At 65.4% G+C, this 55,981-nt stretch carries 55 protein-coding genes and 3 tRNA genes (1 of these 58 cut by a window edge); 33 read left to right on the top strand and 25 right to left on the bottom strand.

The window, feature by feature from the left end; genetic code table 11:
• Positions 1 to 1,136 carry the 3' portion of a Tm-1-like ATP-binding domain-containing protein gene (locus tag CRO01_RS11160; protein WP_097009236.1) on the top strand. Its footprint begins 85 nt before the window's first position, so the window shows 1,136 of its 1,221 coding nt (coding positions 86-1,221); its start codon lies off the left edge, out of view; its stop codon occupies positions 1,134 to 1,136.
• Positions 1,137 to 1,316: 180 nt separating this feature from the next.
• Positions 1,317 to 2,021, top strand: coding sequence for a TMEM165/GDT1 family protein (locus CRO01_RS11155; protein WP_097009235.1), 705 nt, complete (start codon positions 1,317 to 1,319; stop codon positions 2,019 to 2,021).
• 209 nt (positions 2,022 to 2,230) lie between these two features.
• On the opposite strand, the gene CRO01_RS11150 is transcribed toward CRO01_RS11155, so the two are convergent.
• Together CRO01_RS11150 and CRO01_RS11145 are read right to left on the bottom strand one after the other, a co-directional pair.
• Positions 2,231 to 2,303, bottom strand: a tRNA-Gln gene (locus CRO01_RS11150).
• 118 nt (positions 2,304 to 2,421) lie between these two features.
• The gene (locus tag CRO01_RS11145; protein ID WP_218839186.1) at positions 2,422 to 3,111 is read right to left on the bottom strand and encodes a homing endonuclease associated repeat-containing protein; all 690 of its coding nucleotides are present in this window, start codon (positions 3,109 to 3,111) and stop codon (positions 2,422 to 2,424) included.
• A gap of 39 nt (positions 3,112 to 3,150) precedes the next feature.
• Here CRO01_RS11145 and CRO01_RS11140 point away from each other — a divergent pair, with 39 nt between their 5' ends.
• Together CRO01_RS11140 and CRO01_RS11135 are read left to right on the top strand one after the other, a co-directional pair.
• Entirely contained in the window at positions 3,151 to 3,774 is a 624-nt protein-coding gene (locus tag CRO01_RS11140; RefSeq protein ID WP_097009234.1) for an IMP cyclohydrolase, read from the top strand.
• A gap of 63 nt (positions 3,775 to 3,837) precedes the next feature.
• Positions 3,838 to 4,542 (top strand): metallophosphoesterase family protein, encoded by a 705-nt coding sequence (locus tag CRO01_RS11135; RefSeq protein WP_097009651.1) that lies wholly within the window; start codon positions 3,838 to 3,840, stop codon positions 4,540 to 4,542.
• Positions 4,543 to 4,574: 32 nt separating this feature from the next.
• Here CRO01_RS11135 and CRO01_RS11130 read toward each other — a convergent pair whose 3' ends face one another.
• A complete protein-coding gene (locus CRO01_RS11130) occupies positions 4,575 to 5,753 on the bottom strand; it encodes an aspartate kinase (RefSeq protein ID WP_097009650.1) in 1,179 nt (392 codons plus the stop codon).
• A 230-nt stretch (positions 5,754 to 5,983) separates the two neighbouring features.
• Here CRO01_RS11130 and CRO01_RS11125 point away from each other — a divergent pair, with 230 nt between their 5' ends.
• Positions 5,984 to 6,409, top strand: a complete 426-nt coding sequence (locus CRO01_RS11125; RefSeq protein ID WP_097009233.1) for a hypothetical protein — start codon at positions 5,984 to 5,986, stop codon at positions 6,407 to 6,409.
• Between the two features lie 75 nt (positions 6,410 to 6,484).
• Here the strand turns inward: CRO01_RS11125 and CRO01_RS11120 are convergent, their stop codons facing one another.
• Positions 6,485 to 8,077: a DNA-directed DNA polymerase II small subunit gene (locus tag CRO01_RS11120; RefSeq protein ID WP_097009232.1), complete on the bottom strand. Its 1,593-nt coding sequence runs from the start codon at positions 8,075 to 8,077 to the stop codon at positions 6,485 to 6,487.
• Between the two features lie 165 nt (positions 8,078 to 8,242).
• On the opposite strand from CRO01_RS11120, the gene CRO01_RS16360 reads away from it, so the two are divergent.
• Positions 8,243 to 9,400, top strand: coding sequence for a S26 family signal peptidase (locus CRO01_RS16360; RefSeq protein WP_143824949.1), 1,158 nt, complete (start codon positions 8,243 to 8,245; stop codon positions 9,398 to 9,400).
• A gap of 171 nt (positions 9,401 to 9,571) precedes the next feature.
• Here the strand turns inward: CRO01_RS16360 and CRO01_RS11110 are convergent, their stop codons facing one another.
• Positions 9,572 to 11,062 carry a Cdc6/Cdc18 family protein gene (locus CRO01_RS11110; RefSeq protein ID WP_097009231.1) on the bottom strand — a complete coding sequence of 497 codons (1,491 nt, stop codon included), beginning with the start codon at positions 11,060 to 11,062 and terminating at the stop codon, positions 9,572 to 9,574.
• A gap of 1,219 nt (positions 11,063 to 12,281) precedes the next feature.
• Here CRO01_RS11110 and CRO01_RS11105 point away from each other — a divergent pair.
• The 3 genes from CRO01_RS11105 to CRO01_RS11095 are packed head-to-tail and all read left to right on the top strand — an operon-like array spanning position 12,282 to position 14,243.
• Positions 12,282 to 12,923 (top strand): Era-like GTP-binding protein, encoded by a 642-nt coding sequence (locus CRO01_RS11105; protein ID WP_097009230.1) that lies wholly within the window; start codon positions 12,282 to 12,284, stop codon positions 12,921 to 12,923.
• Between the two features lies 1 nt (position 12,924).
• Complete coding sequence (locus CRO01_RS11100) at positions 12,925 to 13,317, top strand: DUF2073 domain-containing protein (protein WP_097009229.1); 393 nt, start codon at positions 12,925 to 12,927, stop codon at positions 13,315 to 13,317.
• Positions 13,317 to 14,243: an OapC/ArvC family zinc-ribbon domain-containing protein gene (locus tag CRO01_RS11095; protein ID WP_097009228.1), complete on the top strand. Its 927-nt coding sequence runs from the start codon at positions 13,317 to 13,319 to the stop codon at positions 14,241 to 14,243. Before CRO01_RS11100 ends, CRO01_RS11095 begins: the two co-directional genes overlap by 1 nt.
• 303 nt (positions 14,244 to 14,546) lie before the next feature.
• Here the strand turns inward: CRO01_RS11095 and CRO01_RS11090 are convergent, their stop codons facing one another.
• From CRO01_RS11090 to CRO01_RS11075, 4 genes are all read right to left on the bottom strand, one after another.
• Positions 14,547 to 16,697 carry a (Fe-S)-binding protein gene (locus tag CRO01_RS11090; RefSeq protein ID WP_097009227.1) on the bottom strand — a complete coding sequence of 717 codons (2,151 nt, stop codon included), beginning with the start codon at positions 16,695 to 16,697 and terminating at the stop codon, positions 14,547 to 14,549.
• 241 nt (positions 16,698 to 16,938) lie between these two features.
• Positions 16,939 to 17,643, bottom strand: coding sequence for an energy-coupling factor transporter transmembrane component T family protein (locus CRO01_RS11085; RefSeq protein ID WP_097009226.1), 705 nt, complete (start codon positions 17,641 to 17,643; stop codon positions 16,939 to 16,941).
• Between the two features lie 2 nt (positions 17,644 to 17,645).
• Positions 17,646 to 18,377, bottom strand: a complete 732-nt coding sequence (locus tag CRO01_RS11080) for an energy-coupling factor ABC transporter ATP-binding protein (RefSeq protein ID WP_097009225.1) — start codon at positions 18,375 to 18,377, stop codon at positions 17,646 to 17,648.
• Entirely contained in the window at positions 18,374 to 18,982 is a 609-nt protein-coding gene (locus CRO01_RS11075; RefSeq protein WP_097009224.1) for a biotin transporter BioY, read from the bottom strand. Before CRO01_RS11075 ends, CRO01_RS11080 begins: the two co-directional genes overlap by 4 nt.
• Positions 18,983 to 19,106: 124 nt before the next feature.
• Between CRO01_RS11075 and CRO01_RS11070 the strand changes: the two genes are divergently transcribed.
• Together CRO01_RS11070 and CRO01_RS11065 are read left to right on the top strand one after the other, a co-directional pair.
• Positions 19,107 to 19,709, top strand: a complete 603-nt coding sequence (locus tag CRO01_RS11070) for a conditioned medium-induced protein 4 (protein ID WP_097009223.1) — start codon at positions 19,107 to 19,109, stop codon at positions 19,707 to 19,709.
• 42 nt (positions 19,710 to 19,751) lie between these two features.
• Positions 19,752 to 20,417 carry a CRISPR-associated protein Cas4 gene (locus tag CRO01_RS11065; protein ID WP_097009222.1) on the top strand — a complete coding sequence of 222 codons (666 nt, stop codon included), beginning with the start codon at positions 19,752 to 19,754 and terminating at the stop codon, positions 20,415 to 20,417.
• A gap of 33 nt (positions 20,418 to 20,450) precedes the next feature.
• On the opposite strand, the gene CRO01_RS11060 is transcribed toward CRO01_RS11065, so the two are convergent.
• The 7 genes from CRO01_RS11060 to CRO01_RS11030 all read right to left on the bottom strand — a co-directional run bounded on the left by CRO01_RS11060 (position 20,451) and on the right by CRO01_RS11030 (position 25,939).
• Positions 20,451 to 21,038 carry an L-threonylcarbamoyladenylate synthase gene (locus tag CRO01_RS11060; RefSeq protein ID WP_097009221.1) on the bottom strand — a complete coding sequence of 196 codons (588 nt, stop codon included), beginning with the start codon at positions 21,036 to 21,038 and terminating at the stop codon, positions 20,451 to 20,453.
• A 63-nt stretch (positions 21,039 to 21,101) separates the two neighbouring features.
• A complete protein-coding gene (locus tag CRO01_RS11055; protein ID WP_097009220.1) occupies positions 21,102 to 22,433 on the bottom strand; it encodes a glutamate-5-semialdehyde dehydrogenase in 1,332 nt (443 codons plus the stop codon).
• Positions 22,426 to 23,271 carry a glutamate 5-kinase gene (gene proB, locus CRO01_RS11050; protein ID WP_097009649.1) on the bottom strand — a complete coding sequence of 282 codons (846 nt, stop codon included), beginning with the start codon at positions 23,269 to 23,271 and terminating at the stop codon, positions 22,426 to 22,428. Before proB ends, CRO01_RS11055 begins: the two co-directional genes overlap by 8 nt.
• Positions 23,264 to 24,040: a pyrroline-5-carboxylate reductase gene (gene proC / locus CRO01_RS11045; RefSeq protein WP_097009219.1), complete on the bottom strand. Its 777-nt coding sequence runs from the start codon at positions 24,038 to 24,040 to the stop codon at positions 23,264 to 23,266. Before proC ends, proB begins: the two co-directional genes overlap by 8 nt.
• A gap of 185 nt (positions 24,041 to 24,225) precedes the next feature.
• Positions 24,226 to 25,116, bottom strand: a complete 891-nt coding sequence (locus CRO01_RS11040) for a hypothetical protein (protein ID WP_245838540.1) — start codon at positions 25,114 to 25,116, stop codon at positions 24,226 to 24,228.
• Positions 25,117 to 25,537: 421 nt separating this feature from the next.
• Positions 25,538 to 25,608 (bottom strand) — tRNA-Gly (locus CRO01_RS11035).
• Between the two features lie 127 nt (positions 25,609 to 25,735).
• Positions 25,736 to 25,939 (bottom strand): hypothetical protein, encoded by a 204-nt coding sequence (locus tag CRO01_RS11030; RefSeq protein WP_097009217.1) that lies wholly within the window; start codon positions 25,937 to 25,939, stop codon positions 25,736 to 25,738.
• A 148-nt stretch (positions 25,940 to 26,087) separates the two neighbouring features.
• Here CRO01_RS11030 and CRO01_RS11025 point away from each other — a divergent pair, with 148 nt between their 5' ends.
• A complete protein-coding gene (locus CRO01_RS11025; protein ID WP_097009216.1) occupies positions 26,088 to 26,882 on the top strand; it encodes an NAD+ synthase in 795 nt (264 codons plus the stop codon).
• Between the two features lies 1 nt (position 26,883).
• Here the strand turns inward: CRO01_RS11025 and CRO01_RS11020 are convergent, their stop codons facing one another.
• A complete protein-coding gene (locus tag CRO01_RS11020) occupies positions 26,884 to 27,570 on the bottom strand; it encodes a hypothetical protein (RefSeq protein ID WP_097009215.1) in 687 nt (228 codons plus the stop codon).
• Positions 27,571 to 27,732: 162 nt separating this feature from the next.
• Here CRO01_RS11020 and CRO01_RS11015 point away from each other — a divergent pair, with 162 nt between their 5' ends.
• The 9 genes from CRO01_RS11015 to CRO01_RS10975 all read left to right on the top strand — a co-directional run bounded on the left by CRO01_RS11015 (position 27,733) and on the right by CRO01_RS10975 (position 36,032).
• Positions 27,733 to 28,434 (top strand): DUF7114 family protein, encoded by a 702-nt coding sequence (locus tag CRO01_RS11015; protein ID WP_218839185.1) that lies wholly within the window; start codon positions 27,733 to 27,735, stop codon positions 28,432 to 28,434.
• 76 nt (positions 28,435 to 28,510) lie between these two features.
• Positions 28,511 to 28,582: transfer RNA gene (locus CRO01_RS11010), tRNA-Thr, on the top strand.
• Between the two features lie 301 nt (positions 28,583 to 28,883).
• Positions 28,884 to 29,201: a DUF7552 domain-containing protein gene (locus CRO01_RS11005; protein WP_097009214.1), complete on the top strand. Its 318-nt coding sequence runs from the start codon at positions 28,884 to 28,886 to the stop codon at positions 29,199 to 29,201.
• A gap of 123 nt (positions 29,202 to 29,324) precedes the next feature.
• Entirely contained in the window at positions 29,325 to 33,335 is a 4,011-nt protein-coding gene (locus CRO01_RS11000; protein WP_097009213.1) for an LAGLIDADG family homing endonuclease, read from the top strand.
• A 1-nt stretch (position 33,336) separates the two neighbouring features.
• Positions 33,337 to 33,618, top strand: a complete 282-nt coding sequence (locus CRO01_RS10995) for a DUF7854 family protein (protein WP_097009212.1) — start codon at positions 33,337 to 33,339, stop codon at positions 33,616 to 33,618.
• Between the two features lie 45 nt (positions 33,619 to 33,663).
• Complete coding sequence (locus tag CRO01_RS10990; protein WP_097009211.1) at positions 33,664 to 34,008, top strand: DUF7855 family protein; 345 nt, start codon at positions 33,664 to 33,666, stop codon at positions 34,006 to 34,008.
• 2 nt (positions 34,009 to 34,010) lie between these two features.
• Entirely contained in the window at positions 34,011 to 34,922 is a 912-nt protein-coding gene (locus CRO01_RS10985; RefSeq protein WP_097009210.1) for a DUF7856 family protein, read from the top strand.
• Between the two features lie 25 nt (positions 34,923 to 34,947).
• Positions 34,948 to 35,373: a DUF7857 domain-containing protein gene (locus CRO01_RS10980; protein WP_179747465.1), complete on the top strand. Its 426-nt coding sequence runs from the start codon at positions 34,948 to 34,950 to the stop codon at positions 35,371 to 35,373.
• Complete coding sequence (locus CRO01_RS10975; RefSeq protein WP_097009209.1) at positions 35,370 to 36,032, top strand: MinD/ParA family ATP-binding protein; 663 nt, start codon at positions 35,370 to 35,372, stop codon at positions 36,030 to 36,032. The genes CRO01_RS10980 and CRO01_RS10975 overlap by 4 nt, the downstream gene beginning before the upstream one ends.
• Before the next feature lie 9 nt (positions 36,033 to 36,041).
• Here CRO01_RS10975 and CRO01_RS10970 read toward each other — a convergent pair whose 3' ends face one another.
• The gene (locus tag CRO01_RS10970; RefSeq protein ID WP_097009208.1) at positions 36,042 to 36,911 is read right to left on the bottom strand and encodes a transcription initiation factor IIB; all 870 of its coding nucleotides are present in this window, start codon (positions 36,909 to 36,911) and stop codon (positions 36,042 to 36,044) included.
• Between the two features lie 165 nt (positions 36,912 to 37,076).
• Here CRO01_RS10970 and CRO01_RS10965 point away from each other — a divergent pair, with 165 nt between their 5' ends.
• Positions 37,077 to 37,589 carry a DUF7858 family protein gene (locus CRO01_RS10965; RefSeq protein WP_097009207.1) on the top strand — a complete coding sequence of 171 codons (513 nt, stop codon included), beginning with the start codon at positions 37,077 to 37,079 and terminating at the stop codon, positions 37,587 to 37,589.
• On the opposite strand, the gene CRO01_RS10960 is transcribed toward CRO01_RS10965, so the two are convergent.
• The 3 genes from CRO01_RS10960 to CRO01_RS10950 all read right to left on the bottom strand — a co-directional run bounded on the left by CRO01_RS10960 (position 37,586) and on the right by CRO01_RS10950 (position 39,179).
• Positions 37,586 to 38,329 carry a MinD/ParA family ATP-binding protein gene (locus tag CRO01_RS10960; RefSeq protein WP_097009206.1) on the bottom strand — a complete coding sequence of 248 codons (744 nt, stop codon included), beginning with the start codon at positions 38,327 to 38,329 and terminating at the stop codon, positions 37,586 to 37,588. The genes CRO01_RS10965 and CRO01_RS10960 overlap by 4 nt on opposite strands.
• A 63-nt stretch (positions 38,330 to 38,392) precedes the next feature.
• Complete coding sequence (locus CRO01_RS10955; protein ID WP_097009205.1) at positions 38,393 to 38,818, bottom strand: HIT family protein; 426 nt, start codon at positions 38,816 to 38,818, stop codon at positions 38,393 to 38,395.
• Positions 38,819 to 38,936: 118 nt separating this feature from the next.
• Positions 38,937 to 39,179, bottom strand: a complete 243-nt coding sequence (locus CRO01_RS10950; RefSeq protein ID WP_097009204.1) for a DUF7860 family protein — start codon at positions 39,177 to 39,179, stop codon at positions 38,937 to 38,939.
• 125 nt (positions 39,180 to 39,304) lie between these two features.
• Here CRO01_RS10950 and CRO01_RS10945 point away from each other — a divergent pair, with 125 nt between their 5' ends.
• The 4 genes from CRO01_RS10945 (at position 39,305) to CRO01_RS10930 (ending at position 43,873) form a co-directional block, all read left to right on the top strand.
• Positions 39,305 to 39,616: a CGCGG family putative rSAM-modified RiPP protein gene (locus tag CRO01_RS10945; RefSeq protein WP_097009203.1), complete on the top strand. Its 312-nt coding sequence runs from the start codon at positions 39,305 to 39,307 to the stop codon at positions 39,614 to 39,616.
• A gap of 78 nt (positions 39,617 to 39,694) precedes the next feature.
• On the top strand, positions 39,695 to 39,919 hold the full coding sequence (locus CRO01_RS10940; protein WP_097009202.1) for a hypothetical protein: 225 nt from the start codon (positions 39,695 to 39,697) through the stop codon (positions 39,917 to 39,919).
• A 91-nt stretch (positions 39,920 to 40,010) separates the two neighbouring features.
• Positions 40,011 to 43,208 carry an isoleucine--tRNA ligase gene (gene ileS / locus CRO01_RS10935; RefSeq protein WP_097009201.1) on the top strand — a complete coding sequence of 1,066 codons (3,198 nt, stop codon included), beginning with the start codon at positions 40,011 to 40,013 and terminating at the stop codon, positions 43,206 to 43,208.
• A 254-nt stretch (positions 43,209 to 43,462) separates the two neighbouring features.
• Positions 43,463 to 43,873, top strand: a complete 411-nt coding sequence (locus CRO01_RS10930; protein ID WP_097009200.1) for a GNAT family N-acetyltransferase — start codon at positions 43,463 to 43,465, stop codon at positions 43,871 to 43,873.
• Between the two features lie 6 nt (positions 43,874 to 43,879).
• Here CRO01_RS10930 and CRO01_RS10925 read toward each other — a convergent pair whose 3' ends face one another.
• A complete protein-coding gene (locus tag CRO01_RS10925) occupies positions 43,880 to 45,871 on the bottom strand; it encodes a DUF460 domain-containing protein (protein WP_097009199.1) in 1,992 nt (663 codons plus the stop codon).
• A gap of 737 nt (positions 45,872 to 46,608) precedes the next feature.
• On the bottom strand, positions 46,609 to 47,538 hold the full coding sequence (gene rnz / locus CRO01_RS10920; protein ID WP_097009198.1) for a ribonuclease Z: 930 nt from the start codon (positions 47,536 to 47,538) through the stop codon (positions 46,609 to 46,611).
• 109 nt (positions 47,539 to 47,647) lie between these two features.
• On the opposite strand from rnz, the gene CRO01_RS10915 reads away from it, so the two are divergent.
• Together CRO01_RS10915 and CRO01_RS10910 are read left to right on the top strand one after the other, a co-directional pair.
• Positions 47,648 to 48,700: an AAA family ATPase gene (locus CRO01_RS10915; RefSeq protein ID WP_097009197.1), complete on the top strand. Its 1,053-nt coding sequence runs from the start codon at positions 47,648 to 47,650 to the stop codon at positions 48,698 to 48,700.
• A gap of 2 nt (positions 48,701 to 48,702) precedes the next feature.
• On the top strand, positions 48,703 to 49,068 hold the full coding sequence (locus tag CRO01_RS10910; RefSeq protein ID WP_143824948.1) for a hypothetical protein: 366 nt from the start codon (positions 48,703 to 48,705) through the stop codon (positions 49,066 to 49,068).
• Position 49,069: 1 nt separating this feature from the next.
• On the opposite strand, the gene CRO01_RS10905 is transcribed toward CRO01_RS10910, so the two are convergent.
• Positions 49,070 to 50,158 carry a methyltransferase domain-containing protein gene (locus CRO01_RS10905; RefSeq protein ID WP_097009195.1) on the bottom strand — a complete coding sequence of 363 codons (1,089 nt, stop codon included), beginning with the start codon at positions 50,156 to 50,158 and terminating at the stop codon, positions 49,070 to 49,072.
• Between the two features lie 310 nt (positions 50,159 to 50,468).
• Between CRO01_RS10905 and CRO01_RS10900 the strand changes: the two genes are divergently transcribed.
• Entirely contained in the window at positions 50,469 to 51,029 is a 561-nt protein-coding gene (locus tag CRO01_RS10900; protein WP_097009194.1) for a TATA-box-binding protein, read from the top strand.
• A gap of 71 nt (positions 51,030 to 51,100) precedes the next feature.
• A complete protein-coding gene (locus CRO01_RS10895) occupies positions 51,101 to 51,469 on the top strand; it encodes a DUF7473 family protein (RefSeq protein WP_097009193.1) in 369 nt (122 codons plus the stop codon).
• 3 nt (positions 51,470 to 51,472) lie between these two features.
• On the opposite strand, the gene hisG is transcribed toward CRO01_RS10895, so the two are convergent.
• Positions 51,473 to 52,327 (bottom strand): ATP phosphoribosyltransferase, encoded by an 855-nt coding sequence (gene hisG, locus CRO01_RS10890; RefSeq protein WP_097009192.1) that lies wholly within the window; start codon positions 52,325 to 52,327, stop codon positions 51,473 to 51,475.
• 105 nt (positions 52,328 to 52,432) lie between these two features.
• Between hisG and CRO01_RS10885 the strand changes: the two genes are divergently transcribed.
• The 3 genes from CRO01_RS10885 to CRO01_RS10875 form a co-directional block, all read left to right on the top strand.
• The gene (locus CRO01_RS10885; RefSeq protein ID WP_097009191.1) at positions 52,433 to 53,731 is read left to right on the top strand and encodes an amidohydrolase; all 1,299 of its coding nucleotides are present in this window, start codon (positions 52,433 to 52,435) and stop codon (positions 53,729 to 53,731) included.
• Positions 53,732 to 53,871: 140 nt separating this feature from the next.
• Complete coding sequence (locus CRO01_RS10880; RefSeq protein ID WP_097009190.1) at positions 53,872 to 54,897, top strand: collagen-like triple helix repeat-containing protein; 1,026 nt, start codon at positions 53,872 to 53,874, stop codon at positions 54,895 to 54,897.
• Between the two features lie 263 nt (positions 54,898 to 55,160).
• Positions 55,161 to 55,981 (top strand): glutamine synthetase family protein (locus CRO01_RS10875; RefSeq protein ID WP_143824947.1); only part of this gene is annotated, 821 nt, incomplete at its 3' end.

Here is a 55,981-nt window from a genome sequence, read left to right as displayed (position 1 = left end):
ACGTGCACGTCGTCGACGCCGGCGTGATGGGCGAGCCGGAGTTCGAGCCGGACACGAGCGCCGCCGAGGTCGCCGCGGCAGCCGGCACCGACCTCGAAACGCTGCGCGAGGACGCCGACCGCGGGGAGGCGACCGCGGCGATGGGCGAGGGCGCGGCGGCAGTCGCCCAAGAACTCCACGACGAGGGCGTCCTCGACGGCGTGCTCGGTCTCGGCGGCTCGGGTAACACCTCGATCGCCACCGCAGCGATGCGCGCGCTGCCCTACGGCGTCCCGAAGCTGATGGTCTCGACGATGGCATCCGGAGACATCGAGCCCTACGTCGAGGCCCGCGACGTGACGATGATGTACTCCGTGGCCGACGTGGAGGGGCTGAACCAGCTCACCCGACGGATCATCTCGAACGCGGCGCTGGCGATCGTCGGGATGGTCGCAAACGAACCGGAGATCGAGACCGAGGAGAAGCCGACCGTCGGCATCACGATGTTCGGCGTCACGACGCCGGGCGTGCAGGCGGCCCGCGAGCGCCTCGAAGACCGTGGCTACGAGACGATCGTGTTCCACGCCACGGGGACCGGCGGGCAGGCGATGGAGAACTTGGTCGAGCAGGGCGTCATCGACGCGGTGCTGGACGTGACGACGACCGAGTGGGCCGACGAACTCGTCGGCGGCGTCCTGTCGGCGGGGCCAGAGCGTCTCGACGCCGCTGCCGAGACCGGGACGCCACAGGTCGTCTCGGTCGGCGCGCTCGACATGGTGAACTTCGGGCCCGAGGACTCGGTGCCAGAAGAATTCCACGATCGGAATCTCCACGTCCACAACCCGCAGGTGACGCTGATGCGCACGACGCCCGCCGAATGCGCCGAGCTCGGCGAGATCATCGCCGAGAAACTCAACGCCGCGACCGGGCCGACGGCGCTCGCGCTCCCCCTGAACGGCGTCTCGATGCTCAGCGTCGAGGGCGAGGACTTCTACGATCCGGAAGCCGACGCGGCGCTGTTCGACGCGCTCCGCGAGAGCCTCGACGACCACGTCGAACTGATCGAGGTCGAGGCCGACATCAACGACGAGGCGTTCGTCGATGCCATCGTCGATCGGCTGGACGAGTACGTCACAGCGCAAAACACGGGGGAGTGAGCACGAAGGACCGGTACGTTCCGGTCCGAGCCGTGTCTTTCGAGGTCAGAAGGCCTAAGTTTAGCCACGTCTAATTCACGAGCAACGAACGACTCCTATGGAGCAGTCGTGCCTCTCTTCTGTCGGCCTCGAAGTCGACTCGATCGCTCGGGACGCTCGCTCGCGAGGGGTGAGATTCTCGTGAGCGACGCCGCGTGGCTGCAGGTGCTCGCCGTCGCCTTCGTCGCCCAACTGGCGGTGCTGCCCGGCGAGAAGGTCCAGTTCATCATCGCCGGTCTCTCGACGCGGTATCACCCGCTGTTGGTCGTCGCCGCCGCCGGATCCGCATTCGCGGGCTGGACCGCGCTGGAGGTCTGGCTCGGCGGCGCGATAACCGGAGCGGTCCCAGGAATCTACATCGACGCCCTGACAGCGGTGATGTTCGCGGCCTTCGCGGTCATGCTCGTCCGGACGGCACCCGAGGAGGATGCCGACGATGCCGCGGCGACCAGCACGCTCACCGACGGCGGCGAGTTAGACGTACGCGTCCCGGTCCTCGGCTGGACGGTTCCGAACGTGCTCGGCGGCTTTCTCCCCATCTTTGCGATGATGGCCTTCGGCGAGTTCGGGGACAAGACCCAACTGGTCACGATCACGCTGGCCACCCAGTACCCGAGTGCGCCGACGGCGATCTGGGCCGGCGAGATGCTCGCTATCATCCCGATCAGCCTGCTCAACGCCTACGTGTTCCACCGCTTTTCCCACCGGTTCGATCTCCGTAAGGCGCACTTCGTCGGGGCCGCGCTGTTTGCGTTTTTCGCCGCGGACTTCGTGATGAAAGTCGCCTTCGACGTGTCGGTCTGGGAGTCGACGATCGGCACGATCGCGGCCGCTATTCCGGCCTGAGGCGTTTGGGGCGACACCAAAGTTGCTTGTCGGGGTCGCATTCAGTCATCAACAAAAGAAGCGACTCACGATGTAGTTCGTCGCAAAAGTAGTCCATCCTGGATTCGACCGAAGCGAGACGGTCGCTCACTAGGTTCGCGCTGCGACTCGCAGGGTTCGAATCCACTCGTCGACGTAGTTACGACTCACGATGTAGTTCGTCGCAAAAGTAGTCCATCCTGGATTCGAACCAGGGTCGAAGCCCCCAGAAGGCTTCAGGATTGGCCACTACCCTAATGGACTTGACACGTTTGCCAGTGTCCGCGTTACCGACGCTTCACTCACCTGTACTCCGTGTCCGTATTTGAGCGTTTCGAACTCGACTGCCAGATCGAACCGGACAGGCAACGAGAGATACACACTACACTCCAGTGTCGTCGCGTTGCCGATCAGTGTCGTCCGGGGTAGTTCGACCCGATCTGGTCGGAAGTTGATAGTGCTCCTTGCGATGGCAGTTCGCGCAGAGCACGACGCACTTTTCGATTTCTTCTCTGAGTTTGTCCTTGCCGTAGCCGTAGGTGATCATCTTGCCGACGGCCATCTCCTTGTCGGTCTCGTCGACGTGGTGGAAATCGAGACACGCCGGATCGTCTTCGTCACAGCGAGCGCAACCACCGCGCTCGCGCTGGAGACGATTCGCCCACAGCCGATGGGCGTCGCGTCGACGTAGGGAACGCTCGGTGTTCCACTCCACGTGCCGGTAGTGCCACCGCTGGTCGGCCGACAGCTCGGACCACTCGACGCCGTCAGGCAACTCCACGTCGTCCGGCTTCGGGTCGAGACGGGGACCGCGCGAGCTGGCGGTTTCCAGCCCGGCCCGCTCCTTGGCCTCGTTCCACCCGCCAAGATGGCGCAAGATCGTCGACGAGGACGGCGTCACGTCGAGCCGTTCGTACTGGGCTTTCGAGGGCGACTCGCCGAGCCGATCGGCGGCCTCCCGGAGCGCGTCGAGACACTCGCGTTCGGTCGTCACGTCGGTCGTCGCCGCCCGATCGCAGTTGAACGTTCGGCGGGACGCCGTTGGCGCCGCGTCTTCGACGCGCGTGCACATTTCGACACCTACTTTACCGCGAACTATGCACTGTCGTGTATGTACGTCGGACGCTTCGTGATCATCGGACCGTCAGTGGCCGCCTACCGAGTGTCGTCCCGGTCGTTCCCCAACCGGAAGATCATCGAGCGCGACGGCGCGCTGACAGTCGTCCCGACCGAGGAGGCCGCAGAGACCGACAACCCCTACGTCTCCTACAACTGCGTGCGGACGGCCGACGATCAGGTCGTCGTGGGCAACGGCTCGCACGTCGACCCGATCACCGAGAAGCTGGAGCTGGGTTACCCCGCCCGCGACGCGCTGGCCGAGAGCCTGCTGGCGCTGGACTACGAGAAGGACGACTACGACACGCCACGGATCGCGGGCGTCCTCGCGAGCGGAGCGAGTGAGGGCTCGTCAGAGCGCAGCTCTGACGGTGTCGTCGGCGAGGAGAGCTACATCGGAACCGTCCGGAAGGACGCTCTGTTGGTCGAACAGGTCGACGAGCCGACGCTCGTGGCGACCTACGAGAAGGACAGCCCCGAATCGTTCGCGTTCGACGCCGACGACGCCCCAGCAGCGGCGGCAGCGGCGCTCGATCTCGACTTCGAGCACGCGGTCTGTGCGGCGGGCGTCGAGCGCACCGACGAAGACGTTCGACTGGCGATCGAAAACGGCGAGTAGAAACGGGGGGTTTTCTCACAATTCCGGGGAACGATGAAGGGCGACGAGCGCGTCGTATCAGACATGCAGGTTGGACTGCTCTCTGACATTCACGGGAACCGCGTCGCGCTCGAAGCCGTGCTCGCCGACATGCCGGCCGTCGACGCGCTGGCCTGTGCCGGCGACGTGGTGGGGTACAACCCGTGGCCGGGCGACTGCGTCGACGCCATGATCGACCCGACCCCGCTGTACGATGCCGTCGGGCGGGACGACCTGCCGGTCGACGAGGTGCCGACCGTGATGGGGAACCACGATCGGGCGGTCGCCAACGAGACGACGTTTCGGTTCAACGGGATGGCCGCCGCGGGCGTCGAGCACGCGGAAGAAGAACTCGACGACGAGCAACTGGCGTGGCTCGCCGAGCTTCCCGACGAGCGCACCGAGTTCGACGGGCGAGTGAAACTGGTTCACGGCCATCCCGACGATCCGGACCGGTACACCTACCCCGAGGAGTTCAGCCCGCGAATGCTCGGCGACGAGGACGTGTTAGTGCTGGGCCACACCCACGTCCAGCACGTCGAGCGCTACGGCGACGGCATCGTCGTCAATCCCGGGAGCGTCGGCCAGCCGCGGGATCGGGACCCGAAAGCGGCCTACGCGGTCGTCGATCTGGACGCGCTCACCGTCGAGACACACCGGGTCGAGTACGACATCGACGCCGTCAGAGCGGCCGTCGAGGACGCTGGGCTACCCGAGAAGATCGGCTCTCGACTTAAAATGGGACGCTGACAGAAGCGTAGCAAAGAGCGGCTACAGCCGATTCAGAACCGGTTCTGCAGAATTTCCAGTGCGGCCTCGCGGTCGTCCCACTCGACGAAGACGGCGACGCTGGTCGCGCTGGTGATCACGTCGAGCATGTTGATCTCGGCGGCGGTGAGCGGATCGACGATCTCGGAGAGAACGCCCGGCTGGTTCGGGAGTTCGCCGCCGGTGATCCGGATGACGGCGACCCCGTCGTCGACCGTCACGCTGGAGAGCGGTTCCTGATCGACGACTTCGCGGTGGAGCACCGCCTCGGCGTCTTCGGCTTCCGACTCGTCGATGTAGAACGTGACCGAGTCCATCCCCGAGGCGACGGCATCGACGTTGATCTCGGCTTCGCCCAGCGCGGTCGTCAGCTCTTGGAGGACGCCCGGACTGTTGCGGATCGCGCGGCCGGCGACGGTCATGCAGGCAAGCGGCTGATCGCGCATGTCGACGAGGCTGGAGAACTGCCCCTCGATCTGCGTGCCGCCGGTCAGCAGGTCGCCGTGCTGGTAGTGGACGACGCGGACGGACATGTTCCCGCTCTTGTACGCCAGCGCGGAGGGCGCGACGACCTCGGCGCCGCGGAACGAGAGATTGCGCAGCTCGTCGACAGTGATCTCGCCGACGTTGCGCGCGCCCTCGACGACGCGGGGGTCGCCGGTCATGACGCCCTCCACGTCGGTGACGATCACGACCTCGTCGGCCTTCATGTACTGGCCGAGCATGACGGCGGTGGTGTCGCTGCCGCCCCGACCGAGCGTGGTGACGCTGCCGTCGTGGGCTTCTGCGAGGAACCCGGTGATGACTGGGACGACGCCGTCCATCTGATCGGCGACTTCGAGCGCGCGCTCGCGGCTGGCCTCGACATCGACCTCGCCGTCGGCGTCGGTCAGCACCGGCCAGAGGTCGCTGCCGGGTTCGAGAAACATCGCGTCGACGCCGCGGGCCGCCAGCGCCGCCTTGAGCATCCGGACGCTCGTGCGCTCGCCCATGCTGACGATCTCGGCGCGGTCGGCCGGCTCGGTCTCGAAAGAGATCTCGTCGAGCAACTCGTCGGTCGTCGATCCCATCGCGCTGGCGACGACGGCGATCTCGTGACCCGCCTCGACGGCCTTGGCGATCGAGTCGGCGGCCCGGTCGATCCGGTCGCCGCTGCCCAGACTGGTGCCCCCGAACTTTGCAACTACGCGCATCGTACCACCCATCGGTTCGTGCGACTGTGGCTCATGGGGTTCGATAACCAAGGGTAGCAGATAACTGTGTCCATCCGAATCGGTCACTACAGGTCGTTCGTTAAGGATTCGCGGCAAATATCGGGCGGTTCTGGACGAACGTTAAGGATCGGCACCGGACAGGGACGCACTGCTCGGAGTCGTCGGAGGACGCGAACAGTTTATCCGTGCGCGGCGTTACCACACGAGTGATGGAGATCCGGGACGCTGTCGAGGCTGACGCCGACGATCTGGCGGCCATCGCCGACTCGCCGGTCGACGTGATGCGCAACCTCGTCCACGATCGGACGGTCCGGGTAGCCGAACCCGACGGGACCGCCGACGGCCCGAACGCCGACGCCGACGACGCCGACGAGAACTTGCTCGGCTTCGTCAGTTTCGACGCGAAGGCAAACACCGTCCACGTGACCCAGCTAGACGGCACCGGCGACGCCTGCAAGCAGTTGCTCGGCGAGCCGATCCGATTCGCGCGTCAGGAGTCGATGAGCGTCGAATTGCTGGCACCGGATTCGGAGCCGTCCGTCGCCGACGCCGCCGAGGAGCTCGGTTTCCAGGAGCGAGGGCGTGGCCCGCGATTCGACGGGACGCCGACGGTACGGTATCAACTGGAGCCGTAGCTCCAGTCGAAACACGGGGGTCGGTGGCACGAAACGATCCAGCGCAGTCTGCACTGTCGGGAGCCAGCGCGGGGCTCAATCGAATTTCCGAATCGTCACGTCGAGCGTGTCCAGATCGACGACCGGTGCGTAGGCCGTGTCGGGGTCGATGTTGACGCTCTTCTGGAACTCGGTCTGGGCCTGCCAGCAGCCCGAGTTGATCGCGAGCACGTTGTGGTACTTGCCGTAGCCGAGCTTGTGGACGTGGCCTGTGTGGAAGATGTCGGGCACCTCGTCGATCACGAGATAGTCTTTCTCCTCGGGAGCCAGCCGCATGTGGCCGCCGTACTGCGGGGCGACGTGGCGTTTTTTGAGGAGGTGGTACATCGGCTTTTGTGGATCGTCGTAGGTGGCCTTGTCGTCGGGAAACTCCGCGATGATCTCGTCGAGCGAGACGCCGTGGTACATCAGCACCGAGACGCCCTCGATGGTGACGGTCGATGGGTTGCCCGTGATCCGGGCGTCGTGGGCCGACATGATCTCCCGGAGCTCCTCGTCGAAGCCGGGTTGGGGTTCAGCGAGGCGGACGGCGTCGTGGTTGCCGGGGATCATCACGATCTCGATGTCGCCGGGCACCTGCTTGAGATGCTCAGAGAACGCCTCGTACTGCTCGTAGATGTCGACGATGTCTAGCTCGTCGTCCTGATCGGGGTAGACGCCGACGCCCTCGACCATGTCGCCGGCGATCAGGAGGTACTCGATGTTCTCGGCCTCGGCAGTGTGGAGCCAGTCGGCAAAGCGCTCCCACGCGTCGGCCATGAACTCTTGGCTGCCGACGTGAACGTCGCTGATCAGCGCCGCCTGCACGTGACGGTCGGCCGTCGAGGGCTCGAAGGTTCGGGGAACGTCGGGGAAGTACATGCTGTCGACGAAGAGGATGCCGCCGTCGTCGGCGAGCGTCCCCTCGACGGCGATCACCTCGTCGCAGAGCAGTTCGTCGACCTGATCTGCGAAACGGCGATCCTTCATCACCAGACACGGGAACACGCCGGAGGTGTCTTCGAGTTCAATCAGCCAGTGCCCACTGGCGGTCGAGCGGATGTCGTTGACCATCCCGACGATGGCGGCGTCGCTCCCGCCGCCCATCGCTTCGAGCGTGTCGGTCGGCCGGTGGTTCACGCGCCCGCGGAGTTTTCCGCTCAGGCGCTCGAAGCGGTCCCGAAAGACGGTGACGAAGTCGTCGTACTCGCCGGTGCCCGTCGATCGGCCGGTGATGTCGTTGGCGATATCGAGCGAGCGCTGGGAGTCATCGCGCTGTGCGAGTTCCGGGCCGTCGGTGTGGGCCGCCGGGCGGTCGTTGCCGGACGACGCCGTCACGGAATCGCCGGATCCAACCCCCATTGCTTCAGCTGGAGAACCAGCTGACTCGTCGGGGGGATTTTCGGTATGGTCTCCAGTTGAAACGGAGGAGTTGGATGTCGAAGCGTCCGCCGCGACGCCGCCGTCGAGCACCGTCCGGACGTGCTCGGCGGTGATCGTCAGGGCGTCCTCGGGCGCGGCCTCGACGGCGGCCTCCAGCGCGCGACCGGGGTCGTCGGCCGATGCGATGAGCGTCACGGCTTCCCGATCGGCGTTGAACCCGCGGGTCGCAAGCGCACGGACGATTCTGGCGGGCGCTTCGAGCGGCACGTCACCTACAAATCACGCTGGCGCTCAAAAGCGTGCCGGAACGGTGGTACGAGAGAGTGGACTCGCGGCACTGCCGCGTCGTCGGCGTCGCCGAGCGCAGCCAGCGGCGGCCGGAGTGCCGTGGGAGCAGAAAGTTGATCACAGGCGGGGAGCTACTGAGCGCCAATGACCGACAGCCACGACGGCGACGGATCGGACTCCGATCCACCGCCGTCAGGGAGTCGCCGCGAGGAGCGAGCTGCGGGTCCCGCTGCGGAACCGGACGACGCCGCTCCCGAAGCGCAATCGGACGATTCGAGTCCGACGGCGGCCGACTCTGACGGCGACGAGGGGGCGCCCGACAGCGGGATCGACGAGTCGCCGGCGACCGGCGCCGAGGATCCCCCCGCCTCGGACGATGCGTCCGCTGCCGACGGCGAAGCGGCGTCGCCCGCGCCGACGCCGGAGTCTGGCACCCACGCAGATCAGTCCGTTCCGGCGCCGAGCGAGGATCCGATCGGATGGTTTCGCCAGACCGACAGCGAGGCCGTCATCGTCTTCAAAGACGTGGCCAGCAGCGTCGGCATCGTCCTCGTGATCGGCCTGCTGCTGTTCGGGATCAGCGGCGTCTGGCCGCCGCTGGTCGCCATCGAGAGCGGGAGCATGAACCCGCACATGCAGAAGGGAGATCTCGTATTCATTATGCAGGAAGACCGCCTGACGCCCGACGCCGCGGTCGAGGGGACCGGCATCGTGACCTACCAGCAGGGCAAAGAAACGGGCTACAGCACCTTCGGCTCCTACGGCGACGTGATCGTGTTCCAGCCCAACGGACAGGATCGGACGCCGATCATCCATCGGGCGATGTTCTACGTCGAGGAGGGCGAAAACTGGTACGAGAAGGCCAACGAGAGCCACATCGAGGCCGACAGCTGCGAGGAGATCAACGCCTGTAGCGCCCCGCACTCGGGCTTCGTAACGAAGGGAGACAACCCACAAACGAACCAGCAGTACGATCAGGTCAACCAGTACCAGATCGTCAAGCCCGAGTGGATTCAGGGCACCGCCGAGGTACGCATCCCGTGGCTCGGCTGCATCCGGTTGGAGTTCTCGGGGACGGCCAGTTGCGGATCGCTGTTCGGGATGTCCCAATCGCCGACGGTCGACGCGGGCCAAGCCATCGGACAGAGCGGGCCTGATGAAGTAGTCGGGGCAGACGAAATGGTCGGATCTGAGGAGGTTGTCGGGACGCACGAGGCAATCGAAGCAGTCGATACACGATCGATCGCTTCGACTGGAACGCCAATCGCGGCGCCGCGGGCAGAGACGGGAGCTATCGTCTGAGCGGTGCGGCACTTGCAGTTCGACGAACGTTCACACGATCGCTCTAAGCGTCATATCGCACGGTGCGTTGTGGCGAGCCAGCGCAACGAGCTATAGTCGATACTGAAAGTCCAGTGGAAACGAGGGGGTTGAGCGAACCCCGCAGAGAACCGAAATGGTCGACTGGCCGAGTCAGTTGTCGAAGCGCGCCTGCACGAACGGCTGAACGTCCTCGATAGCGCCGAGTCGGGAGTCCGACATCAACACGGCTTCGGTCTCGTCGATCGGCACCGAGAGGCTGATCTCTTTGGTGCGGCCGTACCGGCCCTTCGAGACGACGACGGCGTTGACGATGCCGAGCATGTCGAGTTCGCTGATCAGATCGGTGACCCGGCGCTGGGTTAGCACGTCGGCGTCGATCTCCTCGCAGAGACGCTTGTAGATGTTGTACACTTCGCCTGTGTTGACGTTGTGGACGCCGTTCTTTTCCAGCAGGATGATCGAGAAGAGGACGAGTTTCGACTGGGTCGGGAGCGTCCGAACGACCTCGACGACGCGGTCGAGTTCGATCTTGTCTTGGGCCTGCCGGACGTGTGCTTCCTCGACCATCTCCGACTGGTCGCGCTCGGCGAGTTCGCCGGCAGTGCGCAGTAGATCGAGCGCACGGCGCGCGTCACCGTGTTCCTGTGCGGCGAAGGCGGCACACAGCGGGATCACGTCGTCGGTCAGCGCGTCGGGCTTGAACGCCACGTCCGAGCGATGTTGGAGGATGTCCCGTAGCTGGTTGGCGTCGTAGGGCGGGAACACGATCTCCTCCTCGCCGAGGCTGGACTTGACGCGGGGGTCGAGGAAGTCGGTGAACTTCAGATCGTTGCTGATCCCCATGATCGACACCCGCGAGTTGCTGAGTTCGGAGTTCATCCGCGAGAGGTTGTAGAGGGTGTCGTCGCCCGATTTCTCGACGAGCTTGTCGATCTCGTCGAGCATGATCACGACCACGCGCTCGCGATAGTCGACGGCGTCGAAGAAAACGCTGTAGACGCGGTCAGTCGGCCAACCGGTCATAGGGACCTGTTCCATCTCCTCGCGGTCGTCGACGAGTTCGTCGATTCGATCGTCGACGGCTTCGACGGTCGCAAAATCGGCGTCGTCGAGCGCCGATCGGTCGTCCTCGGCGGCCTCGCGGAGATCACGAAGCTCGCCGAGACGCTCGTCGACGAACTGCTGGTTCTTTTCGATGAACTTGTTGGCCAACTGCGCGAGCACGCGGTACTGGGTGTCGGTCACCTCGCAGTTGATGTACTCGACGTCGCAGGGAACCTGATACTTCTGCGAAGTGCTTTCCAGTTCTTGGCTGACGAACTTGGCGCTCGCGGTCTTGCCGGTCCCGGTCTTCCCGTAGATGAGAATGTTCGACGGCGTCTCGCCCCGGAGCGCGGCGACGAGGATCGTCGCCATCTTGTTGATCTGCTCTTTGCGGTGAGGGAGCTCGTGCGGCGTGTACGACGGGCGGAGCACCTCCTTGTTCTCGAAAATCGGCTCGCTGTCGAGAAGATCGTCGAACAGTCCCTGGCTGTCCTCGTCCTCGTCGTCGAGGACGACGTCGTCGAGGTCAACGTCGAACGAACGAGGGCTATTCCCCGGCTCGATAGCGTCGTCGGGAGTGGTATCGTTGTCGGCCATTTGTCGATTGATATACCCCTGTGTTTCGTCTGGAATGGACACCCACGGAGCGTGCGAAATCGGCGACAGACGCCGCAATAGACGTGAATGCACGTCGAGATCCGCTGCGGTGCGTCCAGTTGATGCAGACGAACCAAAGGTAGACGAGGGTCTTAAGTTCTTTCCTCTAGCGTGGAGGGGAGGGAGTTGCTCCAATAAATGTTTGCAAGCGGCGTGATCGAGAAACTGCACTGAGCGGTTCTAAAACGACTGAAACAGAACTTCTCTTACTCGGTTCAAGTTGGTGACCACTGACTATGGACGACGGATCTCCAGTCGAAATGCAGGGGTTAGTGGAGCGGTCGTACTCTGTGTGCCAACACGAGTAGTCCCGTATCGCAGCTACGAGGTAGAGCACGTGGATGGAAATCTCGATCGTCCACTCGAGCTCACCGAACCACAACGATGGTGATAGACTGCAACGGGCATGAGAAACTATAACAAGTGAGATGGATCGTCGAGAGTGAGAGGTGTTGACTGGACACACGATTGGAGTGGGAGACGAACGACCTTCGAAGAGGAACACGAACGGCCGAAGTCGTGTGATGAGTAAACAAATGTGTGTCGTTAGAGTGCACTCGAAGTGGAGGGGTTCCGGTGGTGATGGCCCAGACCCCCCCACCCCTTCGTTTCAACTGGAACGAGAAATCGAGGGGGCGGGGGTCGAGAGATCCAGCAAAGCTTCTACTAAGGCGAGGTTTTATATCAGTAGCCATAAAACAGTATCCGTAAACCAAGAAAGAACTCTATTTCATCCGAATACATCTAGTTATATACTAGATGTTCGCCCTACGTACGCGAACGGTTCTCATGAATTCGTCGCCTTTCTTCTCCCCCCACCCCCACCATCTACGCGTTCCAGTTGAAACGAAGGGGTGGGGGAGGGGCACGGATGTGATTCGTGACCGCGCCTCATCCTCGAATAACCGCTCCCACTTTTCGTCTGCTTTCCGGCTCTTCATCTGTCTTCCAGTCTAACCCTTCGGTTGGCCGCTCTCGGATCGGCACCCGATCGGACGGCTCGCCGTAGCTACCGTTGACCGATCTCGCTTTCTCTGCGGACCGTGTAGTTAACGCGCAACTATCCTCACTCATCTGGGTGTCTGACGTAGTCTTAAGTAGGTGGACGCTCGTTGTCTCCTCATAAGCACCTACCCACGCGCGGGTGCGGGGTGACAGGATGGGACTGTTCACAGGACTCAAGGATAGCATATCGCGGGTGACAGATCGACTCTTCTCCGACGACGAACAGAAGCGGATCGGCATCTACGGACCGCCGAACGCCGGAAAAACGACGCTGGCCAACCGGATCGCCCGGGATTGGACCGGTGACGCCGTCGGGCCGGAGAGTCACGTACCACACGAGACGCGACGCGCGCGTCGCAAGGAAAACGTCGAGATCGAACGGAACGGCCGAGCGGTGACGATCGACATCGTCGACACGCCCGGTGTGACGACGAAGGTCGACTACGAGGAGTTCCTCGACTTCGACATCGACGAGGACGACGCCGTTCGCCGGTCGCGCGAAGCGACCGAGGGCGTCGCCGAGGCGATGCACTGGCTGCGCGAGGACGTCGACGGCGTCATCTACGTGTTAGACAGCACCGAAGACCCGTTCACGCAGGTCAACACGATGCTGGTCGGCATCATCGAGAGCCAAGACCTGCCGGTGTTGATCTTCGCCAACAAGATCGACCTCGAGGATTCGAGCGTCCAGAAGATCGCCAACGCCTTCCCCCAGCACGAGACGGTTGAGCTCTCGGCGCTGGAGGGCGAGAACATGGACGAAGTGTACGACAAGATCGCGGAGTACTTCGGATAGCATGCCGGAAGTGAAAGAACCCGCCGACGGGGTCCAGATCGACCTGATCAGCGGTGAACGGATGGACGGGATGGCGAGCATGGAGAAGATCCGGATGATCCTCGACAGCGTCCGTGACAGCAACATCGTCATCCTCGAACAGGGGCTCTCGCCCGACGAGGAGTCGAAGCTGATCGAGGTGACGATGACCGAGATCACTCCCGCCGATCCCGATGACTTCAACGGGATCGAGATCGAGACCTACCCTCGTTCTGAGACCGACAGTACTGGACTGTTCGGCCGTCTGATGGGCAAGGAAGACACCTCAAAACTGACCGTGATCGGCCCGGCCAACCAGATCGAGACGCTCCACAAGGACGAAACGCTCATCAGCGCGCTCGTCTCCCGCCAGTAATGCCCCACCAGTGTACGAACTGCGGCCGGACGTTCCCCGACGGCTCCAAGGAGATGCTGTCGGGCTGTCCGGACTGTGGTGGCACCAAGTTCCAGTTCGAGCCCTCCGGTGGTGGGGGCGGGGCCGGAGGAGCTGACAAGTCAACTCCGTCGGCTTCCTCGACAGCGGCGTCAAGCGGAGCCGACGACACAACCAGCGCCAGCGAAACCGCCAGCACAGACGAGACTAGTACCGTCTCGCAGGCGAAACAGACCGTCAGCGACTGGGTCGGTCGCGGCAGCCAGACCGAGGCCGACGACGCCGCGGCGTCGACCGCCGACGGAGACCGATCTCAGAGCACGCAAACCGACGGGTCGCGGTCGAACATCGAATCGACGGGGAACTGGCCGTCCGTCGGCAGCCGCGACCCCAGCGACGATCCGACTCGATCGGGAGACCACCCGTCTCGGCCGACCGATACCTCGGGATCCCCGGTCGATCGCGCGTCTTCAGCGACCGGTGCCTCATCTTCTCCGGTTGACTCCGACCCCGCGACCACAGACGACGCCGAGCTGTCGCCGGAAACTTCCGGAGAGGACACCGCACAGGCCAGCGCTCGATCGGATGTCGTCGATCCGAACGACCTCCCGAGCGACGCCACAGGCGGTGCCGGTAGATCCGACCAGCAGCGCAACGCCGACCACGGCTCGGCGCCGCCGGACGACGCCGACGGCACGGTCGTCGGGACGCCGAACGACGAACAGCCCGACCTCGAAGCGCTGCGCAAGGAACTCAACGAGCAGTTCGAGAGCATCAAGATCGTCCGCCCGGGCGAGTACGAGCTCAACCTGATGGAGCTGTACGACCGCGACGAGTACATCATCTCGCTGATGGAGGACGGCCGCTACGCCATCGAAGTCCCCGACGCGTGGCGCGGCGGTGAGTAAACACTGCCACAGGTGGGAGTGAACGCCGCCACAGGTGGGGTGTAAACGCTGCCCCCAGACGAACTCCCAACTTCGCTGGCGGTTGGAGCGCGCTTTTCGTCGACACTCGATCGAGAGCCCGAGCGTTGCTGGGAGAGATCCGTCTAGGGTACTGCTCCGGCCCGTTCGAACAGTGCTGATACGTAGCCGTTCGAAGCTATCTGTATAACTACGAAGCCGTTCGTGGCTGCACGGCCGCCGAACCCCTCCGTTTCGGGTGGAACAGGATAAATTATAAACGTATTCTGATAGGTGTGGGGGCGCTCAGTCCGTACCCAGTTCGTCGGGATCGTCCCCCGTGACGGCCTCGACGAGCAGTTCGGCCACGTCGACGATTTCGAGCTCGTCTTCGTAGCCGCCGGTCTTGCGGCCGTCTTCGTACATCGTCATGCACATCGGGCAGGCGACGACGAACTTCTCGACCGACTCGCCGGCGTCGGTATCCTCCAGCGCCTCCCGGAGCCGCTCTTCGCTGGGCTTGGGCTCTTCGTCGAACTCCATCCAGAGGCCGCCGCCACCGCCGCCACAGCAGAACGAATCGGCGCGGTTGCGCGGCATCTCGTGGAGCTCACAGCCCGTCGCCCGGATCAGTTCGCGCGGGGCCTCGTACTCGTCGTTGTACCGGCCGAGGTGGCAGGGGTCGTGGTAGGTGACGGTGTAGTCGAGTTCGGTCCCTGAGAGCCCCAGCCGGCCCGCCTCGACGAGTTCCTCGACGACCTGCGTCCAGTGGAACACCTCGATCTCGCCGTCGGTGTTCCAGTGTTCGTCGTAGTCGAACGGCATCATCGGGTCGTCCGCGAACTCCTCGAAGTCGAGTTCGGGGTACTCGTTTTCGATCGTGTTGTACGAGTGGGGGTCGGTACAGACGATTTTCTCGAACTCGCAGTCCTCGAAGGTCTCGACGTGGTGGCCGGCGAGTTCGAGGTAGAGGAACTCCTCGCCGATCCGGCGCACGTCGTTGCCGTCGTACTTCTCGTCGTCGAACAGGATGCCCCACTCCACGTCGGCGGCCTCGAACAGTTTGGCGAGCGACCGGGCGACCTTCTTGTTGCGCTCGTCGAAGCTCGGGTAGTCGCCGACGTACCAGAGGTACTCGACTTCCTCCTCGCGGGCGTCGGTCGGTTCGATCTCCAGCGGGTCGGCCCAGTCCGCGCGATTGCGTTGGGGATCGCCGAACGTGTTGCCCTTCTGCATCACGTTCTGGAACACGTCTTGGACGTTCGAGTCCACGTCGCCCTGATCGGTCAGTTGGCGATTCATCCGGGTGAAGGAGTTGAGGTGCTCGATCTCAACGGGGCAGGCGTCCATGCAGGCCATACAGGCCATGCAGGACTCCATCGTCTCGCTGTCGATGACGCTGGCACCCCCATCAGCAACGATCGGTTTCTCCTCGCCGCCGTCGTCGAGCGACTCGCGGTAGGATTTCAGGTCCAGAATCACGTCGCGCGGGTCGAGCGGTCGGTCCGACGCGTTCGCCGGACAGACCGACGAGCATCGGCCACATTTCGTGCAGGCGTCCTGATCGAGCAGTTCCTTCCACGTGAAATCATCCAGCGACTCGGCGTTCGTGGCGTCGAGATCGGCGGGAACGCCCGGCAGCCGGGAGCCAGCGTTCTCGTCGCGCGTCACGACGTTGGCGAACGACGAGAGCATGTGGAACGGCTTGGCGTACGGCACCGCAGCGACAAACGCCAGCGCGTGGAGTCCGTGGAGCCACCACACGGCGGGGTAGATCGCTTGCGCGCCCGAAGCGGACAGCCCGCCGGCGTCGAACCCGAGTGCGAGGAAGTAGCCGACGAAGCTGATCGACTCGTGGTCAGGAAAGCCCCGACCGACGATGCCGACGCCTTCGAGCAGGTAGCCGCCGACGCCGAGCACGAACAGCGTCCAGACGAACAGATCGTCCTCTAAACTGGTGTGTTTCCCCCAGAGCCGATCCGAGCGCTTCCAGTAGCGCTTGTAGATGGCCATCCCGACGCCGACGACAAAGAGCAGTCCCATCGCGTCGAGCACGAACGAGTACGCCAGATAGAACTCGCCGGTCCAGAACGACTCGCCGGTCAGCGGCCGGTAGAAGTCCATGTCGATGCCGAGAATCGTCGTGCCGATCAGCAGGGTGAGAAAGCCCCACATGATGAAGGCGTGCATCACGCCCGCGGTCAGATCTCGGTTGAACTGATACTGGTTCGACCCGACGATTTTGACCGCCTCGAACAGGCGTCCCGGCAGATCCGCCAGCCGGTCGCGTCGGTCGTCGTCGCCGCGTGCGTACCGGGCGAATCGCTCGTAGACGCCGTTGAGGAAGATCAAGATCGCCACCGCGGCGAGCATGTAGAAGATGGCCTTACCGACGTAGCTGATCTCGAAGAACGTCGGTCGGGTCACCTCTCCGCTCGCCTGTGCGAGGAGTGTCACGAACTATCACGCCTGTGTATCATGTATTATCACGCGGGTAGGGTCGAGTTAAATCTTGCTCCGAACTCCTCGCTCGACCCCCGTCACGTCTTGCGCGAATCTACAACCAGTTTCCCGTTGTCACGCGTGATTCGGTGTCGGCGTCGCGGCGTCGACGGCGGTTACTCCAGACAGCGCGCCGACGCCGGTCCCGCCCCGGCGTCGCGGCGCCTGCGGCGTCGCCGCCGATCGAATCCCATCCTCACACCAGCGCCGAGAGCACCAAGCCAACCGAGAGCGCCAGCACCGGTAGATCACGACGGCCAAAAGAGAGCGTCGGCAGCGTCGGGTTCCACGCGAAACACCGGGCCTGCAGCGCCAGCGCGAGCCGATCGGCACGCCGGAACGTCCGGGCGACGCCGCGGACGCCGATGCGTCGCGCGCGTTGGACGAACGACCCTCGATCTCCGCCCCGCGCCGCGATGGCGTCCCGGATCGAGCGCAGGTCGGCGCGCAACACCGGCAGAAAGCGAAACACGAGGCTGACGCCGACGCCAAGGGTGACGCCCAGCCGGCCGGGGACGAGCCACTGGATCGCCGTCCGCGAGTCGCGGGCCGGCGTCGACGCGACGTAGGCCGCGCTGACGAGCAACACCAGCACGACGCGATAGCTCCCCAGCGCCGAGGCCGCGGCGTTAGAGAGATCGAACCACGGCGGCCCGAGCGTCGCGGCGGCGATCACCGGCGCGGCGGCCAGCAAGAGGAGCACGAACCGGAACGCCGAGAGCGCCCGGACCGGTCCGATGCCGGCACTCACCGGCGCCAGCGCTGCGAGCGCCGTCAGCACCGCCAGCGCCGCGGGACTCTCGTGTGCGAACACAGCGATGGCAAAGCAAAACTGGACGGCGAGTTTCGTTCGCGGATCCAGCCGGTGGGCCAGCGTGTCGCCGGGTTCGTAGGTTAGCATCGTCAGTCAGTACGCGCGCGTTCGCTCTCTCCAAGTGCTGGAACGCGAACGCCGAGCCCGTCGAGCGCGGAGCGGGCTTCGTCGGCAGGCACGTCGGCGGCGACGCGCCCGTCGGCCAGCGCGACGACCCGATCTGCGAGTTCCAGCACGTCACGCAGGTCGTGCGTGACGACGACAATTCCTGTTCCGTCATCGCTGAGCGCGGCCAGTCGGTCCAGCACCGACGTTCGAGCGGGCTCGTCCAGCCCGGTAAAAGGCTCGTCGAGCACCAAGTGGTCGGGCTCCATCGCCAGCGCGCCGGCGATGGCGACCCGCTCTCGCTCGCCGCCCGAGAGGCGGTCGATGCGCTCCTCGCGCCGACCGACCAGCCCGACGGCGTCGAGGGCGTCGCCGACGCGGCGGTCGATCTCGGCTTCCGCGAGCCCGAGGTTTCGCGGTCCGAACGCGATGTCTTCCCCCACCGTCGCGGCGACGAACTGGTCGCGGGGTGTCTGAAACACCATCCCAACGCGCCGGCGCGCGCCGAGCAGATCGTCTGCGACCGGCGTGTCGTCGACAAGTACAGTTCCTTCGTCGGGCGTTTCCAACCCGTTGAACTGCCGGACGAGCGTCGTCTTCCCGCTGCCGTTGGCGCCGGCCAGCACGACGAACTCGCCGTCGTCGATCCGCAGCGACACGTCGTCGAGCACCGTCGTCTCGCCGTAGCGACAGACCAGCCCCCGCGTCTCGATCATCCTCGCTGCTCGGCGCCAGTCGGCGACCAGTCGGGGACGGCGCCGCTCTCGACGACGGCGATCACGGCAGCGATCTTGGCAGCCTCGGCGGGGAAGAATACGACGGCCCCGACCATGATGGCCTCGACCAGCGCCAGCTCGTTGATAACCAGCATCTGGGCGGTCCCGAACGCGTAGATCACGAGGGTCCCGGCCGCGAGCGCGGCGACGAGCCGAGCGTCGCTGGTCTCCTGTGGCGATCCGATTCCCAGTCCTCCGTAGGCGAGCCAGCCCATCAACACGACTGCGATTGGGTACGACCAGAGATAGCCGCCCGTCACGCCCAGCAGCGTGCCGAAGCCGGCGCCGCCGCCGGCGAAGATCGGCGCGCCGAGGCTGCCGGCGAGCACGTACAGCACCGCCGAGAGCCCGCCCCACTTCGCGCCGAGAAACACGCCCATGAGAAAGATGCCAAGAACTTGTAGCGTCACCGGCGCTGGGGAAAGCGGATACGGCACCGAAAGGTAGGCGAGCGCCCCGGCCAACGCGGCGAACAGCGCCGCACCGCTCAGTCCGACGACGTACTCTTCGTCCACGAGATCGACAGTTCCATCTGCCTGCTGCATACTCGTCGGTGCAACGTCAACTAGTATGAACTCTGCGGTTTACGAGCCGGTCGGCAGCGCCACGTCCTGCCAGCCCGTCGTGAACAAGCTTTTTTACTCTCTCCTGTCGATACCTGTCGTACCGATGGACGAGAAGACCGAGGAACTCCGGGACATCTTCATCGACGTGACGGACGAAGACACCGTCACCGAGTCCCAGGAGGACACCCGGGGGTCGCTCGCTGGCGCGGGCGACGGGAACGTCTCAGAGCGGATCGAGGGGGTGATCGAGAGCATGCGCGAGCGCTACGAGTTCGAGACCGAGCTCTCGACCGAGCGGCTCTGTGAACTCGTCGAGCGCTTCTACGAGGGGGACGGTGACGCCGAAATCGCGCGTGCGCTCGACGAGTCACGGATGACGGTCGTCCGCGCTCGGCTCGATTTGCACCTCGTCCGCGACCGGGATCTGGAAGCCCCGTTCGACGTGGGGGAGTTCCGCCGCGCGCTCGCGGACGACGCCTCGACGGCCGACCTCGCCGAGACGTTCGACGTCAGCGAGTCGACCGTCCGACGCTATCGGCGCGTCGTCGAGGCCGAAAACGAGTCCCGACAGGCAAACGACCGCTACCGCGACGAGTTCGACAGCATCCTCGCCGACGCCGACCTCTCCGAGCGCATCACCGAGGACGTTCAGCAGGACGGCCTCGACGACGCCACCGAGGGGATGGAGACCGACGTTTCCTTCTGACCGACAACAGATTCAAACGCCATCGCGCGGCGACGCCATGGCGTGTCCCATCACGCTTTCAGTGATCTCCGACTCGCGGCGTACTGTCCCCGAAAACTCTACTACGCCCGCCGCGACGACGACCGGACGCCGCCGCCCGAGATCGAGCGGCGCCGCGACCTCGCCGTCCGCTACGACGACCTGCTCGACGCCGACGACGCCGCGCTCGATACCGAACCGATCGCGGTCGCTCCCGAGCAGTTTCGCGAGAATCTGGAGCGCACTCGACGCCGCCTCGACGACTGGGATGGCCTCTGCGATCCTGCCGAGCGCGACGTGCTCCTGACCGGTCGGGAGTGTCGCGGCGTCGCCCACAAACTCCTCGCGGATCCTCCGCGTCCGTCGATCGTTTCCGCCGGTAGCCCGCCCGAACAGGGCGTCTGGGCGCCCCAGTCGGTCCACGCCGTCGCCGCCGCGAAGGCGCTGGCCTGGGAGCGCGAACGGCCGGTCGAGCGCGCCTACGTCGAGTACCCGACCCACGGCGTCGTGCGGCCGGTCGATCTCACGGTGCGCCGGAAAGCCGCCTATCGACAGACGATTCGCACCCTCGAATCGATCGACGGCCCGCCCGCACGCCTGCGCGACGACGCCAAGTGCGACTCTTGTGAGTACGCCGACGACTGTGGCGTCCGGACGCGCTCGCTGCGCTCGATGCTGGGGTTCGGGTAGGATCGGGATCGTCCCGACGACCGCGAGGCGGCGTCAGTGCTCGGCCAGCCACGCCTCGATCTCGTCGGCCATCGCCCCCCGCCGGTGGATCGTCCCGGCGCTCACGTCGACGACGGTGCTCTCGGTGCCCGCGGTCTCACCGCCGTCGAGCACGACCGCGGCGGCCTCGCGGATCTCCTCGTCGAGATCGGCCGCGTCCAGCACGCTCGCCCGGCCGCTCACGTTCGCGCTCGTCGCGGTGATCGGCGTCGGCGCGACCTCGTCGAGCAACTCCAGGGCAAGGTCGTGATCCGGCACGCGCACGCCGACGCGGTCTTTCCCGGCTGTGAGAACGTCTGGTACCGAGGAGCGGCGCTGGCAGACGACCGTCACCGGACCGGGGAGAAACTCGTCCATGAATTCCCGCTCGCGGTCGGTCGGCTCGACGTACTCGGCGGCGGTCTCGACATCCGGTACGCCAAGCGACATCGGGTTCGACCGGTCTCGACCTTTCGCCGCGAACGCTCGTTCGACGGCGTCGGCGTCGACGGCGTCGGCGGCCAGTCCGTAGACGGTCTCGGTCGGATAGACGACAAGCTCGCCCGATCGGATCGCAGCGGCGGCGTCCTCGATGTCAGTCATTGGCGAGTAGTGGAACGCTGGACGGCAAAAACGTGGCGTCACGCAGCGCGGAAGCGGTGGTGGCTATCGGTCCGACAGCGACCCCGGCGTCCACGAGCCGTCGAAGTCCTCGTGGACGAACGGCTTCGCGTCGGTGCCGGCGTACGTGCCGACGAGCTGGCCGTCGCCTTCGAGGTAGTACTGGTAGGTGGTGAGCCCTTCGAGGCCGACGGGACCGCGCGCGTGGATCTTCCCGGTGCTGATCCCGACTTCGGCGCCGAGGCCGTAGCGGTAGCCGTCGGCGAATCGGGTCGAGGCGTTGTGGAACACGCTCGCCGAGTCGAGGCTCCGCATGAACCGAGCCGCGCGATCCGAGTCGTCGGTCACGATCGAATCGGTGTGTTTCGAGCCGTACGTCGTGATGTGGCTGGTCGCCTCGCCGAGCGATTCGACGATCTTGACGGCGACGACGAGGTCGCCGTACTCGGTCTCCCAGTCGGCCTCGCTGGCTTCTTCCATCGACACGATCGCTCTCGACGCCTCGTCGCCGCGCATCTCGACGCCGGCGTCCTCGTAGCGCTCGGCGATCATGGGCAGGAACTCCTCGGCGACGCTCTCGTGGACCAGCAGCGTCTCGACGGCGTTGCACACCGCGGGGTACTGGACCTTCGCGTCGTAGGCGATCTCGGTCGCCATCGAGAGGTCGGCGTCCTCGTCGACGTAGACGTGACAGACGCCCTCGGTGTGCCCGAGGACGGGGATGCTCGTGTTGTCCTGAATGTAGCTCACGAACTCCGAGCTACCGCGCGGCATGACGAGGTCGATAGAGTCGTCCATGCCGAGGACGGTGTCCACGTCGGCGCGGGCCTCGATGAGCTGTGCCCAGCCGTCGGGCACGTCGGCCGTCGCCTCCTCGATCAGTTCGAAGAGCACTCGGTTGGAGTGGCTCGCCTCGCTGCCGCCTTTGAGGATCACCGCGTTCCCCGAGCGCAGACACAGCGACGCGATCTGGACGAGCGCGTCGGGTCTGGACTCGAAGATCGTTCCGACGACGCCGATCGGAACGGTGTTTTTGTACAGCTCTAGGTCCTCGTCGAGCTCTCGGGCGGTCTGGGTTTTCCCGAGCGGGTCCTCCTGCGCGGCGACGCTCCGGACCATGTCCGTGATGCTCTCTAGCTTCGAGGGAGAGAGCTTGAGCCGGTCGACGAGCGCCTGTGTGTACTCGCCTGCTTCGAGGAGCTCTTCGGCCTCCTCGACGTCTTTCTCGTTTGCCGCGAGGATCTCCTCGTGGTTCGCGTCGATCGCGTCCGCGATCGAGTGCAGGGCGTCCGCTCGCGCGTCGTCGGACAGCCCCGCGATCTCCAGCGCGGCGGTCTGTGCCTCCTCCACCTTGGTTTCGGTCGTTTTCTCAGTCATCGTCGTTTATGGGAACGAATAGCGTCCCGACCTCCTTCTGGGCACTGATCTTGTCTAGCACGTCGTCCTCGGTCGACTTGGCGATGACGGCCGGGATGCCGTGCTCGCTCGCCGAGCGTGCGCCGGACACTTTGGTCTGGATGCCACCGAACTCGTCCGACGAGCTGTCCGAGACCAACTCCTGTACCGCGCCGTAGTTGCTGCCGACGGCTTCGATGCGCTCGGCCGACGCGTCGTGTTTCGGATTTCCGGTGTACACGCCGCCCACGTCGGTGAGCGTGACCAGCAGGTCCGCGTCGATGCCGATCGCAACCGACGACGAGATCATGTCGTTGTCGCCGATGCGAAGCTCCTCGGTCGCAACGGCGTCGTTCTCGTTGAGGATCGGGACGATGCCCCATTCGAACAGCGCCTCGACGGTGTTCGTGAAGTTGGTGAACCGGTCCGGATCGTCGAGGTCGTTTTCGGTCAGCAGGATCTGGGCGACGGTCTGGTCGAACCGATCGAAGCTCTCGGTGTACCGGTGCATGAGCTGGGACTGGCCGACCGTCGACAGCGCTTGGGACTGCTCGACCGTCTCGTCCGCCAGATCGAGCAGGCCCTTGCCCGCCCCGACCGCGCCGGAGGACACGAGCAATACCTTCTTTCCCTGCCGGCGGAGGTCCATCACGTCCTCGACGAGCTTGTCGACCTTCTCGTCGTCGAGGTTCGACTCGTCGTCTGTCAGCGAGTTCGTCCCCGCCTTGACGACGACCAGCTCTGCATCCGCCGCCAGCCGTCTGGCGTCGTCGACGGCGTCGAGTTCCTCGGGATCGGTCAGCTGGGGCGTCTCACTCATCGTCACCCTCTCCCGCCAGCTCCTCGGACCGCCGTTCAGCGGCGAAGACTGCCTCCGCGACCGCCTCGTCGGCGGTGCTCTCTCGAAGCACTTTCATCCCTTCGATGGTGGTGCCCTTCGGGGAACAGACATCGTCGATGAGCTGGTCGATTGACTCCTCGGACTGGATCACCGTCTCGGCGGCGCCCTTGAACGTCTGTGCGGCGAGAACTTTCGCCTCGTCGGGGTTCAGACCGCTCTCGACGCCTGCGTCCATCATCGCTTTGATGAGATAGAAGACGAACGCGGGGCCGCTCCCGTTGACCGCGGTCGAGGTGTGCATCTGCGCCTCGTCGATTTCGACGAACACGCCGGCGTCGTCGAGCAACTCGGCGACCTCGTCGGTGATCTCGTCGCCGGCGACGGCCGCCGCCATGTCCCCCGTCGCGGCGGCGAGGTTCGGCATCACGCGAACGACCGTGGCGTCCGTCCGGGGCTCGAGCGCGTCCGTCGAAACGCCCGCGGCGATCGAGACGAGCGTCTGCTCGGCCGAGAGGTCGAGATCGTCGACGATCCCCGCGGTGAGATCGGGCTTGACGACGACGAACACGACCGTCGCCTCGGCCGCCTCGGCGAGATCCGTCGTGGTCGTTTCGCAGTACGGTTCGACCTCGTCGAGCACTTCCTCGTCGACATCACAGGCCGTGATCGTGTGATTGCCGGTCCTCGAAAGCCCTCGAATGAGGGCACTCCCCATATTTCCGCAGCCGATGACGCTGACGTGTACCATTCTACCCGACTATGGCCGTGTGAGACACAAAGCGGCTATGATTTTGCCGCCGGCTATTCACGGCTGTCAGCGAGAGTCTGTCGGGAGGTCTCTCTGGAATCACGCGAAATGCGAGCGGTTTTGCACTCTCTCCGGTTAGCACGGGGCGCCTACGTATCCATCGTGTGGCCCCTCAATCGACTATCTTAGACGACCGCCAGTCCGTCCATCAACACAAAGCCCAGTCCGAGTGCGCAGACCGCGGCGATGCGGTGGAGTCCGACGTACCACGGTCGTGGGGTGACGCCTTCGCTCCCGCTGAATCCGATGAGTTCGAACGACTTCGAGATCGAGATAAACGTATACGCTCCCAGCAAGCCGGCAACGCCGGCGACAAACAGCAGGAATCCGATTCCGGACGAGACGGTGATCCACCCATCATTCGTCAGGACAACTGACCCGGTTGTCGTGACGAGTGCGATTGCACCGACCAGCACCGCCGTCGTCCGTTCGGACTCGAAGAAAGCGCGTGCCCCTCCGTAGACGATGGCGGCACTCCAGAGCCCCGAGAGGAGCACCAGAGCCAGCCAGAGTGGGCCCTCGGGGAACAACGCGTTGACGGCAGCGGTCTGGACGCCGTCGATCGACGATGGGTACGTCCACTCACTCAGTGCACGCTCTACGGCAACTGGTCGGAACAGATACCGAACGACTCCCGGCACGGCGGCGAGGGCGGCAATTCGAACTCCATCGCTAAATGTGTCGAGTACGTCGCTGTCGCTCTTGCCTACGTTCCCGGAAACGAGCACGAAAAGCGCCGCGAGCAGGAGAATCCACGCGAGTGGGGCAACCACTGCGTTCACGATGACCAAGTTGAGGGCATCACTCGCAGCGGGCTGCAGCGGCTCTTGCAGCGTCCTCGGGGCATCACAGCTGCCGTAGGTGTCGAACGATGAGTCCTCACAGACCCAGTCCGGTGGCCGCTCAGGATTCTCAACGGCAACGGTACCGCTGACTTCGCCGGCGATCGCATCGCCGGTATAGGCAACCGACATCCCGTTGAACACACACAGCAGGACGATGATGCCGACGGCCACACGGGTCCTCGGGGCCCACCGATCGAACGCCTTGTGTGGCCGAAACAGAGCGCGAAGATATCGTTTCGTTGCCATGATTGTTCTCTCCTGTCCAAATGTATATATTTCGTGGTTATCACACTGCAGGCTATTTCATCCGAGACAAGGGCAGTGATAGATCGTCTATGATTGATTCGGCATTCGTCCGAGACAATCATACGCCGACCGGGAGCTCACCGAGCGCAGCGAGGTGAACATCGGCCGGCAAACGACCGCAGGGAGTGCGCCGGCCGGGACCGAGTGAACGCTGTGCGTTCACGAGGGTCGGAGCGGCGGTGCCGCTCCGGGAATTGAACTCGATGGCAAACGCTCGCAGTCGCTCGCGTTTGCGTAGTTCAATTCCCGGTTGGCGATTTCACTGCTCACTATCGTTCGCAGGAAATGCGCCGGCCGGGAATTGAACCCGGGCTATGAGCTTGGGAAGCTCATGTCCTACCACTAGACCACCGGCGCTCGTTCGCTTTGCTCACTCGCACCGAGGTACGCGGCTCCAAGGAACCGCTCACCACCGGCGCAGTGACGCGTGTGGAAACGCTTGATGACGCCCGCACTTGAACGTAGCGCTTCCGTCGGCGGATCGTCACTCTCGGAGCGGTCGCCAGTCGCCTACCTTCGGCATCGGCACGGCACCGGCGGCCAGCGCGCCGCCGACCGCGAGCGCGTACCAGCCAAGCGCTGCGGCGGCATTGGCGTCACCGAGCAGGACGCCGCCGACGCCACAGCCTACGCCACCGATCACGAGCACCGCCCACGCGGCGAGCGTCCGCTGATCGTCGGGGTCCATACCGCAACGGTTGGACTCGAAGCCCCTAAATCTCATCCCACGATCTCTCGTCTCCGTTTCGACGATCGCCCACGTTTCGGATCGAAATGAAGACGATATTTGCGCGAAACGGACAGCTATTAGCCGCTCGCGCACTAATTCTCCGACGATGGTGGACCTTCGATTCTCCGACGCCGAACTCGCCGCTCGGCGTGATCAGATCACGACGTTCATCGCCGAGCAGGCCGCGGCGGCCGGCGCCGACGGCGCGGTGCTGGGGCTCTCTGGCGGCATCGACAGCACGCTCGTCGCACACCTCGCCGTCGAGGCGCTGGGCGAGGACGGCCTCCACGGGCTTGTGATGCCCGGGGTCGTCAGCGACGACGAGAATATGAGCGACGCCGAGCGCGTCGCGCTCGATCTGGGCATCGAGTACGACGTGATCGAGATCGAGCCGATCGTCGACGCGTTCGTCGCCGCCTACCCCGAGAGTGCGGGCGACGAGACGGCCGTCGGTAACGCTCGTGCCCGGACGCGAGCAGTGCTCAACTACCTCGTCTCGAACCACGAGAACCGGCTGGTTCTCGGCACCGGGAACCGGAGCGAGGCGCTCGTGGGCTACTACACGAAGTACGGTGACGGCGCCGTCGACTGCCACCCGATCGGCAACCTCTACAAACAGCAGGTTCGCCAATTGGCTCGCGCGGTCGGCGTGCCCGACGATCTCGTCGAGAAGACGCCGACGGCGGGGCTGTGGAGCGAGCAGACCGACGAGGACGAACTCGGAATTCCCTACGACACGCTCGATCCGATCTTGGCGGTCCACGTCGACGGCGGCGTCCCGGCGTCCGCGACCGCCCGACTGGTCGACGCCGATGTCGAAACTATCGAATACGTCCGCGAGCTGTACGAGCAAAGCGCCCACAAGCGTGCGATGCCGCCCTCGCCCGACCCGGTCGAGTGAGTTAGGCGGCCGATTCGTTTTGCGCGACCACGTTGATCTTGTCGTCGGCTTCGAGCACGTACGTCTCGGGGTCGATCTCCTCGCCGTTCACTTCGTAGCGCACCGTCGTTCCGTCGACCGTGTCGTCGTACAGCGTCCCGTCGTAGTAGAACGTCTCGGGCGTGACGCCGAAGGCCGTCGTTTCGAGGGCGTACTCGACGGTCACTCCCTTTGCGTGGCCGTGCCAGCGCGTCTCGCGGGCCTCGAAGTGAAACGCCGGACTCGCACGGGGATGCTGGAAGGCGGGCTGGCTGAAGTCGATCGACGTGTTCCCGACGGTCACCTCGATCGGCCCGTGGTAATGGGCGCTCCCGATCTCGTAGGGCTGATAGACCTGATCGTCGCCTGCCGGTCCGAGATCGAAGCCGGGCGGGTTCGGCGCGGCGCCCTGCTGGCCGAGTTCGCCGCCGCCACTGCTGTCACCGCCGAGTGCTCCCGAAACGACGACGTAGGTCAACAGCCCCGAGACCCCCGCGACGACGAGGATGCCGGCGGCGTACAGCGCGAGGTCTCGGCCCTCTTCGTCGTCGCCGTCGCCGATCCGTCGGCGGTCGATCGCACCGAGCTCGTCGCGGTGCTCGGCTTCGAGGTGATCGAGGTACCCCGGCTCGTCGGCGAACGACGCCTCACAGTAGTCGCACTCGGGCATGCTACTGGCTGTGTGCTTGGGGGTCTCAAACCTATCGGCTCGTCCCGGTCTGTGCGCTGGCCCGTCTCTCGACTCGTCCCGATCTTCGGGACACGACGGCGTCGTCGGCGTCGCCGGGCGTTTCCAAAGGTCTTTGCCTATCCTTTCCCTAGCCCCGTCGTGATGGACGATGCCGCGAGGATACGGCGTGCAGCCGACGACGCCGTCGCCGACATCGAGCCGGCACATCTGCGTGAGCGACTCGACGACCTACTCGCCGGCGCCTCGATGGCGCCCGGGGCGCTCGCGCTGCTGAGCGCCCGCGCCGTCGACGAATCGGTCTCGACGGCGTCGGTCGCCGAGCGCGGCGCCGGCGTCCAACTCATCTACGAAGGACTCCGGCTCACCCGCCGGCTCGCCCGCGATGAGCCGTGGGCCGAGCGCGACCCCGACGAGCACACCGACCCAAACGTCGACGTTCTCGCCGCCGACGTGCTCGTCTCGCGGGGATTCTATCTCCTCGCGCGCACGGAGGCCGCCGATGCGGCGGTCGATGTCGTCCGGTCGTTCGGCCGCGATCAGACGCTCCGGCGCGACGCCACACCCGAGAACGCCCGATCGCTCGATCGCTCGCTGGAGACTTCGGTGCTCGAACTCGCGGTGACCGCTGGCACCACGGCCGTCGACGGCGTCTCTCCGACCGGCGACGCCGCCGCGGTCCGATCGCGGCTCACACACGTCGCAGCCGAACTCGGCCGCACGGCCGACGTTCCACTCCCGCCGGCCGCGGAGTTGCTGTCCGGCGACCTCGATGCAGTGCTCGGTTCGACGCCCGGTGAGGGGGCCGCTGTTGACGATCACGTTCGGTCCGCGATCGATCACTGACCGGACCACGTCATCGCCTGCCGCGGAGCGGACGAATCGAAATACATAAAATCGCATCCCGACAATCACCATACGCGCCTGGGTAGCTTAGCGGTAAAGCGCGTCCTTGGTAAGGACGAGACCCCGGATTCAAATTCCGGCCTAGGCTTCTTACGCGAACAACTTCGCTGAGTCTCATCTCTACGTACCACTCGTGATCGGTTTCTCGATAATTTTGTAGAGCCGTTTTCTGCTGTGGCATCCTTGGAGTCGACACATCCCATCTCCGACTGATCCGAACGGTGCCTCGGCGAAACTATTTTATTGTTTTAGGCGAACCTAAAACCATGCGATCGGAGCTATCGGGACCGACGCGCTGGACCGCACGCGAGGGGCGCTCACCCGTCCTCGACACCGACTGCCCGCCGATGACAGCCCGTCGATCGGGCGACCAGCACTGAGCACGTCCCATGTCCTGCTCGCTCCGCTCACTCCGCGCTCGCATCGAATCGCTGGCGACGAGCGGCGGTCGCTTCGGCGTCGCCTGTGCTCGGACCGGCGTCACGCCGGTGCCGATCGGCGGTCTCTGGTTCGAGAGCCGCGAGGAAGCCCGGCTAGCCGTCGACCTCGCCGCTGCGTACCGCGCCCGTCTCCGGCGCTACGACCCGACGCTCCAGCACCACGACCTCGTCGTCCACGAGTGTCCGCTGGCCGTCGACGCCGGCATCGACGCTCGGCCCGCTCCCGAAGCCGCCCGTGCGGGTCAGCCAGTCCCCGACGACGACTGAGTTGCCAGCGAGCGTTCGACCTCGAGAACCGACGCCTCGTCTCCCGAGTTGCTGACCTGTCGGCCCTCCAGTTTCACTACCCTTTGCCAAGGTTCTTAGGCGATGGTGCGTTACGAGAGAGCAATGGCGCGAGCGGAAAATACCGAACTCGTAGACTCCTTCGAGCAGTTCTATCGGAACTACTATCGGGAGGAGATCGGCCAGCTCGCGCAGAACTACCCCGGTGAGCAGCGCACGCTGGCCGTCGACTGGCAGGACCTCTATCGATACGACCCCGACCTAGCCGACGATTATCTCTCACAGCCCGAACAGCTCCAAGAGTACGCCGAGGAGGCGCTTCGGATCTACGACCTCCCCGTCGATGTGAGCCTCGGACGCGCGCACGTCCGCGTTCACAATCTCCCCGAAACGACTGAGATCAGGGAGATCCGATCCCGCCACGTCGGGCAGTTGCTCGCGGTGCAGGGCATCGTCCGCAAGGCGACCGACGTTCGCCCGAAGATCGAGGAAGCGGCCTTCGAGTGCCAGCGCTGTGGCACGCTCACCTACATTCCCCAGTCCTCCAGCGACTTTCAGGAACCCCACGAGTGTCAGGGCTGTGAACGGCAGGGCCCCTTTAATATCAACTTCGACCAGTCGGAGTTCGTCGACGCCCAGCGTCTGCGTGTTCAGGAGAGCCCCGAGGGACTCCGCGGCGGCGAGACGCCCCAGAGCGTCGATGTCACGATCGAGGACGACATCACCGGCGAGGTCACGCCCGGCGACCACGTCACCGTCACCGGCATCCTCCACCTCCAACAGCAAGGCAACGATCAGGACAAGTCCCCGATCTTCGACGTGTACATGGAGGGCGTCTCCGTCGAGATCGAAGACGAGGAGTTCGAAGACATGGAGATCTCCGAGGAGGACAAAGCCGAGATCGTCGAACTCTCGAACGATCCCGACATCTACCAGAAGATGATCGAGTCGATGGCGCCCTCGATCTACGGCTACGATCAGGAGAAACTCGCCATCATCCTGCAACTGTTCTCCGGCGTCACCAAGCATCTCCCGGACGGCTCACGGATCCGGGGTGACCTGCATATGCTGTTGATAGGGGATCCGGGTACGGGAAAGTCCCAACTGCTCCAGTACATTCGTGAACTTTCACCGCGATCCGTCTACACGTCCGGTAAAGGTAGTAGCTCGGCCGGTTTGACTGCAGCTGCGGTCCGCGACGACTTCGGCGACGGTCAGCAGTGGACGCTCGAAGCCGGCGCGCTCGTGCTCGCAGACAAGGGGGTTGCGGCAGTCGACGAACTCGACAAGATGCGGTGCGTGACTGGAGACACGCTCGTTCACACAGCCGACGGGATCGTCCGAATCGACGAACTCGCCGCGGAAGCTACGCAGCGGGGAGCGATCGAGGAACACGACAATGGCCGGACGATCCGGGATGTCGACCTCCGGGTCTGGACGCTCACCGAAAACGAACGGCTCGTCCAGCGGCCGGTCACGGCAATCCACGAGTACGATGCTCCTGAATCTCTTCACGAAGTCACGTTAGAGACCGGCGAATCGCTCACCGTGACGCCCGATCATCCGTTCATCGCTCTCGAAGAGGGCGACCGAACCGAGATACCGGCCGCAGATCTCGACAGCGGTGAGTGGGTGTACGTGCCCGATGGGATTCCGACAGCGGAGACAGATGGTGGTGTCACAACGTCCGGCCGGATTGACGGCGCTTCCCCCACAGACAGCGAACTGACGCCGTCACACGGCGCGGTGCTGGGATACCTCGCGGGCGACGGAAACATCTTCCACGACCGCGAAGAAGGCGTCTACGGAATCCGGTTCACCAACACGGAAGAGCAGTTGCTGTCGGACTTCGAGGATGCCTGTGAGACGGCGTTCGAAGCGACGCCGGTCCGTCATCCGAGCGAACAGCGTGATGGAGTCGGAAACGTACGGCTTCACGGGAAGGCACACCTCCAGGAGGTGCTCGATGCCGGTGCGAATCTCGAAATCTACGACGGTAAGTGTCTCCCCGAATCGGTCACACGAGCCGATCGAGAGACGAAAGCGGCGTTCGTTCGAGCACTCGCCGATTCTGAAGGGTCGGTCGAGGAGCGCTGTATCAAGATCCACTCCGCGAGTTACGATTTGCTTCTCGGGGTGAAGATGCTGCTCACGGAGTTCGGGGTTACCAGCCAGATTCAGCATCGCGAGAACGAGGACAAACGCGACCTCTACATTCTCGTGGTCACGGCTGACGATTCGCTTCGTCGATATAACCAACACATCGGGTTTACGCTCGACAGGAAACAGAACGCCCTCGATCAGGCCTGCGGTGTGACGACTGGGACTCGTACGATCGTCGATGTTGTACCGGACATTGGGTGCCAGCTGCAAGCAGCACGCGAAGCTCTTCGCCTGTACGTCTCGGAATGCGGTCTCAACGATGCGACATACTGTAATTTCGAGAACGGCGACGCGAACCTCTCGTTCGATTGCGGCGTCGAGATTATCGAGGCGTTTGAGGAGCGCAAGCGGACCGCGAAAGCTGATCTGGAAAAACTGGACGAGAGCTCGGGATGGGATCGGATACAGGCGCTCAAACAACGCTACCACGTCTCCCAGTCAGAACTCGCTGAGGGTACGCCCTACACCCAGCAACAAGTTTCGTACCATTGGGGTGAAAGCGAGGATCTCAGACGCACGGTCGTCCACAGGCTGCGAACGATACTGCTGCCGGTCGCCGGGGTCGACTTCTCTCGACTTCGGGACTTGGTTCGGGGTGATACCAAGTGGCGGCGGGTCGATTCCGTCGTAGAAGTCTCGCCGGAGGACGCAAACTCGCGTGCTCGCGTCTTATCGAACCAACTCGCCGACAGAGTCGGGACTGCCCCCGACGAAGCGATATCAACCGCTCGAGAACTGCTCGATTACGACCCCGTTCTAACGACGAACACGGATGTGGTCGAGGCGATCGATACGTTCAGCATATCACAGAACACGGTCGCCGAACGCGTCGGCGTCGATCAGGCTACAATCTCCCGGTGGGTGAACGACGAAGTCCCACACGATCACGAGCGACTCGCGAGTGCGTGTCGTGAAATCATCCGCGACCGACAAGCGGAGCTACGCGCGCTAATCGATGGCATCGAGCGGCGCCAGGAGACGAACGTCTACGATCTCACGGTCGAAGGAACGCACAACTTCGTCGCCAACGGGATGGTCGTTCACAACTCCGAGGACCGCTCCGCGATGCACGAAGCACTAGAACAGCAGTCCATTAGCATAAGTAAGGCTGGTATCAACGCCACCCTCAAATCACGCTGTTCCCTGCTCGGCGCGGCAAACCCCAAGTACGGCCGCTTCGACCAGTACGAGCCGATCGGCGAGCAGATCGACCTCGAACCCGCCCTCATTTCGCGGTTCGACCTGATCTTCACGGTCACCGACCAGCCCGACGAGGAAGAAGACGCCCAGCTCGCCGAACACATCATCCAGACCAACTTCGCGGGCGAGTTGAACACCCAGCGCACCGAGATGGCGACGCCGAACGTCACCCGCGAACAGGTCGACGCCCAGACCGAGGAGGTCGAGCCGACGATCGACGCCGAGTTGCTCCGAAAGTACGTCGCCCACGCAAAGAGCAACGTGTTCCCGACGATGACCGAGGATGCCCAAGAGGCGATCCAGCAGTTCTACGTCGACCTGCGCTCGAAAGGGACCGACGAGGACGCCCCGGTGCCGGTCACCGCCCGGAAGCTCGAAGCGCTCGTCCGGCTGGCCGAAGCCAGTGCGCGCGTCCGGCTCTCGGACACCGTCGAGGTCGAGGACGCAGAGCGGGTCATCGAAATCGTCCGATCGTGCCTGCAGGACATCGGCGTCGATCCGGAGACGGGGCAGTTCGACGCCGACGTGGTCGAGACGGGGCAGTCCAAGACCCAGCGCGACCGGATCAAGAACATCAAGCAGCTCATCGCCGACGTGGAGGAGGACTACGAGGACGGCGCGCCGGTCGAGGTCGTGATGGACCGGGTCGACGAGATCGGCATGGATCAGACGAAAGCCGAGCGCGAGATCGAGAAGCTCAAACAGAAAGGCGAGGTGTACGAGCCCAACCTCGATCACCTCCGGACCGCGTAGGATGGATCGGATCTCCGCGCTTCGGAACGTCGAGGACGCGCTGGCGGCGTTCGAGGACGGCGAGGCCGACCTCGACCGCACCGAACGACGCGTATTGGGCGTGCTCAGAACTTACGCCACCGAGTACGAGAGCGCGCCCGACGCCGCCTACCGGGTCGAAACCGCCGAGCGCGCCGACGCGCTGATCGTCGTCGCGGCGTCGCCCGACGACGCCCGCGAACGCGTCGCAGACCTGCTGGACGAACCGATCGAGCCGACCGCGATCGAGCGTCTCGACGACTAACTCTGTCCGATAATTTTATACAGAAAAGAGAGTAAAATTCCTGCAGTGATACTGGTCGTCACCTACTCCAGAGGCGCCCGGCAGACGCTCCGGAACGTCTGTCAGTCTCACGAGGACGCCGTCGTCAGGCGGTTCGGACGCGCCGTGCTGTTCGAGGCGTCCCAGTTGGGTGCGTTTCTCGCGCTTCGGCTCCGGGCCAAACACGGCGCCGACGTACAACTCGAACGGACGCGGCCGTTCAACGAGTTCGCCGCGGTTCCAGAGCCCGTCCGCGACGCCGCCGCGGCCTACGAGGACCGCGAGCACCCGAGCACGCCGTACGCGAAGTTCCGATCCGGAACCGACCATCCCGCCGTCGCCGCGATGCGAGACGGCGACCTCCGCGAGTAGCCGTGGCCCAGAGAGCGTTCCGGAGGCGGCGTCAGACTGCAGATCGAGACCGGATCGACCACGTTCCAGCCCTCGTTCACGTCGAAATCGGAGACACCCGCCGGTGTGGACAGTGGATCGATCTACGCGATCTTGGCGTCGACGCCGAGCACATTGCGGCGGCCATTCGGGACAGCAGTCCGGACAGCGCGTCCGGTGCCGACGCCGCGTCCGCGCCGGTCGTCCGCGGCCCGACGCCCGGACCGCTCTGGGAGTCTATCGGGACAGTGAGGCCCGAGACGACCATCGACCTGCGGTCGGCTCTCGTGACCAGCGCTAAACTGCATGGTCACGAGTCGCCCCACGCGTCCGAGCTCGTCACCGTCCGCGAGGAGCTCGCGGCGCTGTCGGTCGACGGCTGCGACGCAGCGGCGGCCAGACGCGCGGTCGCGGCTGCTGGCGATGCCGAGCGCGAACTCGACGAACGGGTGGCGACGCTGCGCGGTCGCCTGCAGGAGCGCCCCGAGAGCGATGAGATTGCCCAGTCGCTCGACGATGCTGTCCAAGAACTATCGGAGCGTCGGACCGAGCGCATCGCCGCCGAACAGCGACTGGAACGAAAACGCGAGCGAGCCCGCACGCTCCGAAATCGGCGGGGCCGGCGACTCCAATTACAGGACCGCGAGCGAAACCTCGAACGGGCTGTCAGGGCTGATCTCGTCGAGTCGATCTATCCCACCTTTCTCGACGCGCTGGGGGCAATTCCGGGCACGACTGCTGGCGTCTCCGATCCGACCAAGCAGGCCGGTGCCGACGCCGCGCTGGCGCTTGCCCGGCTCTCGCCAGACCCCTCACCCGTCGTCCTCGGCGTCGATCGGTTCCCGTCGCCAGCGACCGCCGCTCGATGGCTCGGCCGGCCGGTCCTGAGAGTTTAAGTCCGATCGGGCGGCCAGCGGGCCCATGACAGAACTGGAGTGGACCGTCCGCCGCGAGGGCGACGTGACGCTGGTCGAAGCGGTCGTCTCACGGAAAACGGCGCCGGTCGCGGCGGACCCAGCACTGACTGTTACCGTCGAGAGCCTGCTGGATGGACCGGTGTGGCCGCCGCGACGCGAGGGCGTCCGGGTCGCGGGCTGGTCCGGCGATCGGTTCGAAACTGCTGTGCCTGCCGGCGGTCGGGTGGCCGTCGGCTTCGCCAGTCCGGCCGACCCGGTCGAGCCACCCGTCGAAATCGTTGATCGCAGCCGCGGCGATGTTAGCTCCGCTGACGGCGCGACGCCGTCGGACGTGCTCCGCGCGCTCGGCGATCCATCGCCGCCGCCGGAGGCCGTTCCGGAGCCCGAGTCACACGCCAGCGATCGCACTGCGGGGGCGAGCGACTCGTGATCCTCGCAGTGACGGGGGGCAAAGGCGGCGTCGGCAAGACGACGGTCGCGCTCAATCTCGCCCACGCGATCGACGGCGTCGCGGTCGACGCCGACCTCGGGATGGCCGATCTCCCCGAAGGACGCGGGCCGGATCTCCACGACGTGCTGGCCGGGCGCGCAGCGCCGCTCGAAGCAGTCGACGAGAGCGGACCGGTCGATCTCCTCCCTTGTGGCCGAACGCTCGCCGGCGCTCGCGCGGCTGATCCGACCGCGCTCGTCGACGCCGTCGCTGCCGTCGAGCGTCGCTACGGCGATGTCGTGATCGACTGTCCGGCGGGGATGTCGGCCGACGCTGGCCTGCCGCTGCTTGCCGCCGACGCCTGCTTGCTTGTGGCCGCGCCCGACGCGTTCGCGCTGCCCGACGCCATCCGGACGCGAGCGCTGGCGCGCGTCCTCGACGCCGCGATCGAACGGGTCGTCCTGAACCGTGCCGGCGCCTCGCCGCCGACCGGCCGCGTCCGCGACGCGCTCGGGATCCCCGTCGAGACGATTCCCGACGCGGCCGTCGTCGATCGCGCCCGGCAATCAGGTCGGCCGGTCGCTGCTGTCGCCCCGGACTCCCCGGTGGCCGATCGGTTCCGTTCGCTCGCGGCAGTCGTCGGACCGGACGGCCGCTGAGCAGCGGCGTCACGCGGTCAGATCGTGGTACGCGGAGCGGAGTGTCACCGGCGAGACACCGGCAACGTCGGCTGCCTCCGACTGGGTCACGCCGGCGTCGAACTCCCGGCCGGCTGCGTACAGACAACCAGCCGCGAATCCGCTGGGATCGCGCCCGCCGACGATGCCGTTTTCCTGCGCGCGCTGTGCGAGTTCGCGGGCGCGCCGTTCGACTTCGGCGTCGAGACCGAGCCGACTGGCGAATCGAGGCAGGTACTCGCGCGGGTCGATCGGGCCGACCGGCAGTCCCAACTCGGTGTTGAGCGCTCCGTAGGCCGCTTTGAACTCGTCGCGGCTGGCCCGGGAGACGTCGACCATCTCGTCGACAGTCCGCGAGACCGTGTCGACCCGGCAGGCCGCGTACACCGTCGCCGCCGCGAACCCCTCCAGCGAGCGTCCCCGAAGCAGGTCTTCCTTCTGAGCGGATCGGAACAGCGTGCAGGCCTGCTCTTTGACCGATTCGGGCAGCGATTGGTCGGCGACCATGCGCCGAATCTCGGTGAAGGCGTACACCTGATTTCGTTCGGTCTTCGAGGCGATTTTCGATCTGTTGTGTTCGCGCCGCATCCGCGAGAGCTGTCGGCGCTTTCGACCGGTGAGTCGCCCGTCAGCGCCGTAGCCGATCTCGGTCGAGAGTCCCCTATCGTGGCGCGAGTGCGTCAGCGGGGCACCCGTTCGCTTTCGATTGTCGCCATCGTCGAACGACCGCCACTCGGGACCGCGGTCGATCCGGTCGGCCCGAACGACGAGGCCGCAGTCGCCACAGACCGTCTCGTCGCCGCTCGCGTTCAATCGGCCGCCACACTCCGGACAGGTTGTCGTCGTCGCGGTATCGCTCATCACAGTCGAAGCTTGGTCCGGGATCGGTATTTAAATCCGGCAACGAGACGGGGAAATCATCGATCCGCCCGGTGCCGAAGGTACCGGTCACCGGCACGTTCTCGGACGGCGACGAGAGCGTCTATCGGCAATTATTTACTACCTCGAAATAGTGAATCTATCTGGATGCTATCGGAGATTGCCGCCGGGATCGAGGTCACCGATAAGCAGTGCGAGCGCGGCGTTGCGACGGTCGACGAGACTGACGCCGACCTCGCCGACGGCCTGCGTGCCGTCGAGGCCGAACTGCCGTGCTCGGCCGGCGCCGCCGCGGCGGTCGTCAGCACGTACATCGCTGGCGCGAGCGTCGGCGACGCCGCCGACGAGGCGGGGCTCGTCCCGATGACGGCGGCCAAGACGCTGCACCTGCTCGGCGTCGAGGGGCTCTCGCCGCTGGCACCGGAAGCTCGGCGGATCGTCAGGGACTGGCAGTCGGGCGATCTCTCGCGGGCTGACGCGCAGGCGCTGACCGGTGCGACCGAGGCCGAGTTCGCGTTGGCGTCGTACGTCGAGGCGCACGATCCGCTTCCCGACGCCGCCGAACTCGTTCGCGGCGTCCTGCGGGACGACGCCGACGCCGCGGTCGAGAAACGCGACCGCCTGTCGGCGACGATGAGCGGCGTCGACGACCTACTCTAAGGGCGCAGTCGGTCGACGAGGTCCGGTTCCGGAAATTCCAGATCGAGTTGCTCGTCGAACAGTGCTTCTGCAAACGCCGCGACCGCCGGCGCGAACTCGTCGTCCGGATCGACGGTTGCCGGGGCGTCGGCCACTGCGGTCGCGTCGCTCTCCGGAATCGCTAGGTCGATCGAACCGTCTGGGAGTTCGTCGACTCGGTTTGCGACCGCCAGATCGTCGGTCGTCCCCACGTCGGTCAGTCGCGCTCGCGAGCGCTGGAGCGAGTCGACGCCGCGGTCGGTACCGGGTGCGACGAGCGCGACGCGGTCGGCCGTCGTGACGGCGGCGACGGCGGGGTTCGTCGCCACGGGCGGCACGTCGACCAGCACGCGATCGACGGCGTCGTCGAGGCGATCGAGCACGGCCTCGAACCGCTCGGCTGCCCCGGCGGTTTTGGCACGTGCGAGTGCCTGAAACGATGCCTGCGACGGGACCGCGACCAGCCGGCCGTCGGCGTCGATACCAAGATCGACGGCGGCGTCGCTCGGTCGGGGATCATCGCCGGTGACGAGGTCGACGACGTCCTCGTCGATCCGGCCCGAGACGTACTGTGCGAGTCCCTGCGTGGCGAAGGCGACGTCGACGAGCGCGACGCTGTACCCGGCGCGAGCCAGCGTCGCACCGGCTTCGACCGATAGTCTAGTGGTGCCGGCGCCGCCCGCCGTGCCAGTGATCGCCGCCGTCGTGGGCTGCTCAGTCATGGCCCGAGCTACCGCTCGACCGGATAAAAATGCATTGTATTTTGCAGGAAATAAATTCTTCAGTCAGGATCGCCCGGCGATCTCGTCCGCGATCTCGTCGAGTTCCTCGTCAGAAAGGTCGGGTCGATCGCCAGCGATCGCGTGGACCGGCGCGCCGCCGTCGCCCTCGAAGCGCGGGATCACGTGCCCGTGGACGTGGGGGACCTCCTGTCCGGCGGCCTCGCCGTTGTTGAACGCGACGTTGCTCGCGTCGGCGTCGACCGCAGCCTCGATTTCCGGGGCCAACTGGTGGAGCACCTCGAACACGCGGGCGCCGGTGTCCTCGGGCAGGTCGGCCAGCGTCTCGTGGTGGGCCTTCGGGATCACCAGCGTGTGCCCCGGCGCGAGCGGGTTGGCGTCGAGAAACGCCATGACCGTCTCGTCCTCGTAGACGCTTCGGCTGGGAATGTCGCCGTCGACGATCCGACAGAAGATGCAGTCTTCGGACATGGTCGGGGGATCACCGTCCGGCGCCATGAAAGTTTCCCGAGCGCCGAACAGCGCCGACAGCCCGGTTCGAGAACGAGTCGGTCCTCGGGGTCGGGAAACTCGACGGGTATCGGCGTCCTCACTCGGTCAACGGCATCACGATGCCGAAGATCAGCGGCGCCAGCAGCCCGCAGAGCACGCCGAGGATCTCGGCGTCGACCAGCAGCGTGTCGAGCCACCCCGGAGCCTCGCCGACGAGGCCGGACGCCAGCGTCGCTTCGCCGAGCGCGCCGCCGAGAAACAGCACCGCACCGGTCAGAAAGCCGTACTTTGCGAGTTTGGGATAGTCGAGGTCGCCGTAGCGACCCGAGATGTGTGCCATACGACTGGGGTCTCTCCATCGGAAAATAAGCCTTCTGTGACATCCTCCCGCGTCGATCCATCGGCGGCAGGGTGCCGAACGTGTTCGGCTCAACGCCCACCCGCGTCCGGGCGCTACCATCCAGTATGGGCACGAGCGACCACGGCCACGGCGATGTCGACCCGGTAACCGACCGCGTTCACGAGAACTCGTGGTCGGCGAACATGGAGAAACCCGAACACGCTGGCGACCCCGACCTCGTCGTCGAGCAGGCGATCGACGCCATCGAACACACCGCGGGCGGCCACCACGTCAACCTCGTCACGCACGGCGAGAACGGCCATCCCGCGGAGTATCTCTACGACGCGCTCGACGCCGAATACGGCGAAGCGGTCGACTGGGAGTACGTCGAGCAGTGTGGCTGTGGCGGCCACGTCACGCGGGTCCACGTCGAGTGATGACGCCGACGATCGGCCACCGACGCCGGTCGTCTCTCGCCCGAAAGGTCCATAATCGTCGGCGGTCTGTGCTCTCGCATGCAACTCGAAGTACTCGCTGAACTCATCGCCTACCTCGTCGCGGCGACGGTGCTGACGGGGCTCGGACTGGCCGCAGAGGCCGCCAGTCTCTTCCGACTCGGCGCCGGCGAGACGACCATCGCAGTCTGGTTCGGCTTCGTCGGTCTGCTGGCGCTGTACGCCGGCATCTACATGCTTGGCTACGAGAAGGTCGCAAAGACCATGATCGCGCTTCGGTCCTGATCCGTTTTCCGGCACGGCGTCTTTTCTCGGCCGTAGAACCGTCCGCTACCTAACCGATTGTCCTTTACTGCAGGAGTGAGTTACCCCGCACATGGACCGATTCGGGGAAGTCGACGACCAGTACGACCCCGACGCGGTGGAATCCCGCGTCTTCGACTACTGGGACGAGGTCGACGCCTACGAGAAAGCGAAAGCGTCACGCGAGGGTAACGAGCGGTACTTCTTCGTCGACGGCCCGCCCTACACCTCCGGCGCGGCCCACATGGGCCACGCGTGGAACAAGAGTCTCAAAGACGTCTACATCCGCTACAAGCGGATGCAGGGATTCGACGTCACCGACCGGCCGGGCTACGACATGCACGGCCTGCCCATCGAGACGAAAGTCGAGGAGGAGATGGACTTCGAGAACAAGAAAGACATCGAGGACTACGGCGTCGAGAACTTCATCGACGCCTGCCGGGACTTCGCCGAGGACAGCCTGCAGGGCCTGCAGGACGACTTCAAGTCCTTCGGCGTCTGGATGGACTGGGACGACCCCTACAAGACGGTCTCGCCGGAGTACATGGAGGCGGCGTGGTGGGGCTTCTCGCAAGCCCACGACCACGACCTCGTCGAGCAGGGCAAGCGCTCGATCACGCAGTGTCCCCGCTGCGAGACCGCGATCGCCAACAACGAGGTCGAGTACGAGGACGTCGAGGACCCCTCGATCTACGTGAAGTTCCCCCTCGCAGAGCGCGAGGGCAACGTCGTCATCTGGACGACGACGCCGTGGACGATCCCCGCGAACACGTTCGTCGCGGTCGACGCCGATGTCGAGTACGTCGGCGTCGACGCCCAGAAAGACGGCGAGACCGAACGCCTCTACGTCGCAGCCGGCGTCGTCGAGCACGTCCTCTCGGAGGGCCGGTACGACGACTACGAGATCGTCGAGGAACTCACCGGCGAGGACCTGATCGGCTGGGAGTACGACCACCCGCTGCGCGATGAGGTGCCCGAGGCCCCCGACGGCGAGGACGCCCTGCAGGTCTACGACGCCGAGTACGTCGAGGTCGACCGTACGGGACTCGTCCACTCCGCGCCCGGCCACGGTGAAGAGGACTTCGAGCGCGGTCGCGAGCTCGGCCTCGACGTGTTCTGTCCGGTCGGCGGCGACGGCGTCTACGAGGACGCCGCAGGCAAGTACGCCGGCCAGTTCGTCAAGGACGCCGACGACGAGATCATCGCCGACCTCCGAGAGAAAGACCTGATGCTCTCGTCGGGCACGACGAACCACAGCTACGGTCACTGTTGGCGGTGTGACACCGGCATCCTCCAGATCGTCACCGACCAGTGGTTCATCACGATCACCGACGTCAAAGACGACCTGCTCGACAACATCGGCGACTCGGAGTGGTACCCCGAGTGGGCCCGCGAGAGCCGCTTCCGTGACTTCGTCGAGGAAGCACCCGACTGGAACGTCTCCCGCCAGCGCTACTGGGGCATCCCCATCCCGATCTGGCTGCCGGACGACTGGGACGGCTCGATGGACGAGGCCGTCGTCGTCGGCGACCGCGAGGAACTCGCAGCACGCGTCGATCAGGACATCGACCCCGAATCGGTGGACCTCCACAAGGACACCGTCGACGACCTGACGATCACCGAAGACGGCACGACCTACCGCCGGGTCCCGGACGTGTTCGACGTTTGGCTCGACTCCTCGGTGGCGACGTGGGGGACACTGAACTACCCCTCCGAGACCGACGAGTTCGAGGACCTGTGGCCCGCCGATCTGATCCTCGAAGCCCACGACCAGACGCGGGGCTGGTTCTGGTCGCAACTCGGCATGGGCACCGCCGCCGTCGGCGAGTCGCCGTACAAGCAAGTGCTGATGCACGGCCACGCCCTGATGCCAGACGGCCGCGCGATGTCCAAGTCCAAGGACATCCGCGTCGACCCCGGCGAGGTCATGGACGAGTACGGCGCCGACCCGATGCGGGCGTTCTTGCTCTCGCTGACCGCCCGCGGCGAGGACATGCAGTTCTCCTACGACGAGACCCAGGAGATGCAACGGCGGCTCAACATCCTCTGGAACGTGTTCCGGTTCCCGCTGCCGTACATGCGGATGGACGGGTTCGATCCGGAGGCGACGACCGTCGAGGATGTCGAACTGGACCGCGAGGACCGCTGGGTGCTCTCCCGGCTCCAGTCCGTCGAAGCCGAGGCGACCGAGGCGATGGAGGAGTTCCGACAGGATCAGGCGCTCGACGCCGTACTGGAGTTCGTCGTCGAGGACGTGTCGCGGTACTACGTCCAACTCGTCCGCGAGCGCATGTGGGACGAACAGGACAGCGAGTCCAAGCGCGCCGCCTACGCGACGCTGTACCGGGTCCTCCGTGAGGTCGTCGCGCTGCTGGCGCCCTTCACACCCTTCGTCGCCGAGGAGATCTACGGCCACCTCACCGGCGAGGCCGAACACCCGACGGTCCACATGTGCGAGTGGCCCGAGGCCGACGACGACCTCCGCGACGCGCAGTTAGAGGAGGACGTCGATCTGGTGCGCGCCGTCGAGGAGGCCGGCTCCAACGCCCGCCAGCGCGCCGAACGCAAGCTTCGCTGGCCCGTCACCCGCGCCGTGGTCGCGCCCGACGACGAGCGCGTCGTCGACGCCGTCGAGCGCCACCGCGGCCTGCTGGCCGACCGCCTCAACGCCCGCGAGATCCAACTCGTCGACCCCGACGACGACTGGGGCGAGCTCAGCTACAGCGCCGAGGCCGACATGAGCGAACTCGGCCCGGCCTTCGGCGACCGCGCCGGACAGGTGATGAACGCACTCAACGAGGCTCGCGTCGACGAGCCGAGCCTCGACGCGCTCGAAGCCGCCGTCGCCGACGCGCTGGACGACGACGAGGAACTCACCGACGAGATGGTCGAGTTCGTCACGCAGACGCCCGACGCCGTCTCGGGCTCGGCGTTCTCGCGCAACGGCGACGATCTGGGCGTCGTCTACGTCGACACCGAACTCAACGAGGACATCGAGAGCGAGGGGTACGCCCGCGAGGTGATCCGACGCGTCCAAGAGATGCGCAAGGAACTCGATCTCGACATGGACGCCTCGATCCGACTGGAGATCGACGTGGCCGACGACCGCGTGGCCGGACTGGTGCGCGAGCACGAAGACCTGATCGCACAGGAGGTTCGCGCGGAGGAGCTGGGCGACGTGGATGTCGACGACGGCAACCGCAAGACGTGGGAGGTCGAAGGCGTCGAAGTGACGCTGGCCGTCGAGCCGCTGGCGGAAGCCGCTGCGTAGACGCGGACGCTCTCCCGAACGCGAGCGAAGCGAGCGTTCGGCTTTTTGGCCCAGATTTTTGCGGCGAGCGGTGGCCGAGCGGAGCGAGGCCACCCGAACCGGAAAAAGGTGGCGTCGGGAGGTCGAAGGCGTCGAAGTGACGCTGACAGTCGAGCCGCTGGCGGAAGCCGCTGCGTAGGCGAGAGCTGCTTCACCGATTGCGGCCGTCATTTTTCCATCCCGTTTTATGAAAAGATGCGCGCATAGCCGGTAGCATGGACGTTCGAGAACTCGACGCCGAAGCAGAACGGCGCGAGGCTGTCCCGATCCTGCGCCAGCTGTGGCCCGACGCCGATCCAAAGGAGATCATCGACTGGACCGGCGAGGAGGAGTACCACCTGTTCGGGCGCTTCGACGGCGACGATATCGTGGGCGTCGCCGGCGTCCAGCTTGGAAATCACCTCCATCACGCTCGAATCGCGTGGCTCTACGACCTCGTCGTCGACGAGCCGCGACGCGGTGGAGGACACGGTACCGCGCTGCTGGAACACGTTGAGGCGTGGGTCACCCAACAGGACTGCGAGTACGTCGCGCTGGCGAACCCACTCGGCGGAGGCGCCGTCCACGAGTATTACGAGAATCGAGACTACGAGAAGTGGGGCTACGTGATCGAGAAAGAACTCTGATCGGGGTTAGAGACCGGACGCTCCGGCCTCGTCGTCGCGCACCCGGTGCTCGCTGATGATCTGGTCGACCATCTCGGCGTTTTGCTCTTTGCGCCGTTCCTCTGCTCTATCTTTCCAGTCCTCGATCACGCTCTCGATGTCGGATTCGCGCGCCACCGCGAGTTCGTCGACCTCCTGCATCCGAACGTCCGCGGCGGGGCCGACCGGAATGTCGTTCTCGAAAAGGATCTCGTCGGCAACCTCCGAGAGGTCGCCGCCGGCTTTCAGGACGACCCACGGCTCGACATCGACGAGGCGCTCGGCCGTCGAGCGCCCCGCGCCGCTTGCGTCCCGGAGGAAGATCACGTCGTCTTCGGCCAGTCCGTAGTTTTCGTGGGCCTGCTCTAGGGCGTTCGTGGTGAACTTCTCGACGGGCTTTACGGGGACCAGATCCTTCTTCTTCGCCGAAACGTCCGCGAAGTTCGAGTGGTCGAGCTTCCAGAGCTCTTTCAGGCGGTCGAGTTTGCTTTCGAGCGTCTCGGTCTCGTCTTCGAGGTCGTCGATCTCGCGTTCGAGGCGCTCGTTCTTGCGCTGGAGCCGCGTCACCTCGCGGCGCTCGCGGGCCTCGCGGCGCTCCTCGCGGCGGGCCTCGTCGAGTTCGCCCTCGAGTTCCTCGATGCGCTCGTCTTTTTCGTCGACGGTGTCTTCCAACTGGTCGACGTGGGACTGCAGGCGCTCGACCTGGCGTTCGAGGTCGCGGATGCGCCGTTCTTCCTCGGTGAGTTCCCGGGTCGTGTGCTCGGTTTCCTCGGCGTCGTCGTCCTCCGGCTCGGTGAGGTCGTCCAGCACGGCCTCGACGGATTCCTCGCCGGTCACGACGCGGGCGGTAACCTCGCCCGGATCGAACTCCGGGGGGACCTTGCGGGCGATCCGGCGGAACTGGTCCTCGCGCTCGTCGAACGCCGACAGCGCGGCGGCCATGGCGTCCCGTTCGTGATCGTTGTCGTACCCCTCCTCGCGCGTGCGGTGTTGCTTGGTATCGACCGGGAGATCGGAGGTCGGCGTCCACGGCGCGGCGTCGAAACTCCGGCGGATCTTCTCGACGGTCTCGGGCATCGGCGTCACGTCGGCGGCGACGACGATCGGCCGCCCGCGCTCGACGATCCACTCGATCACGTCGGCGGTGTCGGCCGTTCGCGTCGAGAGCACGTCCAGCACCTCGCCGTCGAGGCCGACGACGGCGACGGCGGTCGTCGTCCCGGGGTCGATCCCGACGAGCACGTGATCCCGGCGCTTGACCAGCGGGTGGAACTCGATGCCGTCGCGGCGCTCGCGCTCGATCTCGATGCGCACGTCGCCCGAGCGTTCTCGGGAGACGGGGATGTCCTCGGGCCGTCCCGACACTCGAAAAATGGCGTTGCTGAACCCGCCGTACTTCTCGGTCACGTCTTTCTCGTAGTCGAGAGCGGCGTCGTCGAGTTCGCTTTCGACCTCCCGCGAGCGGCGCTTGACCGAGCCGTGGATCTTGCGCGTGTAGCGATCCTCGCTCCACCCGCCCTTGCCCGTCGAGCGCCCTCGGGCCACCTTGACTTCGGTCGTGTCCGTGAACGCGGAGACCTCGTAGCCGACGTTTCGGGCGGCGAGTCGCGCCGCGGCCTCGGCTTCCTGCATCGGATCCTTGCCGTAGGGGACGCCGTGGCGCTTGGCAACCCGCGAGAGGGGCTCGGGCCGCTCGTCGCCGGTCACCTGCACGAGCCGGGTGCCGTCGGGCAGGTCGCCGAGCAGCGCGATCAGGGCGTCTTTGTTCTCCGCGAGCTCGTACATGTTGTCGGTGGCGACCATCGCGGGTTCCCGATCCGCGATCACCCGGCGGAGCTTGCGGTAGCTGACGACATCGCGCTCGATCGACTCGCCGTCGAAGACACACAGCGCGTAGGAGGGGGCGTCGCCCCGCACGTCCCCGCTCTGGACGTCGACGCCGAAGACGACCGCGTCGAGGGCGCTCGTTCGGTGGCTCACGGACCCGGGTAGGGAAGCAGGAAGCATAAATCCACGGCGGGGGCGGGGGCTCGATTGATCAGATGCTTTCCGGTTTGTACCCCGAACTTCGTCCGACGTAGCGTGTGAACCTCACCCTTTCAGAATATCGAACCACCAATCGAAATGTTCTCCGTTGTGCGTGTACGTCTCTTCGAACCGAAAGCGTCCATCCGGAAAGCACTCTTCGTTCGATGGATGGTTGTATAGACTCCAGAGAACGCTAATATTCTCGCTAGCTGTAAGTCGAATTCTGTCCGTTCCCGGAGCATTTTTGGCTGATGTATCTCCAGTCCAGCAAGAATCCGTCTGATCTGGAACTACCTTTTCAGATCCTAACATGAGACGCGCAGATCCCGACTGGTGGTGTCCGACTAATGTCGAAAATGGCGCTGGCCAGTCAAATGTAATAAATATCGGGTTTTCGGAAGTGTTCTCGCACGAAATTTCGATCTTGGCGGGATTGTCTTCGGACATCTCTCGGACGATCGTCGCACTGATCTCTGCCGGGAGTCCGTCTGGTGAGGGACCATTCTCAATCTCGAATGTTCGGTCCTCATCGGATTTCAATAGTCCATTGCATCCGGCGAGCGCTCCAGATCCGACCGTTCCGAGGAGGGCAAGTGCGCGACGGCGTCGCATGGGTTTCAGTTTTCTCTTTCAGTTGTAGTATTTTCTCATTTCAACTCCAAACAAAACTCGATACCGCCGACGGGACTCTACTCCCCGTCGGGATACGGCACCTCGACGGTCTGTCCGTCGTCGGGCGCGAACACGTCGCCGTCGAAGGCTTCGCGGGCTTCGCGCAGGTGGGCGCCGACGTTCCCGGTGTACCGCGAGGAGACGTGCAACAGCGCGAGCCGGTGGACGTTCGCTCGGCTGGCGATACCGGCGGCCTCGCGCGCGGTGGCGTGGGCGGTCTTCTCGGCGCGGTCGGTGCGGTCGTCGGCGAACGTCGCGTCGTGGATCAGCAGGTCGGCGTCCTCGGCGACATCGACGGTGCGCTCGATCGGGCGCGTGTCGCCTGAGTAGACGATCTTGCGTCCGGGTCGGGGCTCGCCGACGACCTGCTCGGGGTCGATCACGGTGCCGTCCTCCAGTTCGACCGGCTCGCCCTCGTGGAGTTGCGAGAATTTCGGTCCGACGGGCACGCCCAGTTCCTCTGCTTTTGCCCGGTCGAATCGGCCCTTGCGGTCGTCCTCGACGAGCGCGTAGCCGACGGCGCTGGTGCGGTGTTCGACCTCGAAGGCTCGCACTTCGTACTCGTCGCGGGCGAGCGCGACGACGCCGTCTCGGACCTCGTTGATCCGCAGCGGGAACGTCGGTCGGGCGCCGGCGGCGTCGATGAACGCCCGGAGCTCGCCTTTCTTGCCCGGCGGGACGTGAATCGTCAGGGCGTCCTCGCGGTCGTTGAAATCCAGCGTATCGAGCAGTCCGGGGATGCCGTAGATGTGGTCGCCGTGGGTGTGCGTGACAAAGAGATGCGAGACGCCAAAGCCCGTGCCGTAGCGCATCATCTGGCGCTGGGTTCCCTCGGCACAATCGAACAGCAGCTGATCGCCCTCCCGGTTGACGGCGATCGCGGGCGGGTTGCGCTCGGTCGTCGGTACGGCCCCGCCAGTTCCAAGGAACGTCGCGCGCAGCGTCATCTGGCCGAAACTGGTCGACCGAGCGCTAAACCCGCTTCGGATCGGTCCCGCCGTCGGTGCGGCGTCTGGACCGACCGATTCTTACTGACGGGGGCGGTAGGAGAGGCTAATGGAACCGCCGCTGTGGATCGACACGCACGCGCCCGAACTTGAGGATCTTCCGCAGGACGACGTGCGCGAGTACCTGACGCGGGGCGTCGACGAGCCGATCAACCTCGTGTTGCACGGCCCGCCCGGCAGCGGCAAGACCGCCGCGGTGCGCGCGCTGGCCGAGGCGGCCCACGAGAACCCCGACAGCGACCTTATCGAGATCAACGTCGCGGACTTCTTCGACCGGACGAAAACGGAGATCAAGAATGACCCCCGATTCGCCTCCTTCCTCGACGGGAAATCGTCGATGGCAAAGCGGGACATGATCAACCACGTCCTCAAGGAGTCGGCCAGCTACGCGCCCGTCTCGGGCGAGTACAAGACGATCCTGCTGGACAACGCCGAAGCGGTCCGCGAGGACTTCCAGCAGGCGCTGCGCCGGGTGATCGAGCGCCACCACCAGACGACCCAGTTCGTGCTGACGACGCGCCAGCCCACGAAACTCATCCCGCCGATCCGGTCGCGGTGTTTCCCCGTCCCCGTCCGGGCGCCCGACCACGGCGAGATCGTCGACGTGCTCGAAGGCATCGCCGACGCCGAGGGCGCCGAACACGACGCCGCGGAACAAAGTTCCGCGAGCCCCAACTCACAGGTTCGTTGGGACGCCGACGGGCTGGAGTACGTCGCGGGCTACGCCTCCGGCGACCTCCGAAAGGCGATTCTCGGCGCCCAAACCACCTACGAGCAGGAGGGCGAGATCACGATGAGCGCGGCCTACGAGACGCTGGGCGAGGTCGGCACCACGGACTTGATCGAAGAAATGCTCGACGACGCCGAAGCCGGGGAGTTCACCGACGCCCGGAAGACGCTCGACGACTTGCTCGTCGAGGAGGGCTTGGAGGGCCAAGAGGTGCTCCGAGACGTGCTCTCGGTCGCCCAGTCACGGTACGACGACCGCAAGCAGGCCCAACTGTACCGCGCCGCCGGCGAGGTCGATCTGGATCTCACCGAGGGGACCAACGACCGCCTGCACGTCTCGCATCTGCTCTCGCGGATTCCCGAAATCGCCTGAGAATGCGTACGCTTCGCTTTTTCTCCGTGTGGCTCGCGCTCGATCTGTGCGTCAAGTTCGTTGCGATGCCGGCTATCGGCAGTGTCACCGACTCGACGGCGCTGCCGGTGTACGCCAGCGGCCTCGTCAGTCTGGCACTGGCCTACGGCGTCCTGCGGCGCTGGCCCGACCTCGACACCGGTGCGCTCGGGAACGCCACCGTCCTCGTGGTCTGCTTCGGGCTGGCCGGCCACGCCGCCGTCGCGCTGACCGTCGGCCGGACGCCGGTCCGCGAGATCGGGATCGGCGTCGTCGCGGTCGCGCTCGCCGCCGTGATCGCCAGAGAGCGGTGGCTCGATGCCGACCCCGGCGCGTCCGGCGCTGGCTGACTCACCGCTCTCGTTCGAGCACGAGCACGTATCTGGTCAGCGACCGGTGGACGCGGCGCTCGAAGCGCGCGTCGATCCGCCAACCGGCAGCCCGCGCTTCGGCGTCCCACGACCGGTCGGCGACGACGACCGCGCGGGGAGCGATCCGGTGGGCCTCCGCGAGCGCGCCGGCGACCAGCTCCGAGAGGTCGAGGTTGGCTATCTTCGACTGGCGGCCGTAAGGCGCGTCGAACACCACGGCGTCGGCGGCGTCGTCCGGCAGAGGCAGTTGCGTGGCGTCGCCCTGTGCCGTCCCGAACGCGGCGTCGCCGGGCAGCGCGTCGGCGAGGTTCCGGGCGGCGCCGCGGGCCATCTTCTGCTGGGCGTCGGTACCCAGCACGTCGGCGCCAGAGAGGCCCGCCTCGATCAGGACGCCGCCGGTGCCACACATTGGGTCGACGACGAGCGCGTCGGGCCGCGCGCCGGCGACGTTGGCCAGCGCCCGGGCGAGCAGGGGATCCATGCTGCCGGGCTGGAAGAACGGCCGATCGGTCGGCGCGCGTTCGCCGAAGTCCCGGCGGCTCTCGGCGGCGAGCCAGCCCAGCGCACAGACCGCCTCGCCGTCGAGCGCGCGGTCGGCGATCGGGACGGCGTCCTCGCTCGCTGGCCCCCCGCCGACGGCCTCGCGCGGATCGAGTTGCCCCTCGCGGTCCCACGCGGCGGGGTCGGAAAACAGCGCTCGGAGCACGTGATCGGGGTCGTCGAGGTCGACCTCGAACCCCCGCTCGACGAGCAGGCCGCCGAGGTCGCGCTCGACGCGCTGGGTGTCGACGCCGGTCGACCCTCGAACGTCCTCGGCACGCACGGCGACGGTCCCCTCGCGGTCGGCCGGGGACGCCGAAAGCAGTGCGCGCGCGCTCTCGATGTCGGCGTCGCCCAGTCCGACGAGGTCGTTCGCGCGGTGGGCGTACGCCAGCGTCTCGACGGCGTCCGCGTCGATCGCGCCCGCGGTGGCCACTCCCGGCGCCAGCAACTCGACGCTCGCGGCGGCACTCGCCGCCTCGTAGGCGGCGAACCGATCGTCCTCGCCGCCCAGCTCCAGCAGGTACACGCGCCACAGTCCGCGACGGGTGCCTATGAAACGGACGGTTCGACGGTCCGCACTGACTCGAACCGCGTCGCCGATCTACCGGCGATACTAACTGGTTGTTCCCGGACCCCGCCCTCGACTGGGGTCGGTCTGATCGTCTTCCGGCCGCGGTTTGGGGGTCGTCATAGCGTGCTCGAATACCGTTCCCTGCTTGCGGTTTTACCGGCGCGCGATGCCACCGGCTCGGCGGCGCCGTTCGTGCCTGCTGTCCGACCTATCAGGCCGTGGCATCAACCTTTATAAACCTTAAATACGTCCTTTAAACCGTACTATGAGCGACCCCAAGGAAACTATCAATATCGAAAACGTCGTCGCGTCGACGGGGATCGGCCAAGAGCTCGACCTCCAGAGCGTGGCGATGGACCTCGAAGGCGCCGACTACGATCCCGAGCAGTTCCCGGGGCTCGTCTACCGCACGCAGGAGCCCAAATCGGCCGCGCTGATCTTCCGGTCGGGCAAGATCGTCTGTACTGGCGCGAAATCGACCGACGATGTCCACCAGAGCCTGCGCATCGTCTTCGACAAGCTGCGCGATCTGGAGATCAACGTCAACGAAGATCCCGAGATCGTCGTCCAGAACATCGTCACCTCCGCCGATCTGGGTCACAACCTCAACCTGAACGCGATCGCCATCGGGCTGGGGCTGGAGAACATCGAGTACGAGCCCGAGCAGTTCCCCGGGCTGGTCTATCGTCTCGACGACCCCGAGGTCGTCGCGCTGCTCTTTGGCTCGGGCAAGCTCGTCATCACCGGCGGCAAGAAGCCCGAGGACGCCGAGCACGCCGTCGACAAGATCGTCTCCCGGCTGGAAGATCTCGGCCTCCTCGAGTAACGCCGCATCTCCCGGTCGCCGTCGTTCCCGCGTATCAGCACGTACAAGTCTCGGCAGCCAAAGCCTAGCGCATGGTCGGTATCGCGCCCGCGCAGTCGCTTCCCTTGGGTTCGGTGATCGCGTCGCTGGGCACCTTTCTCCTCGCCGCAGTGTTCTACGGCCTCACCGCCCACGTCGCCGCTCGCTACGTGCTCGGCGACGTGAGCCTCGAACAGGCGCTGCTCGTCGGCATCGCTCCGGCCGCCGTGCTCGTCGTGGGCATCCAGTTATTCGGGGAAGGCGCCGGCTTGCTCGTCTCGCTGGTGCTCTCTGTCGTCGCGGACTACCTCGCGATCGACCGCGTCTACGATCCGGGACGCCGCTGGTCGGTCGCCGTCACGGCCGTCCACTACGCAGTGAGCGTCCTGCTCGGCTCGGCGCTTGCGAGTTTCCTCGTCTGAGCCCTACTCGACGAGCCGCTCGATCTCGGTGACGAGGATGTCGCTGGCGCCGGCGCGCTTGACCTCGGTGATCGTCTCGAACACGTCGCTGTCGTCGACGACCGCGTGGACCGCGACCAGTTCCTCGTCCTCGCCGGCGATGTCCATCACCGTCGGGCCGCCCATCCCCGGAATCACGTCGCGCACTTCCTCTAGATTGTTTTCGGGAACGTTCATCATCAGGTAGCGTTTCCCGTCGGCCGCAAGCACCGACTCCAGCGCGGTCGTGACCTGCGTGACCTTCTCGTCGTCGGCCACGTCGTCGCGGGCAAAGAGCCGAACCGAACTGTCGAGCACCTCGTCGATGATCGCCAGTCGGTTGACCTTCAGCGTCGTCCCCGTGCTGGTGATGTCGACGATGGCGTCGGCCATATCGACGTGGGGCGTGAGTTCGGTCGCGCCCGTGACCTCGACGAGTTCGGGATCGACGCCGCGGTCCTCGAAGTACCGTCGCGTGATCGTCGGGAACTCGGTGGCGACCGTCTTGCCGGCCAGATCCTCGACGGCCTCGATGTCGCCGTCCTCGGGCGCCGCGAGCACGAGCCGGCACTGCCCGAAGCCGAGATCGAGCAGTTCGGTGACGTTGTCCGGTTCGGCTTCGGAGATCTGGTCGTGGCCCGTGATCCCCACGTCGGCGGCGCCGTCGCTGACGTACTCGGGGATGTCGGCGGCCCGCGCGAACAGAAGCGTCACGTCGGGATCGACGGTGTCGGCGTACAGTTTCCGGTCGGCGCCGTCGACGACGTGCAGTCCGGCGCTTTCGAGCAGGTCCAGCGTGGGGTCGTGCAAGCGACCCTTGTTGGGGACGGCGATTCGCATTACCCGACCGTTCGCGCCACGGCAGGATTTGCTTTTCGACCGCGAGGCATCGTCTCACCGCCCCGGATCGGGTGGATTAACACCGGCGCCCTCAAATCCACGCCCATGACTACCCTGCGAATCGCGGGCGGGCAGGTGCTCCGTCCGGACATGACCGTAGAGCGCGCCGACGTGCTGGTCGATCAGGACGCCGGCGAGATCGTCGCGGTCGGCGCCGACATTGAGGGCGGGGATGACCTGCTCGACGCCGACGACGGGCTGGTGATCCCCGGCCTTATCAATGGTCACACCCACGTCGCCATGACGCTCCTGCGGGGCTACGCCGACGACAAACCCCTCGACGCGTGGCTCCAAGAGGACATCTGGCCGGTCGAGGCCGAGTTGACGGCCGAAGACGTTCGCGTGGGCGCCGAACTGGGCATCGTCGAGATGATCAAATCCGGCACGACGGCGTTCTCGGACATGTATTTCAACGTCTCCGAGATCGCCGACGCCGTCGAGGAGGCCGGCGTCCGGGCCGTGCTCGGTCACACCGCGATCACGGTCGGCAAGGACGAGGAGGGCGCCCGCGAGGACATGCAGTCCAGTCTCGATGTCGCGCTCGAACTCGACGGCGCCGCTGATGGGCGCGTCTCGACAACCTTCCAGCCCCACAGTCTGACGACCGTCGGCGAGGAGTACCTCCGCGAGTTCGTTCCGCGCGCCCGCGAGGCCGGCCTGCCGATGCACTTCCACGCCAACGAGACCGAGGGAGAGGTCGATCCGATCGTCGACGACCACGGCGAGCGCCCGCTCGCGTACGCCGACGACATCGGTCTGCTTTCGCCCGAGAACTTCCTCGCCCACGGCGTCCACGTCGACGACGAGGAGATCGACCTGCTCGCCGACTCCGGAACTGCGGTGATCCACTGCCCGGCCTCGAACATGAAACTCGCCTCCGGCATGGCGCCGGTCCAGCGCATGCTCGATGCCGGCGTCACAGTCGGGCTGGGCACCGACGGCGCCGCCTCGAACAACGACTTGGACATGTTCGACGAGATCCGCGACGCGGCGATGATCGGCAAGCTCGCGGCCGACGACGCCAGCGCGGTCGCGGCGGCCGACGCCGTCGAACTGGCGACGACCGGCGGCGCCGATGCGCTCGGAATCGACTCAGGTCGGATCGAACCCGGCGCGAACGCCGACCTCGCGGTGCTGGACCTCTCGGAACCGCACCTGACGCCCGCCCACGACCTCGTGAGCCACCTCGCCTACGCCGCGAGCGGGAGCGACGTTCGGCACACGATCTGTGACGGCGACGTGCTGATGCGGGATCGTGAGGTGCTGACGCTCTACGAGCCGCGGGTTCGGGACGCCGCTGCCGAGCACGCCGAGGCGCTGGTCGAGCGCGCGACGGACGAGTGAGTCGCCGAAACTAAACCGAAACTAAACGGAGAGAATCGTTTCTAAACGTTATAAACGTCTTTGAGGCTGTTTCAGGACTGCCTGAACCGGTTGAACGAGATCCCTGCTTTATGACCTGTAGGCGGTATGGACGGAACGTGATGAGCCGAAAGACGCAGCTGTTCGCGGTGCTCGGTGCGGTCATGTTGATCGTGTCGATGGTGGCCCCCGCGGCCGCCGCGTCCGCGACTGTCCAAGAGGTCGACGACGGCGAAAGCGACGACTTGGAGGACGCGGACGGGAACGAATCGGACGGCGATCTGAACGAGTCTGACGACGACCTTAATGAGTCGGACGATGACCTGAACGAGTCTGACGACGACCTCAATGAGTCGGATGGTGACCTCGACGAGGACGAAGAGGGCGACGCCGATGACGAGGAGGAAGAAGCCGAAGAAGAGGACGAAGACGAGGAGAGTACGGCCGCGTCGGCGACCAACGACAACCTCACGGTAACGGTCACCAACGCGCCCGTCGTCGAGCTGACCGATGACGGTGAGGCGGCCGCCAACGCGACGGTCAACGTCACGGTCGACGACCCCAACGCCTCCTACGCTGGCGCGGGCGAGTACACGACCGACGCGAACGGAACGGTCGCGCTGCCGACGCCCAACGAGACTGTCGCAGTGACGGTCACGGGCGCGGTCGACAACCGATCGGTCTCCGTGTCGACGACGCTCGGCACTGATGCGGCTGACAACTTCGGACTGGAGGTCGCGGCGTTCGTCGAATCCCTGCAGGACGAGAACGTCAGCGGCCCGATGGGCCAGCAGATCGCGGCCTTCGTGATCGAGAACAACCCGGCGGCCGAGAACATCCCGGACCACGCGGGCCCCGGTAATCAGGGTCCGCCAGCACACGCCGGTCCCGACGGCGACAAGCGACAGGGCCCGCCGGAAGACAAGGGTCCCGACGGCGAACGCGGCCCGCCGGCTAACAAAGGCCCGGGCGGTGACGACGCCGACGACGATACCGAGGAGGACGACGCTGACGACGAGCAGCGTCGCGGCCCGCCCGCCGACAAAGGTCCGGGCGGTGACGACGCTGAAGAAGATGATGCCGACGACGACGCGGCAGACACTGAAGACGACGAGGAAGACGCTGACAGCGACGACGCCGACGCGTAATCGCCGGTAGTTTGCGGTCCTTCGTTTTTGATGCGCTCAGTTCCTCCCAGCAGTGCTACCGATCCGGGTCGACCGGGCTGTGGTCGGTCCTGTTGACTGGACGATTGCCCGCCTGTCGATGCCATCGACGCACACACTGACGCATCCGTCCGACTTGGTGCGCTATATTTGGGCGAATGTCTCTTTCTTCCGGAGACAATGAAAATATTTGCGCTGAACGCCGTCGCTTTAGTACTATCTATCCAAGGAAAGACCGAAGCAACATGGCATCCGAAAACCTCACGTCCGACGAACGGGACGTACTCGCTCGCATCGAAGAGGAGGACGTTGATTTCCTCCGCCTGCAGTTCACCGACATCCTCGGTACGGTCAAGAACGTCTCCGTGCCGGCCCGACAGGCCGAGAAGGCGTTCACCGAGGGGATCTACTTCGACGGCTCCTCGATCGAAGGGTTCGTCCGCATTCAGGAGTCGGACATGCGCCTCCAGCCCGACCCCTCGACCTTTGCCGTCCTGCCGTGGCGCGACACTGACTCGGGCAAGGCAGCACGCCTGATCTGTGACGTCGTCGACACCAAGACGGGCGAGCCGTTCAGCGGCGACCCGCGCTCGGTGCTCCAGAGCGTCCTCGAAGAGGCCAAGGAGATGGGCTATACGGTCAACGCCGGCCCCGAGCCCGAGTTCTTCGTCTTCGACAAGGACGAGAACGGCCGCGCGACGACCGAAACGCACGACGCCGGCGGCTACTTCGACCTCGCGCCCAAGGACCTCGCATCGGATCTGCGACGCGAGATCATCTACAACCTCGAATCCATGGACTTCGAGGTCGAGTCCAGCCACCACGAGGTCGCCGAGGGACAGCACGAGATCTCGTTCAAGTACGACGACGGGCTCTCGACGGCCGACAACATCGCCACGTTCCGCTCGGTCGTCCGCGCGACCGCGGAGAAAAACGACGTCCACGCGACGTTCATGCCCAAGCCGATCGCTCACATCAACGGCTCGGGGATGCACACCCACCTCTCGCTGTTCACGACCGACGGCGAGAACGCCTTCCACGACGACGACGACGAGTTCAACCTCTC

The sequence above is a fragment of the Natronoarchaeum philippinense genome, assembly GCF_900215575.1.
GTDB lineage: Archaea > Halobacteriota > Halobacteria > Halobacteriales > Natronoarchaeaceae > Natronoarchaeum > Natronoarchaeum philippinense.
Note: the sequence above shows the minus strand (reverse complement) of the source record. Positions and strands in the feature narration are given on the sequence as shown.

Excerpts from the sequence above, each read along its gene's own strand:
- CRO01_RS10970 (WP_097009208.1), bottom strand. The coding sequence starts at position 36,911 with ATGAGCGATACCGCGACGACGACAACCTGTCCGGAGTGTGGCGGCCGA.
- CRO01_RS11135 (WP_097009651.1), top strand. The coding sequence starts at position 3,838 with ATGCAGGTTGGACTGCTCTCTGACATTCACGGGAACCGCGTCGCGCTC.
- CRO01_RS11080 (WP_097009225.1), bottom strand. The coding sequence starts at position 18,377 with ATGATCGAGACGCGGGGGCTGGTCTGTCGCTACGGCGAGACGACGGTG.
- CRO01_RS11025 (WP_097009216.1), top strand. The coding sequence starts at position 26,088 with ATGGTGGACCTTCGATTCTCCGACGCCGAACTCGCCGCTCGGCGTGAT.
- CRO01_RS10980 (WP_179747465.1), top strand. The coding sequence starts at position 34,948 with ATGACAGAACTGGAGTGGACCGTCCGCCGCGAGGGCGACGTGACGCTG.
- CRO01_RS11075 (WP_097009224.1), bottom strand. The coding sequence starts at position 18,982 with ATGCAGCAGGCAGATGGAACTGTCGATCTCGTGGACGAAGAGTACGTC.
- CRO01_RS16360 (WP_143824949.1), top strand. The coding sequence starts at position 8,243 with ATGACCGACAGCCACGACGGCGACGGATCGGACTCCGATCCACCGCCG.
- CRO01_RS11015 (WP_218839185.1), top strand. The coding sequence starts at position 27,733 with ATGGACGATGCCGCGAGGATACGGCGTGCAGCCGACGACGCCGTCGCC.
- CRO01_RS11105 (WP_097009230.1), top strand. The coding sequence starts at position 12,282 with ATGGGACTGTTCACAGGACTCAAGGATAGCATATCGCGGGTGACAGAT.
- CRO01_RS10885 (WP_097009191.1), top strand. The coding sequence starts at position 52,433 with ATGACTACCCTGCGAATCGCGGGCGGGCAGGTGCTCCGTCCGGACATG.
- CRO01_RS11000 (WP_097009213.1), top strand. The coding sequence starts at position 29,325 with ATGGCGCGAGCGGAAAATACCGAACTCGTAGACTCCTTCGAGCAGTTC.
- CRO01_RS11100 (WP_097009229.1), top strand. The coding sequence starts at position 12,925 with ATGCCGGAAGTGAAAGAACCCGCCGACGGGGTCCAGATCGACCTGATC.
- CRO01_RS10895 (WP_097009193.1), top strand. The coding sequence starts at position 51,101 with ATGGTCGGTATCGCGCCCGCGCAGTCGCTTCCCTTGGGTTCGGTGATC.
- CRO01_RS10940 (WP_097009202.1), top strand. The coding sequence starts at position 39,695 with ATGCAACTCGAAGTACTCGCTGAACTCATCGCCTACCTCGTCGCGGCG.
- CRO01_RS10915 (WP_097009197.1), top strand. The coding sequence starts at position 47,648 with ATGGAACCGCCGCTGTGGATCGACACGCACGCGCCCGAACTTGAGGAT.
- CRO01_RS11020 (WP_097009215.1), bottom strand. The coding sequence starts at position 27,570 with ATGCCCGAGTGCGACTACTGTGAGGCGTCGTTCGCCGACGAGCCGGGG.
- CRO01_RS11125 (WP_097009233.1), top strand. The coding sequence starts at position 5,984 with ATGGAGATCCGGGACGCTGTCGAGGCTGACGCCGACGATCTGGCGGCC.
- CRO01_RS10995 (WP_097009212.1), top strand. The coding sequence starts at position 33,337 with ATGGATCGGATCTCCGCGCTTCGGAACGTCGAGGACGCGCTGGCGGCG.
- CRO01_RS11110 (WP_097009231.1), bottom strand. The coding sequence starts at position 11,062 with ATGGCCGACAACGATACCACTCCCGACGACGCTATCGAGCCGGGGAAT.
- CRO01_RS11070 (WP_097009223.1), top strand. The coding sequence starts at position 19,107 with ATGGACGAGAAGACCGAGGAACTCCGGGACATCTTCATCGACGTGACG.
- CRO01_RS10880 (WP_097009190.1), top strand. The coding sequence starts at position 53,872 with ATGAGCCGAAAGACGCAGCTGTTCGCGGTGCTCGGTGCGGTCATGTTG.
- CRO01_RS10950 (WP_097009204.1), bottom strand. The coding sequence starts at position 39,179 with ATGGCACACATCTCGGGTCGCTACGGCGACCTCGACTATCCCAAACTC.
- CRO01_RS10930 (WP_097009200.1), top strand. The coding sequence starts at position 43,463 with ATGGACGTTCGAGAACTCGACGCCGAAGCAGAACGGCGCGAGGCTGTC.
- CRO01_RS11030 (WP_097009217.1), bottom strand. The coding sequence starts at position 25,939 with ATGGACCCCGACGATCAGCGGACGCTCGCCGCGTGGGCGGTGCTCGTG.
- CRO01_RS10955 (WP_097009205.1), bottom strand. The coding sequence starts at position 38,818 with ATGTCCGAAGACTGCATCTTCTGTCGGATCGTCGACGGCGACATTCCC.
- CRO01_RS11095 (WP_097009228.1), top strand. The coding sequence starts at position 13,317 with ATGCCCCACCAGTGTACGAACTGCGGCCGGACGTTCCCCGACGGCTCC.
- CRO01_RS11085 (WP_097009226.1), bottom strand. The coding sequence starts at position 17,643 with ATGCTAACCTACGAACCCGGCGACACGCTGGCCCACCGGCTGGATCCG.
- CRO01_RS11005 (WP_097009214.1), top strand. The coding sequence starts at position 28,884 with ATGTCCTGCTCGCTCCGCTCACTCCGCGCTCGCATCGAATCGCTGGCG.
- CRO01_RS11055 (WP_097009220.1), bottom strand. The coding sequence starts at position 22,433 with ATGACTGAGAAAACGACCGAAACCAAGGTGGAGGAGGCACAGACCGCC.
- rnz (WP_097009198.1), bottom strand. The coding sequence starts at position 47,538 with ATGACGCTGCGCGCGACGTTCCTTGGAACTGGCGGGGCCGTACCGACG.
- CRO01_RS10900 (WP_097009194.1), top strand. The coding sequence starts at position 50,469 with ATGAGCGACCCCAAGGAAACTATCAATATCGAAAACGTCGTCGCGTCG.
- proB (WP_097009649.1), bottom strand. The coding sequence starts at position 23,271 with ATGAGTGAGACGCCCCAGCTGACCGATCCCGAGGAACTCGACGCCGTC.
- CRO01_RS10960 (WP_097009206.1), bottom strand. The coding sequence starts at position 38,329 with ATGACTGAGCAGCCCACGACGGCGGCGATCACTGGCACGGCGGGCGGC.
- CRO01_RS10965 (WP_097009207.1), top strand. The coding sequence starts at position 37,077 with ATGCTATCGGAGATTGCCGCCGGGATCGAGGTCACCGATAAGCAGTGC.
- CRO01_RS11145 (WP_218839186.1), bottom strand. The coding sequence starts at position 3,111 with ATGTGCACGCGCGTCGAAGACGCGGCGCCAACGGCGTCCCGCCGAACG.
- CRO01_RS10910 (WP_143824948.1), top strand. The coding sequence starts at position 48,703 with ATGCGTACGCTTCGCTTTTTCTCCGTGTGGCTCGCGCTCGATCTGTGC.
- hisG (WP_097009192.1), bottom strand. The coding sequence starts at position 52,327 with ATGCGAATCGCCGTCCCCAACAAGGGTCGCTTGCACGACCCCACGCTG.
- CRO01_RS11060 (WP_097009221.1), bottom strand. The coding sequence starts at position 21,038 with ATGACTGACATCGAGGACGCCGCCGCTGCGATCCGATCGGGCGAGCTT.
- CRO01_RS11130 (WP_097009650.1), bottom strand. The coding sequence starts at position 5,753 with ATGCGCGTAGTTGCAAAGTTCGGGGGCACCAGTCTGGGCAGCGGCGAC.
- ileS (WP_097009201.1), top strand. The coding sequence starts at position 40,011 with ATGGACCGATTCGGGGAAGTCGACGACCAGTACGACCCCGACGCGGTG.
- CRO01_RS10945 (WP_097009203.1), top strand. The coding sequence starts at position 39,305 with ATGGGCACGAGCGACCACGGCCACGGCGATGTCGACCCGGTAACCGAC.
- proC (WP_097009219.1), bottom strand. The coding sequence starts at position 24,040 with ATGGTACACGTCAGCGTCATCGGCTGCGGAAATATGGGGAGTGCCCTC.
- CRO01_RS11140 (WP_097009234.1), top strand. The coding sequence starts at position 3,151 with ATGTACGTCGGACGCTTCGTGATCATCGGACCGTCAGTGGCCGCCTAC.